The organism is Salinarimonas sp., assembly GCF_046292825.1.
GTDB lineage: Bacteria > Pseudomonadota > Alphaproteobacteria > Rhizobiales > Beijerinckiaceae > Salinarimonas.
Window position 1 is genome coordinate 1 of sequence record NZ_JBKBQG010000003.1, and the last position, 56,658, is coordinate 56,658.

Sequence of the window (56,658 nt, forward strand, 5' to 3'; positions counted from 1 at the left end):
ATCGCCTTTCATCTCACGGCTCATCCAACACGACCCGAAAGCCGCACCAGAAGAACCCGCAAGGACGAAAGGCCGCCCACGCTTCTCCTTCTTCCTTCTCGACAATGTCAAAGAGCGTGTCTCGCAAGAGCCTCGAAAAGCGTCGATCGCCTGGCGGTGAGCCAGTCGGCCTAGCGACGCGTTCCAGAGGAAGCGAAACCGCCGCGGCGCACCAGCGCCCGGCGTCGATGGCGCTCTTCTAACCGCGCTCCTCCCCCCTGTCAACGACTTTCGGACCGCCCCGACGATTTTTTCCGCGCCCCGACCCGCCTCGCACGCACCGCCGCCGGATGCCTCAATCCGGACACGAACGCCCCCTTGTAAGGGCGCCACGCCGCCCGAGCGATTTGCCTTTCCCGCCGCGGGGGGGCATGCTCGCAGGAGCGGCGCGCAGGGCGCGACGCGGCTTGCCTCCCCGGCCGAGGCCGCATACGCCGACAGCGAGCACGAACCGGAGCGATGAACGCAGGCTTTCCCCACCCTCGAGAGGGCGAACCCGTCGACGACGCGCAGGCGCTCGCGCGCGATGGCGCTGCGGCGCAAGCCGTGCCGCGCGCCGACGGCTCGCGCAGCCCGGGCCGTGCGACGCTCGGCGGCGGCGCGCGCGCCCGCGGCGTCTCGGCCTGCGGCCTCGAGCCGCCGCTCGACCCGTCGGGCAGCCTCGCGGCGCTCGCGCCCCGGCGCGTGAGCTGGCGCTGGCTCGTCGGCGGCGTGCTGACCGGCGTGACCGGCGCGGCGCTCATCGGAGCCGCGATCGTCGTCGCGGTCGAGGGCTCCACCGCCGTCGTCGCCCCGCCCGAGCGTCTCGCGGCGGGAGCCGTCGGACCCGAGATCGGGCCGCGCCGGGTGGTGTCGCGGGGCGATCGGCTGGTGCGCACCGCCTTCACCGTGACCGCGAGCCACACCTTCCGCGCCCCGATGGCCCATCGCGACGGCGAGCGCGAGATCGTGCGCATGCAGAGCTTCACGCGCCTCGCGACGGGCCTCTCCCTGACGACCGGCGTCCACGCGGTCGGCATCCCGGCCTTCAACCCCCTGCGCTATCTCGGCTCGGACTCGGACGAAGCGCTCGCGATCGCGGCCGCCGCCGCGACGCCGGACGCCGCGAGCGCCGACGTCACCTTCGTGCGGCGGGGGCTCGACGCGGTGGCGCTCGGGCGCTCCGCCCCGGCTTTGTCGGATGCCGACGCGCTCGCCCAGGTTCACGAAGAGCGACGCCTCCTCGCCGCCGCCGGCCGCCGGCCCGGCATTCCGCTCCCCGCCCAGGCGCTCCTGACGCGCACCGTCGGCCAGGCGCCGCCGGTCGGCGCGCTCTCCGCCTATGCCGCCGTGCGCGCCGACAGCTTCGATTCGATCGAGGTGCGGGTCATCCCCGAGAACGTCTCGACCCTCGCCAAGCGCGACCCGGCCGAGATCGAGGCATCCGGCGAGGAGGTCGCTCTCGCGCTCGGGCGCGAGCAGACGCTCGTCGAGCTCCTCGCCGCCGAAGGCGCGAGCGCGGCCGACATCGCCGGCGTCGTCGCCGCGCTCGGGGGCGAGGAGGGGGTCGCGAAGCTGCCGCCCGGCCAATCGCTGCGGCTCCTCACCGAGCCGCCGGCCCGGCCCGGCGATCCGCGCCGCATCCTGCGCGTGGTTCTCTACGGCGCGGACGGAATCGAGGCGATCGCCGCCGCCTCCGACCAGGGGGTCATCGTCGCCGTCGCTCCGCCGGAGGATCTCGGCCAGGACGGCGACGCCCGGATCGCGGCGGTCGAGCCCGAAGGGGAGGGCGGCGCGCGCCTCTACGAGAGCCTGTTCGAGACCGGGCTCAAGAACGGCCTCACGCGCGAGACGGTCGAGGATCTGGTGCGGGTCTTCGCCTACGACGTCGATTTCCAGCGCCGCGTCCAGCCCGGCGACGCGATGGACCTGTTCTACACCCATTACGACGACGGCGCGCCCAAGGAGGTGCTCTCGGCGGCGCTCACCGTCGGCGGCGAGACGCGGCGCGTCTACCGATTCGTCGACCCGAGCGACGGCAGCATCGACTTCTTCGACCCGGACGGGCGTTCGCTCAAGAAATTCCTCCTGCGCAAGCCGATCGCGGACGGGCGCATGACGTCGGGCTTCGGCATGCGCCGCCACCCGATCCTGCGCTATGCCCGCATGCATACCGGCGTCGACTGGTCGAACCGCATCGGCACGCCGATCTTCGCGGCCGGCAACGGCACCATCCTCAAGTCCTCGTGGGACGGCGGCTACGGCAATCGCATCGAGATCCAGCACGCCAACGGCTACGTCACCACCTATTCGCACCTCTCCCGCTTCGCGCCGGGCATCGAGCCGGGCGCGAAAGTCACGCAGGGGCAGGTGATCGGCTTCCTCGGCAATACCGGCCTCTCGACGGGTCCGCACCTGCATTACGAAGTGCTGGTCAACGGCCGTTTCGTCGATCCGTTGAAGATCCGCGTGCCGCGCTCGCGCGAGCTCGACGGCCGCGAGCTCGCCGAGTTCATGCGCCAACGCGAGCAGACCGACCAGCTGATGGATCGCGCCGGCGGTCCCGCCCGGCTCGCGCAGACCATCGCCGACTAGTCCCGCATGCTCGCAGCCCTCCTGATCGTCGTGCCGATCTTCGGCCTCGTCGGCGTGGGCTTCCTCGCGCGCCGGCTGCGGGTGCTCGACGACCGGGCCGGCAACGGGCTCTCGCGCTTCGTGTTCTCGATCGCGCTGCCGTGCCTGATCTTCCGGACGCTGGCGCGCGGGGACCTGCCGCTCGCCGAGCCGTGGGGCTATTGGGCGTCGTATTTCATCGCGCTCGCGATCGTGTGGACGGTCGCGAGCCTGGTCGCGCGCCACGCCTTCGGCACGGTCGGGATCGAGACCGTCGTCGCCGGCTTCTCGGCGGGGCAGGCGAACACGGTGCTGATCGGCGTGCCCCTGATCCTCCAGGCCTTCGGCGAGGCCGCGGCGGTGCCGATGTTCCTGCTCATCGCCATCCACCTGCCGATCACGATGAGCGCGGCGACGATCCTGGTGGAGGGCCGCAACGCGTCGGCGCTCTCCATCGCGCGCAAGCTCGCGACGCATCCGATCATCCTCGGCATCGCCGCCGGCGCCGCCGCGCGGCCCTTCGCGGGCGCGATCCCCGGGCCCGCCTGGCAGATGGTCGACATGCTCGCGGCCGCCGCCGCGCCGGGCGCGCTCGTCGCGATGGGCGTCTCGCTGCATCGCTACGGGCTCTCGGCGGGCGTGGCGCTGCCGGCGACGATCGCCGCGCTCAAGCTCCTCGCGCACCCGCTCCTGGTATTCCTCCTCGCGACCCTCGTCTTCCCCGTACCGCGCGAATGGGTGCCGGTCGCGGTCATGTTCGCCGCCTGCCCGTCGGGCATCAACGCCTACATCCTGGCGCAGAGCTACAAGACGGGCGTGGCGCTCGCCTCCTCGGCGGTGGCCCTGTCGACGGCGCTCGCGGTCGCGACGATGGCCATGTGGCTCTACGTGGTTTCCGGATAGAGGCGCGCGCGAAGGTCCGACGGCGTGATTCCCCGCGCGCGCAGATCGGCGAGGGGAGGCGCGCCGGCGCTCTTTGCGAGCTTCTCGCCCGCCTCGTCGCGCAGCAGCGCGTGGTGGTGGTAGAGGGGGCTCGGCAGGCCGAGCAGGCGCTGGAGGAGAACGTGGAGATCGGTCGCGGCCTCGAGATCGCGCCCGCGCACGACATGGGTCACGCCTTGGGCCGCGTCGTCGACGACGACGGAGAGGTGGTAGCTCGTCGGGATCTCCTTGCGCACGATCACCGCATCGCCCCAGCGGGCGGGATCGGTGGGCACGCGGGTCGTCGCCCCCGTCTCGTGAAAGCGCAGATAGGCATGAGGGCCCGGCGCTTCGGCGAGCGCGCGGGCCATGTCGAGACGCCAGGCGATCGGGCGGCCCTCGGCGAGGACCTCTGAGGAGGCGCGCGCGCGGCAGGTGCCGGGATAGAGCAACGCGCCGTCGGGATCGCGGGGATGGGGGACGCCCGTGCGGGCCTCGCGCTCGGCGATCGCCGCGGCGATCTCGGCGCGGGTGCAGGCGCAGGGATAGAGGAGCCCGCGCGCGCGCAGCCGCTCGGCCTCCGCCTCGTAGACGGCAAAGCGCTCGGATTGCCGCCAGACCTCCGCCTCGAAGGGAATGCCGAGCCAGGCGAGGTCGTCGCGGATCGCGGCCTCGTGCTCGGGGCGGCAGCGGGTCGTGTCGATGTCCTCGATGCGCAGGAGGAGCCGCCCGCCGAGCGCGCGCGCGAGCCGCTCGTTCTCGAGCGCGGAGAAGGCGTGGCCGAGATGCAGGCGGCCGTTCGGGCTCGGCGCGAAGCGGAAGACGGGGCGGGTCACGATGCGGGCGCGCTCCTCTCGGGTCGCGGGAGAGGCTAGCGGATTCGCGGGGCGGGGTGGAGGCCTGCCTTGACGCTGGTGGTCCAATGGACCATCTTTTACCGCGGGAGTGGCGGAGTCCGGATGTGCCGTTCACGACGAGCGAGGTCGAATTCGAGATCACGGAGGCAGATTCGGGAGCCGTCGTCATCGTCCGTATCTCGACGCCGATCGGATCGCTCGCTTGCATGGCCGAGTTGGTCGAGGAGGACCAGGGGAGGACCCTTCGTGTGATCGGCCTCCATGTGGACGACGAGACGCTCGGACCGAACGGGCTCGGGGTCGCCGGACTTCGCGTGATCGCGCGGGCGGTGATGGAAAGGATGGACTACGATGGGATCGTCGTTGAGGGAGCGACTCGAACGACTGGGGCCGGTCCAGGGCGTCGCCCTGGTCGAATCCGGTTCGCCCGCGACCATCGTCCTGCGCCGCGGCCGTCGTGACGTGCGGTCGGTCGCCGCGGCCGGCGCGCTCGCGCGGCGCGGCGTGCCGCTGACGAAGGCCAAGCGCGCGATCGAGAGCTTGGACGTGCAGGCGAGCGCCGTTCTGAGCGTGCCGCTGATCGAGAGCCTCCCCGCGCTCTGCGGCGAGCTCGAAGCCGCCGGGTTCGCCGCGACGCAGGTGCGGCCCGCGGATCCCGTCGACGTACGCGATCTGCGTGGCGCGCTCGGGCTGACCCGTGAGCAATTCGCGCTCCGCTACGGCCTCGACATCGACACGGTGCGCCATTGGGAGCGCGCCCGGGGCGGGCGGACCCCCGACCTCGCCGCGCTCCGGTTCCTGCAAGCCATCGCGCGCGACCCGGAAGGCATCGCGCGCCTGATGGAAGCCGATGCGCGGCCGGCCTCGGCCGCCTCGCTCGGCGCTTCCGATCGTCCCCACCCCAGCTCCGGCGGGTGACAGGTGCGGGCGATTCGGGCTAGCTCTCGGGCGGGGCGCCGCGGGCGCCGGGTCTCGGGAGGACGGCGATGGAGCCGGTCTGGTCGATCGGTCTGATGACCGGCACGGTGCTCGACGGCAATATCGACATCGCGGCGCTGCGGACGGACGGGGAGACCATCGCCGAGTTCGGTCCCTTCGCCCTCGCGCCCTACGAGGCGAGCGTGCGCGATGTCATCGCCGCGGCGGTCGAGGCGGCGCGCGCCTGGAATTTCGAGGGGCCCGATCCGGCGATCTTCGCGCAGGCGGAGACGGCGCTGAGCCGTGCGCAGGCGCAGGCGGTGGTCGATTTCCTCGCCCGTGAGCGGATCCCGGCGGCGCAGGTGCGCGTCGTCGGCTTCCACGGCCAGACCGTGCTCCACCGGGCGCCGCAGCCGGGCCGGCTCGGCGCCACGCGCCAGCTCGGGGACGGCGCGCTGATGGCGGCGATCACCGGCATCGACGTGGTGCACGATTTCCGCTCGAGCGACATGCGCCACGGCGGCCAGGGCGCGCCGCTCGCGCCGATCTACCACGCCGCGCTCCTCGATCGCATCGGCGCGGGGACGGAGACGGCGATCCTCAATCTGGGCGGCGTCGCCAACCTGACCTGGCGGGACGGATCGGGCGCGCTGCACGCCTTCGACACGGGGCCGGCCAACGCTCCGATCAACGATTTCGTGCGCGCGCATGGCGGCGGCCCGATGGATCGCGACGGCGTTCTCGCCGCGCGCGGGCGCGTCGACGAGGACCGGCTCGCGCGTCTCGTCGAGCACCCCTATCTCGCGGCGCCCTACCCGAAATCGCTCGATCGCTTCGCTTTTCCCGCCGCGATGGCGGACGGGCTGTCGCTCGAGGACGGGGCGGCGACGCTGACGGCGTTCACCGCCTGCGCCGTCTCGCACGCGCTCGACCGGCTGCCTACGCGGCCGCGGCGCCTCGTCGTCTGCGGCGGCGGGCGGCACAACCCGACGCTCCTGCGCTTCATCGCCGAGCGGGCGGGCGTCGCGGTCGAGGGGGCGGACGCGCTCGGCTTGCGCGGCGACGCGATCGAGGCGGAATGCTTCGCCTTCCTCGCCGTGCGCTCCCTGCGCGGGCTTCCGATCGGCTTCCCCGGAACGACCGGCGTGCCGGCGCCCACGACCGGCGGGGTGCTGCGCCCGGCGCCGGCGCGATCCTCTCCCTGACCGCCCGAGGCGCGGGCGTTCCCGCCGATCGTCGTTTCCTTCGCCGACCCGGCCGCGGCCTGTCGAGCGCGCGGCGGGCGGCGGCTCGCGCGGAGCGGATAGTCCTTGCGCGACACCGCTCGAAGCTCGGCCTTGACCGGGAAGGAGAGGAGCCGGCCGGGATCGCTCTCGCGGCGATGTCGAAAGGCGCGCGCCGTCGATCCGCCGAAGCTTTGCCGCACGTCTTCGCAGCCGTGACTTTGCTGCAACACGATTTGCCGCCGCATCTGCGTTGTCGCCTCGCAAACACCAGCCAACGAGGTGCCTTCGATGAAGAGAACCGCGCTCTCCACCGCCGCTCTGGTCGCGTTCTGCGGCGGCGCGCTCGCGGCCGACCTGCCCGCCCGGACCATCGCGCCCGAGCCCTTCGCGGCGCCGCTCCCGCCGGTCTTCACCTGGACCGGCTTCTATGCCGGCGTGAACGCGGGCGTCGGCTTCAACGTGCGCGGCGATCGGCAGCGGTCGTTCCAGACGCAGCCCTTCGGTCCCGGCGACGCGTTCCAGGGCACCGTCACCTACGGCGACAACATCGACGACGCGGCCTTCGTCGGCGGCGGGCAGATCGGCTACAATTATCAGTTCGGTCAGTGGGTGATCGGCGCCGAGGCGGACATCCAGGCGCTGCGCCTGCGCGAGCGCGACGGGCGCAACGCCACGCTCACCGGCGCCTTTCCGGGCGCGGGGGAGGGCACCTTCGAGCCGGCCTTCCGCGGCACGACCGGCATCGACTGGTTCGGCACCGTCCGCCTGCGCGGCGGCATCGCCTTCGACCGCTTCCTCGTCTACGCCACCGGCGGCGCCGCCTATGCGCGCGGTCCGGCGACCCGCACCGAGTTCCCCGGCGACAACGGCTTCTTCCGCGAGCGCAACATCGAATGGGGCTGGACCGTCGGCGCGGGCGTCGACTACGCCTTCACCGACAACCTGATCGTCGGTCTCGAAGGTCTCTACGTGAACATCGACCGCGGCACGCGCACGACGGGCTTCGCCGGGACCTACACTCCGCCCGGCGGCGCTCCCCAGCCGGTCGGCACCGTCGGCGATCGCAGCCGCAGCGACGATATCGAGTTCGGCCTCGTCCGTCTGCGGCTGAACTACAAGTTCTGATCGGCCGTCCACGAAAGCGACGGGGCCGGCGACCGCCGGGCCCCGTCGTTCGCGCGTGGGAACGCGACCGCACACGCGCGCATTCGCTCGGAGAAGACCTCCCGTCCCTCCGGCCGCAGAAGACAGGATGCTGACGACGTTCCTCGCCGCGAGCCGCGACCGCAAGCGGCTCCAGGAGATCCTGGCCGTGCTCGCGCGGATGGGGCTCGGGACGCTCGTGCAGCGGCTCGGGCTCGGTGCTCTCCCGCGCGGGCTCGGCGGTACTGCCGCGCCCGATCTGCCGATGCCCGAGCGCACGCGCCGCGCGCTCGAGAGCCTCGGCCCCGTCTTCGTGAAGCTCGGCCAGATCCTCTCGACCCGCGGCGACCTCCTGCCGCCGGACTGGACGAGCGCGCTCGAGCGCCTCCAGGCCGACGTGCCGCCGGTCTCCTGGGAGACGATCGGCCCGCGCATCGCCGAGGATCTCGGCGCCGATCCGATGGAGGTCTTCGCGCAATTCGACCGCACGCCGCTCGCGGCCGGCTCGATCGCGCAGGTCCACCGCGCCCGGCTGAAGGACGGCACGCTCGTCGTCGTCAAGGCGCTGCGGCCGGGCATCAAGCGGACGATCGACGCGGATCTGCGGCTCCTCGCCCATGCCGCCGCCGAGGTCGAGCGGCGCTCCCCCGAGATCGCGCGCTTTCGCCCCCGCGAGATCGTCCGCCATCTCGCCGGCGCCTTGCGCGAGGAACTCGACCTCGCGGTGGAGGGCCGCAATTGCGAGGCGCTCGCGGCCAATTTCGAGGGGGACGAGACCGTCGTCTTCCCCCAGGTCCATTGGGAGCTCTCGACCGAGCGGGTGCTCGTCCAGGGCTTCGTCGAGGGCATCCGCCCCGCCCGCGACGGGAGGATCGAGGCGGCGGGGCTCGACGGGCGCCTCATCGCGCGCCGCGGCGCCGACGCCTTCCTGCGCATGGTGCTCGTCGACGGGCTGTTCCATGCCGATCCCCACCCGGGCAATCTCCTGGCGATGGCGGGCAACCGCGTCGGCTTCATCGATCTCGGCTCGGTCGGGCGCGTCGGCGACAAGAGGCGCGGGCAGCTCCTGCGCTTCGTGCGGGCGGTCGTGCGCGGGGACGGGGCGGCGCTCTCTTCGGTGCTCGTGGACTGGTCGCTCGACGGCGATCTCGACCTCGGATCGCTCGATGCGGCGACCGATGCCTTCATCGCCCGCCACGGCTCCGGCAGCCTCGATCTCGCCCGCGCGGTCGGGGACCTGATGGCGATGGCGCGCGAGTGCCGGCTCACGCTTCCCTCCGATCTCGTCCTCCTGTTCAAGGCGCTCGCCACCGCCGACGGCGTGATGAAGCGGCTCGATCCGACCTTCGACGCGATCGACGTCGCCAAACCCCTCGTCCTCGAGGCGATGCGCGGGCGGATCGCGCCGCGCGCGCTGCGGCGACGGGCGGAGGGGATGGCGATCGAGCTCGGCGGCGTGCTGGAGGACGCGCCCTCTCTCGTCAAGCTCCTGCTCAACCGGCTGCGCCGGGGCCGGCTCTCCGTCGACATCCGGCTCTCGGGCACCGAGGACGCGACGAAACGCATCGAGCGGGCGGCCGCGCGGATCGCGATCGCCATCGTCATCGCCGCCTTCGCGCTCGGCATCTCGCCGACTCTGATGGAGAGCGGGCCGACGATCAGGGAGGTGCCGGCCGCCGCCCTCGCGGGCCTCGCGGTCGTGATCGTCGGCGTGCTCTGGCTTGCGGGCGATCGCTTCCTGCGCTGAGCCGGGCGAGGCGCGACCGAGACGCCGTCAGCGCTCGACCTGGTTCTCCTCTCCGAGCACGTCCTCGAAATAGAGCTGCTTGACGAGGACGAGCCCGGCCGCCGTCAGCGGCGCGGCGAGGATCAGGCCGGGGACGCCGAAGAGGACCGTCATCAGGACGCCCGTCGTGATCAGGACGGCGGGCGGAATGTGCACCGCCTTGTGCTGGATCATCGGCGTGAGCACGTAGCCCTCGAGGTTCTGCACGATCAGGTAGAACACGAGCACCGCGATGCCGGTCTGAACGCCCTCCGCGAAGCCGAGGAGCACGACGGGCACCCCGGCGACGAGCGGCCCGATCACGGGCACGAAGGTGAAGAGGCCCGTCAGCACGCCGAGCCCGAGCCAGAGGCGCACGCCGAGAAGCCACAGCCCGAAGGACATCACGACGCCGAGGATCAGCATCGAGGCCAATTGCCCGATCAGCCACCAGCGCAGGGCGAAGCCGAGCGTCGCGAGCACCTCCCGCGCCCGCGCGCGGCGATGGCGCGGCACGAACTTGACGAGCCCCTCGCGATAGAGATCGGGCGCGGCCGCGACGAAGATCCCGAGCGCGACGATCACGAAGAACGCCGTGACCGCCGCGGCGAGCGTCACCGAGACGGTGGCGACGTGGCCGGCCACGTCGCGCGCGAAACCGCCCACGGCATTGGCGTCGCCGTTCATGCCGTCGGCGATGAGCTCGTCGAGCCGCAGGCGATCGATGGCGAACCGCTCGAGGCGGGCGAGAACGCTCCCGAACTCGCGCCAGACGTCCCGGATCTGCTCGGCGATCGTCGGCAGGAGCCAGGCGCTCGCGCCGACGATGCCCGCGAGGAGGCCGAGCGCCACCACGACGAGCGACCAGCGGCGGGGAAGCCGGGTCCGCTCGGAGAGGAGCATCGCCAAGGCATCGAGCGCGATCGCGAAGAGGATCCCCGCGAAGACGACGAGCAGTACCTCGCCGACGAGCCACAGCACGAGACCGAGCCCGAGGACGAGGAGGAGGCGGGCCTCGGTGACGAACCGGATGGGGCGCGCGTCCCCCGCTTTCGGCGAACCGTCGTCCAAATCCGTCCCCTCCTCGCCCGGCACGCCCGCGAAACGCTCTCTTCAAGGGGGGCGCGAGGCCGAAGGTTCCGGAACGGGCTCGCGCGGGGCGTGGGGAGGGGGAGGGGAGGGCGAGGGGAGGGGACTTCCCTCCCCGTAGGGGAGGGTGGCCTCGGAGCCGAAGGCGAACGAGGTCGGGTGGGGCACGACGCATGACGTGATATCTCGACGCCACGGGCCCCACCCGGCCCCTGTCGCTGCGCTCCAGGGTCCACCCTCCCCTACGGGGAGGGATGCTCCCCTCAGTTGCGATCGTCGGGCAGAACCGGGAGCGGCTGGATCGGGATGCCGTCGTCGAGGAGCTCGGCGACCTCCTCGCCGGTCGCCTCGCCCATGATGAAGCGCTCGGGCGCCTCGCCGTCGTGGATGCGGCGCGCCTCCTCGGCGAAGGAGCGGCCGACGTCCTCGGCATTGGCGGAGACGAAGGCGCGCAGCTGGCGGATCGCCTCGCGCATCTGCTCGTCGGCCTGCGTCACGAGCGCGACGGGTGCGGCCGCGGCCGGGACGGGGAGGGCGGGCGCCGGAGCGGTCGCTTGGGCGGGCTCGGGCTCGCGGTCGCGGCGCGCGACCGAGGGGGCCATGATCTGCTTTGCCACCTTCGCCGTGCCGCAATAGGGACAGGTCACGAGGCCTCTCGCCGCCTGAGCGTCGAAATCCTCGCTCGATGAGAACCAGCTCTCGAAGGAATGCCCGACCGCGCAGGCGAGCGCATACCTGATCATGACGCGAGCCTATCCGGCACCTCTTACCCGTTTCCTCACATGGCGTCGCGTCGCGCGTCCGGCAAGCCGCCCGACTGGGCGAGCCGCACGGCACGCGTGTGGACGAGGCTCGGGATGCGCGAACGGGCGCGATCGACGGCGGAGAGATCGATCTGCGCCGTCACGAGCCCGGGCTCGGTGCCGCCCTCCGCCAGGACGACGCCCCAGGGATCGACGATGATCGAATGGCCGTAGGTCTCGCGGCCGTCCTCGTGGCGCCCGCCCTGGGCCGCGGAGAGGACGAAGCATCCCGTCTCGATCGCGCGCGCCCGCTGCAGCACCTGCCAATGCGCCTCGCCGGTCTGGCGCGTGAAGGCGGCCGGCGCGGCGAGGATCCGCGCGCCGGCTTCCGCATAGGCGCGGTAGAGATAGGGAAAGCGGATGTCGTAGCAGATCGAGAGGCCGATCGCCCCGATCGGCGTGTGCGCGAGCACCGCCTCGGCGCCCGCGACGAACGTCGCCGATTCGCGCCAGGTCTCGCCGTTCGGCAGGTCGACGTCGAACATGTGCAGCTTGTCGTAGGTCGCGCTGATCTCCCCGTCGGGCCCGACGAGCACGGCGCGGTTCGCCACCTTGTCGCCCTCGCGCACGGCGAGCGAGCCGATATGGACGATCGTCCCCGTCTCCCGCGCGGTCTCGCGCAAAGCCGCGATCGTCTCGTCGGCATCGAAGTCGCGGATCTTGTCGAACAGGGCGGCCTTGTCGCGCTCGAGGAGGGCCGTCATCTCCGGCGTCTGGACGTAGGCGGCGCCGAGCGCGGCCGCCTCGCGGACGCGCGCGACCGCCTCGTCGCGATTGGCGGCCGGGTCGCGTCCCGAGCGCATCTGCACGAGCGCGACGCGGATGCTCCCCTCGGCGTCGCGCGCGCTCACGACGCGCTCGCCTGCTCGATCAGCGGAATGAGGCCGCCGCGGCCGTCGAGCGCCGAGAGATCGTCGTAGCCGCCGACATGCGTCTGCCCCACGAAGATCTGCGGCACGGTCGTGCGGCCGCCGGCGCGCGCGATCATCTCGTCGCGCCGCGCGGGCTCGCGCTCGATGTCGATCACGTCGTAGGCGGCGCCGCGCGCGTCGAGCAGGCGGCGGGCGGCGATGCAATAGGGGCACCAGGATCGCAGATAGATCTCGACGGCGGCCATCGGACACCTTCTCTGAGGGCGGGCGATCGACAGGATATGGCGTCGCCGGCCCCAATGTCACGGGGGGCGCGCGCACCGGGTGATTTCGCCGGGGAAGTCGTGTAGAAGCGTGGCCCGAAACGAAGGGGGCCGCCATGGAATGGATCATCCTCGGCATCGTCGCGCTGGTCGCGATCTGGGGCATCGTGACCTACAACGGTCTCGTGGCGATGCGTCAGCGCACCGATCAGGCCTATGCCGATATCGACGTGCAGCTGCATCAGCGCCACGATCTCGTGCCCAATCTCGTCGAGACGGTGAAGGGCTATGCCGCCCACGAGCGCGAGACACTCGACGCCGTGATCTCGGCCCGCAACCAGGCGACGCAGGCGCGCGGGCCGGGCGAGGCGGCGGCGGCGGAGACCGTGCTGACAGGCGCGCTCGGACGCCTGTTCGCGCTCGCGGAAGCCTATCCGGACCTCAAGGCCAACCAGAACTTCCTCGGCCTGCAGCGCGAGCTCGCCAACGTCGAGGACAAGCTCGCCGCCGCGCGGCGCTTCTTCAACAACGCGGTGCAGGAATACAATTCCGCCATCGAGAGCTTTCCGGCGGTCCTGTTCGCGCGCTCGCTCGGCTTCTTCCGGCGCGAGTTCTTCGACATCGGCGACACCCGTCGCACGCAGATGTCGACGGCGCCGCAAGTGAAGTTCTGACCTTACGGAAATTGCGCTCGTTAGCAGAGCCGCTACCATAGGGTAATTCGAAAAGGGATTGACAACCCCTTTCGTGCGGATCAAAACTACGCATAGTTGATTAGTGAGCTACGGGTCCGCGCCTGAAGGGGCCTCGTCCCTGCAGGTTGCTGTCCCGAACAGGCAGAGCGTTATTCACCGACACATCCGCGTCGTCGACACGCGCAAGCAACTGCGCGCGAACGCCCGTTCGCCCGTGGGACGAGAGCGCAACGGCAGAAAAGCAATCAAAGATTACAGGGAGGATCCTATGCACTTCGTGGTTCTCGCTGCCGGCAATGGAAGCCGGCTCGGTCTGGGCATGCCGAAGGTCCTCGTGGAGCTCTCCGACGGCGTCTCGCTCATGAAGCGCCATCTCCGAGCGTTCCGCGCCGCCGCCGGCGATGCGCCCATCACCGTCGTCGCCGGCTTCCGAGCCGAGGCGGTAGCGGCGGCGGCAACCGGCTGCCATATCGTTCTCAACACCGATTTTCCGGCGACGAACACCGCGCGCAGCCTCGCGATCGCCCTCGCCGACATCGACGACGACGTGGTCATGATCAACGGCGACGTCTTCTGTCACGCGGACGCCGTGCGCCGCACCATGGAGGCCCCCGGCACCTCGATCGGCGTCCGCTACGGGCCCACGGGCGAGGAGGAGGTGAAGTTCGCGTCGCATGGGGGCCGGGTGACGGCCTTGTCCAAGAGCGTCCTCGCGGCGGAGGGCGAGGCCGTGGGGCTCAATCGACTCGGACGTGACGAGCTGACGATGCTCAAGGGCGCGCTCGAGCGTTGCAGGCCGACCGATTACTTCGAGCGTGCGATCGAGGCGATCTGCACGACCGTCATGGTGGGCGTCACCGACCTGACTCATTTCGACTGCGTCGAGATCGACTTCCCGGAGGACCTCGCCCGGGCGAATGCGATCATCGACGCGGTGCGCGCGAAAGCCGACGTCGCGCCTCTCGCTCGGGAGATGCAGTCATGAGCCCCCTCTCGCTGCTCTTCGTGGGTGCTCACCCGGACGACATAGAGATCGGTGCGGGCGACCTCGCCCGTGCCGCGTGCGCGGCCGAACTGGACGTTCACGTCGCGATCCTGACGCGCGAGCGCGACCCCTCTTCGGCGGCGCGCCGCTCGGCCGAGGCGAAGGCGGCGCTCCGGCACTTGGGGGTCGCTCCGGACCGCATTCTCGAGGCGCCCTTCCCAGACGGAGACCTCCGCGTCACCAGCAGCACGGTGTCCTATCTGCGCGGTGCCCTCACGGCGCTCGGCTGCGATCCGGACGTGGTCGTGACACACACCCGGAGCGACTCCCACCAAGACCATCGCGCGGCCTACGACCTCGTCCTCTCGACCTTCCGAGGCAAGACGATCTTGGGTATGCCGATCCGCTACTCGTTTCTTCCGTCGGACTTCCAGCCGAGGCTGATCCGGCCTGTGGAGTGCGAGGATGCGAAAGCGATTGCGATCGACCGGCATGCCTCGCAGATCGCATGCGGGCGAATCCGCCCGGACGAGGTATCGCGCTTCGACGAGGAGTTGGGCGAGCAGATCGCGCCGCACCTCTCCCGGCCCGTCGAGGCCTTCGACGTGACGATCCAGCTCGGGGCGCCGTCGCTGATCGCGACCCTCACCCGGCTGCGTGGGCTCCTCCAGCCGATCGGCGCACGCGCGTCGCACGGCATCGGCCTCGCTGCGCCGGCCGGGCCGGACGACCAGGTTCAGGTGCTCGCAGCAGGAGGAGCAGCACGATGAACGCGCACGAAAAGCCACTCACCGTGGTCTCCATCCACTCGGACATCGACCCCTCCGTCGCGCTGATCCGCGATGGACGGGTTTCGAGATTCGCCGAGGAGGAACGCTTCACGCGCATCAAGCACGCGCCGGGGCGCTTTCCGACGCGCGCGTTGCGCTGGGCGCTCGCGGATGCGGGCGTCGACCCGGACGAGGTCGACGTCGTCGCCGTGAACTGGGATCTCGACCGCTTCGGCTCGGGGGCCATCGAGGCGCATTACGCTGCGATGCGGAGCCGCTATCCCTTGGATGGAGGCACCCTCGCTTGGCAGCGACGCAATATCGCGCGCTACGATCGCGCGGCCTATGTCGACACGCTCGCCCGGCACTGGCGTCGAACCCTCGCCAAGCCGTTGAAGGCCCGGGTCGTCTCCATGGGCCATCACTATGCTCACGCATTCCATTCCTACGCGCTGTCTGGTTTCGAGGATGCGGTCGCGCTCACCATCGACGGATCGGGGGACGACGAATGCACGGTCGTCTGGGAATGCAGGGGCCGAGAGCTGCGTCCCATCCGTCGCATCCTCATGCCGCATTCGTTGGGCTGGTTCTACGCGGCGATCACGGAATATCTGGGCTTCGAAGCCTATGACGGCGAGTACAAGGTCATGGGGCTCGCGTCCTATGCGAAACCGGATGCCGAGCTGCGGGAGCGCCTCCTCAACGTCCTGACGCCGGGCTCGCCTGCCGATCCCGACTACGCAGTCGACGGACGATACATCCATTGGGGTGCGCACACCTGGTCGGATCGGTTCACCGATGCGCTCGTCGATCTTCTCGGGCGTCCCCCGCGACACGCCCACGAAGAGGTCGAGACCTGGCACGCGTCGCTCGCGGCTACGGCGCAGGCTCTGGTCGAGGATGCAGTGCTGACCCTGGTGGGATGGGCTCTGCAGGAGACCGGGCTCGATCGCGTCTGCATCGGAGGAGGCGTCGGCCTCAACATCAAGATGAACCGGCGCGTCTACGATGCTCCCGGCGTGCGGGATCTGTTCTGCAATCCGCTTTGCGGCGACGGCGGCGCACCGGTCGGCGCGGCCCTCGCCGCGTGCTTCGACCAGGGCGGAAGATGGCCAGAGCCGCTGCCGACGCTCGCGCTCGGCGTCGCGGTCGAGGCGCAGGAGATCGATACGCTCGTGCGCGAATGCGGCCTCCTCACCCATAGACCGAAGAACCTCGAGGACATCGTCGCGGGAATGCTCGCGCAAGGTGCGCTCGTCGGGTGGGTGCAGGGCCGGTTCGAAGCCGGCCCGCGGGCTCTCGGCCAGCGCAGCATCCTCGCGAGCCCCGTCGGCGTCGACGCGCGAGAGCGCGTGAACCGAGCCGTGAAGTATCGCGAGCCCTGGCGGCCGTTCTGCCCGTCCTTGCCGAGAGAGGCCGCGGATATGTATCTTGCGCGCTGGCGCGACTCGCCGTTCATGGTCATGGCATTCGACGCGACGGAGGCGATGCGCTCCGCAGCCCCTGCGGTCGTCCACGTGGACGGGACGGTGCGGGTGCAACTCGTCGATCGAGAGCACCTCCCGCGGTTCCACAAGCTCCTCGAGGCCTTCGGCGAGAGGACCGGAACGCCCGTGCTCCTCAACACCTCGTTCAACCTCTCCGGCGAACCGATCGTGGCCACGGCGCGCGACGCGGTGCGCACGTTCTTCTCGAGCGCGCTCGACATCCTCGTGTTGGGCGACACGATCGTCGTCAAGCGGCCCGAGCAGGCGGCGAGATTGGCAGCCCTCGACGGAGCCTCGACATGACGCTGCGCAACATCGTCCTGATTTCCGTCGATGCCATGGGCGCACGCCTCGTCGGCGCGCCGACGCCTCTGCACGCGAGCCCCACGCCGGTGATGGACCGGATGGCGGCCGCGGGCGTCACCTTCACGAGGGCTTTCGCGGTGGCCTACCCCACGCAATTCGCGATGCCGGGGCCGATCGGGATGCGGCTTCCCCTCGACGAGGGTGGCTACCATCTCGGCCTCGCGCGCTCGGACGGGGAGACCCTGGCCGAGCGCCTCAAGAGGCGGGGCTATCGAACCGCCGGCGTAACCACGGACTTCTACACGAGCCGCTGCTACGGCTATGCCCGCGGGTTCGACGATTACGTCGAGTTCCAGGACTTCGCGTGGCATGCGAACGGTGTCGCCCGCAACGACGTGGACCATCTCGCCGCACGCGTGCGGGCAGGCACCTACCCGGAGGACGTGGCGACGCGCGCGCTCGCGGAGAAGCTCGGCGCGTTCTACGAAGGTTGTGCCCACTACGCGCGCGACCGGTCGAACCGTCTCGCCGCAGGTGCTCGCCCGTGGCCGCAGATCGACAATTGGCGCTTCGACGAGATCGCCGCCTCGATGGAGGAGGCGCTCGGGCGCTGGCGGCAAGATCCCTGCGGTCATGCCCGGGCGATCCTGGCCGGCACGCCCTTCATCGGGAACGCCCTCGCCGGCCTGCGAATCGCTCCGCACTATCCCGACGCCGAGGCTCCGTTCGCCGACGCGCGCGAACTCGTCCGGACGATGTCCTGCTCCGACGAGCCGTTCTTTCTGTGGGTTCATCTCACCGACGTACACGGGAACATCACGCCCGATCTTGCCGGCATGAGGCCGACCAGCGACCTCGATCGCCGTTTCCGCGCGAATCTCGACGAGGTCACGCCGTTCGGGCGCCGCGATCAGGACTGGCCGGGGCAGGCGGAACGAGCCGACCCGCGGACACTGGCGCATACCGATCGCGCGATCGGCGATTTCCTGGCCTTTCTCGGCTCGGAAGGGCTCTGCGAGCGAACCGTCGTCGCGCTCACGGCCGACCATGGTACCCATGCCCCGGAGCGGTGGTTCTACGGAGCGCATCATGGGGTCAGCGACCATCTGAACTTCTGGGAGGAGCTCCTGCACGTTCCCCTCGTCGTGACTGGCCCCGGAATCGAGCCGGGGGCGGTCCACGAGCTGGTCTCGACGCTCGATGTCGGCTCCATCCTGGAGGCCGCGGCCGATCGCGATCGGCTCGGTCCCGAGGCCGCCTCGCAAGCTCTCGCGCGGCGTTTCGGGCGCGATCACGTGATCGCCGAGCATGCGCTGCCGGGGACCTGCCTGCCGCAGTTCAAGCCGATCAAGATCTGCGTGCGCGACGAACGCCGAAAGATCGTTTATCTCGACACGCCGGGCCGGGACTGGGGAGAGTCGCACGTGATCCATGCTTTCGATCTCGTCGCCGATCCGCACGAGACGCGAAATCTGCATGCGATCTGCGAGCGCGACCCGGGCTTTCGACGGCTGATCGACATCGCGCGCGACCGCGCCGCGCATCTCCGGGAGAACCGTCGATGAGCGACGACGGGACACGCAGGTCGGCGATCGCCGACGAGCCCTCCGCGGACGAGCTCGCACGCATAGACGAGCAGCACTTGATCCGCACCCGCCTCGAGCCGGCGGATCTGCTGCTCGTCTTCGGCACCCGAGAAGGCGTGCCCGAGTTCCTTGCGACGATCTCCATGCTCTGGTCGGCACACCTGTTCCGGTACGCCCTCGTGAGCGGCGGTCCCACATGGGGGATGAGCGAGACGGAGTGCACCGTGCTCAAGCGCGGCATGGTGGAGGCGGGCATTCCCAGCGCGCTCATCCTCGAGGAGCACCGGGCGACGAACACCGGCGAGAACGTCCTGTTCTCCTTGCCGATCATCGATCGCGTCCTGGGCCGCGCGAGCATTCGACGCGTCGCCTGCCTGGGCAAGATCTGCACCTCCCGCCGCTATCCGATGACGCTTCATCGGCATTGGCCCGAAGTCGAGAAGCTGCTCGTGCCGGTGAACTATTTCCCGACGCCGCGTGCCCGCTGGCGCGAGGACGACGCCTTTCGCCACCGCGTCGTGTCCGAATGGCGCAAGATCGAGCCTTACAAGGCACGCGGCTTCATCGTCGATTGGGAGCCCTCGTCCGCTTCTCTCGGTTGACGCGAGCCCGCGAACCATGTTTCTCGACCGGAGGGCGGCAGATCCGGCGGCCGCCCGGAGGCGACGTTCGATCGGCGATGCAGGTCTTCGGGCTCTACTCCCACATTCGCGCCAATCGCTGGCGATCGGGCCTCCTGATCGTCGGGCTGTTCCTGCTCGTCTTCGCCGTCGCCTACGCCATCGCGCTCGTGATCGCCGCGGCCGGGGAGCTCGAGGACGCGCCCTTCGACGTGATCGCGTGGGCGGCGCTCGACAGCCTCCTGTTCGTCGCGCCCGGCCTCGTGGTCGGCACCGCGACCTGGGTCGCGCTCTCGCTCGCGATCAACGCGCGGGTGGTCGATGCGGTGACCGGCGCGCGCGCGATCTCGCGCGAGGACGATCCGCGCCTCTACCGGATGCTCGAGAATCTCTGCATCTCCCGCGGCATGCCGACGCCGCGGCTGAAGATCGTGCAGAGCGACGCGCTCAACGCCTTTGCGAGCGGCATCACGCAGAAGCAATACGCCGTCACGCTCACGAGCGGGCTCGTCGCCGCCCTGGACGATGCCGAGATCGAAGCGGTCATGGCCCACGAGCTCACCCATATCCGCAACGAGGACGTCCGCCTGATGATGATCGCGGTCGTCGTCGTGGGCGTGATCAGCTTCGTCGGCGAGATCGTCTTCCGCTCGCTGCGCTTCGGCGCGATCCGCGGCGGGCGGATGGGGATGGGGGGCGGATTGGGGGGCGCCCGCGTCGGCGGTCGCGGCGGCGGCGGGCGCGGGGGCGGGGGCGGCGCGGCCGTGATCGCGATCCTCGTTGCGATCGCCATCGTGCTCGTCGCCTGGGCGCTCTCGATCGGCATCAAGCTCGCTCTGTCGCGCTCGCGCGAGTATCTCGCCGATGCGGGCGCGGTCGAGCTGACCAAGAACCCCGACGCGATGATCTCCGCCCTTCTCAAGATCCGCGGCCGCGCCGACATCGAGCGCGCGCCCGCGACCGTGATGGAGATGTGCGTCGAGAACCCGCGGGTGGGCTTCACGGCGCTTCTCTCCACCCATCCCACGATCGAATCGCGGGTCGAGGCGCTCGTGCGCAATGCCGGCGGGCGGATGCCCCCGCCCGAGGCGCTCGCCCCGCAGCCGCCACCCGCCGAACTCGGCGACGGCTCGGCACCCGGCGAGGACGCCTCTCCGCGCGGGCCCTGGGGGTAGCCGCTCGCGCACCGCCGCTGCTTGCCGTAGCGTCTGCGCAACAGCGCGCGGCGATCGGCGCGGGCGTCGCATCGGATGCTTTGACGGCTCGCGGATCGCTCTGCTAGAACACGGGGAGTTCGAAGCAAAATCCGTGCCGCGCAGCCATGCGCCGGAGCGGGCGGGGGGCCGCGCATGAGTCTGTCGCAACGCATGGAGCTGCGCCAGGGCCAGTCCCTGGTGATGACGCCGCAGCTCCTGCAGGCGATCAAGCTCCTGCAGCTCTCCCATCTCGATCTCGTCGCCTATGTCGATGCCGAACTCGAGCGCAATCCGCTGCTCGAGCGCGTCGAGGAGGCGGAGGGCGTGCGCGAGGCGCCGGCGCCCGAGCCGGAGGCGGCGCTCGCCGGCGATTGGGCGGGCGAGAGCCTCGCGCCCGAGCGCTCCGAGATCGAGGCGCGGCTCGACACCTCGCTCGAGAACGTGTTTTCCCCGGACGGCGCGGGCGTCGGTCCCGGCATCGAGGCGCAGGCCTTCGCGGAGGGCGACCGGCTCGCCCTCTCGCCGGTCTGGAGCGGGGCTGGGAGCGGCGGCTCCTTCGACGGCGAGGAGCCCGATTTCGCCGCGAGCCTCACCCGCGAGGCGAGCCTGCACGAGCACCTCGCCGCCCAGCTCGACCTCGCGATCGTCGATCCGCGGGCGCGGCTGATCGGCCGCTTCCTCATCGACGCGATCGACGAGGCGGGCTACCTCTCCGAGAGCCTCGCGGCGATCGCCGAGCGGCTCGACGCCGAGGAAGCGGAGGTCGAGCGGGTGCTGCGGGTGGTCCAGACCTTCGACCCGAGCGGCGTCGGCGCGCGCGATCTCGCCGAATGCCTTGCGATCCAGCTCGCCGAGCGCGACCGCCTCGACCCGGCGATGCGCGCGTTGCTCACCCGTCTCGACCTCCTCGCCAAGCGCGACCTCGCGGCGCTGCGCCGCCTCGCGGGCGTCGACGAGGAGGACCTCGCCGAGATGATCGCGGAGATCCGCGCGCTCGAGCCCAAACCCGGACGCGCCTTCGGCGGCGGGCCGGTCGAGGTGCTCGTGCCGGACGTCTTCGTGCGCCCCGCCGCCGACGGATCCTGGCACGTCGATCTCAACCCCGACACGCTGCCGCGCGTCCTGATGAACCAGACCTACTATTCCCGCGTCGCGCGCGCCGCGCGCACGGAAGAGGAGCGCGCCTTCGTCTCCGATTGCCTGCAGACGGCCAATTGGCTCACCCGCTCGCTCGATCAGCGCGCGAAGACGATCCTCAAGGTGGCGAGCGAGATCGTGCGCCTCCAGGACGGCTTCTTCGCGCACGGCGTCACCCATCTGCGGCCCCTGAACCTGAAGACGGTGGCGGACGCGATCGGGATGCACGAATCGACCGTCTCGCGCGTCACCGCGAACAAGTCGATCGGCACGAGCCGGGGCGTGTTCGAGATGAAGTACTTCTTCACGGCCGCGATCTCGGGGACGGGCGGCGACCAGCATTCCTCGGAAGCGGTGCGCCACCGCATCCGCCAGCTCGTCGATGCCGAATCTCCCAAATCCGTCCTGTCCGACGATCAGCTCGTGCGCATCCTGCGCGGCGAGGGGATCGACATCGCCCGGCGCACGGTGGCCAAGTACCGGGAATCGCTGCGCATTCCCTCCTCGATCGAGCGCCGCCGGGAGAAGGGCGGTTGAGGCGCGGGCGAGCTTTCGTTGACGAGGCGGGGGATCAGCCCTTACCTCTGTGGACGATAGACGCGGTCCGGCCACGAGCCGGCCCCAAGGGGGAAGGAATGACGCTTCGGATCTCCGGCAAGAACATGGACATCGGCGAGGCCCTGCGCAGCCAGGTGCAGGGGCGGGTCGACGCGGCTCTGTCCAAATATTTCGACGGCGCCGTCACGGGGCACGTCACGATCGAGCGCGAGGGCTCCGGCTACCGTGCCGATTGCGTCCTGCACCTCGCGACCGGCGTGACGCTCGAATCGACGGGCCTCGCGCACGACGCGCCCGCCGCCTTCGACCAGGCCGCCCACCGCATCGAGAAGCGCCTGCGTCGGCACAAGCGGCGTCTGCGCGATTACGGCGCCGAGGGCAACGGCCGCGCGGTCGAGGCCGCCTACGCGATCATCGAATCGCCGGCCGAGGAGCCGGAGGAGACGGAGGCGGCGGACGAGGCCTATCACCCCGTCGTCATCGCGGAGACCACCCGCAAGCTGCATCGCCGCTCCGTCTCGGAGGCGGTGCTCGAGCTCGATCTCTCGGGCTCGGCGGCGCTCGTCTTCCTGCACGCTGGCACCGGACGCGTGAACGTCGTATATCGCCGCCACGACGGCGCCATCGGCTGGATCGATCCGAGCCCCGAGGCGTCGTCCTGACGCGCCGCGAGGCGGGCCGCACGGCCGGTCCCGCGTCGCGGTCCGTTCATCAGCTGCGCGAGCACATGGTCCGATGCCCCTCGTCGAACTCCTCTCACCCGATGCCGTCGCGCCCTCCTTGAGGGTGCAGGGCAAGAAGCAGGCGCTCCAGGAGCTCGCCGGGCAGGCCGCGAAGCTGACCGGGCTCGACGCGCACGAGATCTTCGAGACGCTGCTCCAGCGCGAGCGTCTCGGCTCGACCGGCGTCGGCGAGGGCATCGCCATCCCGCACGGCAAGCTCGCCAAGCTCGATCGGCTGTTCGGCTTCGTGGCGCGGCTCGAGAAGCCGATCGATTTCGACGCGATCGACGGCATGCCCGTCGACGTTCTGTTCCTGCTGCTCGCCCCCGAGGGCGCCGGCGCGGACCACCTCAAGGCGCTCGCCCGGGTCGCCCGCGTCCTGCGCCAGCCCGGCATCCTCGACCGCGTCCGCGCCGCCCACGACGCCGACGCGATCTACGCGGTGCTCACCGAGAACTCGGCCCCCGCCGCGGCGTGAGGCGCCTCGCCTCTCACCGCACGAGCCGCACCGCGATCGCGCCTTCCTCCCGCAGGGGGCAGCTCATCACGAGGCGGATGTCGTCGTAATCCTGGTCCGTCCAATCTCCGATATGCGGCGGGCGGTCCTCCCAGCCGAGGTAGAGATACTGGCCCGCGACGCAGGCGCGGGCGTTGACGGCGGGGGTGCGGTGCTTCTCGTTGTTGTTCGGCAGGATCCCGCCCTGGGCGCGCGGACGGCAGGCCTCGCGGGTCTCGCACAGGATCGATTCGATCAGGTCCCGGTAGCGCGTGTTGTAGCGTTCGACGCCGTCGACGATCGTCGTGTCGGTGAAGTGCTCCCAGCGTGGATTCGTGAGGCGCGCCGCCTCGCTCCTGCGGGCGTCGCGGATGTTGACGAGCTGGAAGCTGACCGTCTCGTGCGAGAGGCATTCGATCACGAGCCGCTGCGGCGCCCGGGCGACGCCCTCGGGCGTGTTGTCGGAGATCTTCACGAAGTCCATCCGCTCGTCCTCGGCGGTGGCGAGGTGGTCGGGCACGAGCGGGCCGTTGCGCTCGTTGCGCCTCGGATCGAAGCAATAGGCGCGCAGCTCGTTGTAGTCGTCCGCCTCCGGATCGAGGTTGGCCGTCTCGATGAACGTGCGCACGCGCGGCTGGCGGGCGACGGCGACAGCGGTGACGCCGATCTCCATCGCCGGCACGAGGAGGGCGCCGATCGTGGTGGGGATCCGTCCCTCGACCTCGACGCGGTAACGCCCGACGCCCTCCGGCCGGCCGACCACGCGCAGACCCTCCAGCCCGGCGACGCCGTGCAGGTCCGCCACGAGAGCGACCGGGTCGGGGAGCGGCACGCCCAGCCGCGAATCGCGCGCGAGCCTCAGCGCCGTCGCGTCCGCCGCGCGCTGGATGGCGGTCTGGGCCCCCGTCGCGCGCGAATAGTCGACCGCCGCGCCGACGAGCGCCACGAGCGGGACGGCGGCGAGGCCGAAGATCACGGCCGTGACGCCGGAGCGGTCCGCCATGAGACGCCGAACGATCCGCATAGAGAGCCTCCACGATTCGAAGCGAATTCGACGCGCATTCGAGCGAACGGCATGCCAGGCGCCGTGTCCCGGAACGGGACACGGAACCGGCGACGCACGGTCGGTCTTTCTCCACGATCGGATGCGGGCCGCCTCCATTGCGCCCGCGCGCGCAACCCGCTAAGCGATCCCCCGAGCGCGCCGCCCGCGTGCGCAGCCAGGCCGGAGCGGGAGAGACCCGATGCGAGCGAGCCCCGAGATCACCCCCGCCCTCGTCGCGGAGCACGGGCTCGAGCCCGACGAGTACGAGCGTTTCGTCGCGCTCCTCGGCCGCACCCCGACGATCACCGAGCTCGGCATCGTCTCGGCCATGTGGAACGAGCACTGCTCGTACAAGTCCTCGCGCATCCACCTGCGCGGGCTGCCGACGAGCGCGCCCTGGGTGATCCAGGGGCCCGGCGAGAACGCGGGCGTGATCGACATCGGAGACGGGCAGGCGGTCGTCTTCAAGATGGAGAGCCACAACCATCCGAGCTTCATCGAGCCCTATCAGGGCGCGGCGACGGGGGTCGGCGGCATCCTGCGCGACGTCTTCACGATGGGCGCGCGGCCGATCGCGGCCTTGAACTTCCTGCGCTTCGGCTCGCCCGATCACGCGAAGACCCGCCATCTCCTCGCGGGCGTCGTCGCCGGGATCGGCGGCTACGGCAATTCCTTCGGCGTGCCGACGGTGGCGGGCTCGGTCGGCTTCCACACGGCCTATGACGGCAACATCCTCGTCAACGCCATGGCGGTCGGCCTCGCGCGCACGGACGCGATCTTCAAGGCGAAGGCGACGGGGGTGGGCAACCCGATCGTCTATCTCGGCTCGAAGACCGGGCGCGACGGCATCCACGGCGCCACCATGGCGTCCGCCGCCTTCGACGACGAGGCGGAGGAGAAGCGCCCCACCGTCCAGGTCGGCGACCCCTTCGCGGAAAAGCTCCTGCTCGAGGCCTGCCTCGAATTGATGGCGACGGGCGCCGTCATCGCGATCCAGGACATGGGCGCGGCCGGGCTGACCTCGTCGGCCGTCGAGATGGGCGCCAAGGGCGATCTCGGCATCGAGCTCGATCTCGACGCGGTGCCGACCCGCGAGGAGGGCATGAGCGCCTACGAGATGATGCTCTCCGAGAGCCAGGAGCGCATGCTGATGGTGCTGCGCCCCGGCAAGGAGGAGGAGGCGCAGGCGATCTTCCGCAAGTGGGGGCTCGACTTCGCGATCATCGGCAAGACGACCGACACGCTGCGCTTCGTGATCAAGCACCAGGGCGTCGTCGAGGCGGACCTTCCGATCAAGGAGCTCGGCGACGAGGCGCCCGTCTACGACCGCCCCTGGGAGGAGACCCCGGCGCGGCCCGTGCTCGCGCCCGAGAGCGTCGCCCCGCCGAGCGACGACGCCGACGCGCTCCTGCGCCTCGTCGGCTCGCCGGACCTATGCTCGAAGCGCTGGGTCTGGCAGCAATACGACCACCTGATCGGCTCGAACACGGTGCAGACGCCTGGCGGCGACGCGGCGATCGTGCGCGTCGAGGAGGGGCCGAAGGGCCTCGCGCTCACCACCGACGTGACGCCGCGTTATTGCGAGGCTGACCCGGTCGCGGGCGGTCGACAGGCGGTGGCGGAAGCCTATCGCAACATCTGCGCGGTCGGGGGCACGCCGCTCGCGATCACCGACAACCTGAATTTCGGCAATCCCCGGCGCCCGCGCTACATGGGCCAGCTCGTCGGCTGCATCCGCGGCATCGGCGAGGCCTGCCGCGCGCTCGACTTCCCCGTCGTCTCGGGCAACGTCTCGCTCTACAACGAGACGAACGGGCGCGGCATCCTGCCGACCCCGACGATCGGCGGCGTGGGTCTCCTCGCCGATTGCACGCGCCACGCGACGATCGCCTTCCGGCGCGCGGGCGACGCGGTGCTGCTTCTGGGGCAGACGACGGGCTGGCTCGGCGCCTCGACCTACCTGGCCGAGATCTGCGGCCGCGAGGAGGGCGCCCCGCCGCCCGTCGACCTCGAAGCGGAGCGGGCGGCCGGCACGCTCGTGCGCGAGCTGATCGCCGAGGGCGTGCTCGACACCGTCCACGACCTCTCCGACGGCGGTCTCGCCGTGGCGCTCGCCGAATGCGCGATGGCGGGAGGCGTCGGCGCGCGCATCGACACGCTGCCGGAAGGCCTGCCGCGCCACGCCGCGCTCTTCGGCGAGGACCAGGCGCGCTACGTGCTCGCGGTGCCGCAGGATCGCGTGGAGGTCGTGCGTGCGCGGGCCGATGCGGCGGGCGTGCCCCTCCTCGCGCTGGGCGAGACCGGCGGGGACGGCTTGAGTCTTCCAGGCCTTCGGGCCATATCTATCGAGGCGTTGAAAGACGCCCACGAATCCTGGCTGCCCGCCTACATGGCGGCCGAGCCCGCTTGAGGAGAGCCGTCGATGCCGATGGATGCGCGCGACATCGAGCGCATGATCAAGGAAGCGATCCCGGACGCGCAGGTCGAGATCCGCAATCTCGCCGGCGACGGGGACCATTACGCGGCGACCGTGACCTCGGCCTCGTTCAAGGGCAAGAGCCGCGTGCAGCAGCATCAGATGGTCTACGCGGCGCTCCAGGGCCGCATGGGCGGCGTTCTGCACGCGCTCGCGCTCACCACCATTCCCGCGGACGGCTGACCCGATCCCCTCAACCCGTGCCGGCGCCTTGACCGTCGGCGACAGGAGAAATCCCATGGCCAATGCTCACGAGACCATCGATGCCGAGGTGAAGGGCAACGACGTCGTGCTCTTCATGAAGGGCACGCCTCAATTCCCGATGTGCGGCTTCTCGGGCCAGGTCGTCCAGATCCTCGGCTATCTCGGCGTGCCCTACAAGGGCGTCAACGTGCTCGAGGACGAGGGCGTCCGCCAGGGCATCAAGGACTATTCGAACTGGCCGACGATCCCGCAGCTCTACGTGAAGGGCGAATTCGTCGGCGGCTGCGACATCACCCGCGAGATGTTCCAGTCCGGCGAGCTCCAGCAGATGCTCGCCGAGAAGGGCATCCCGGTGAAGCAGGGCGCCTGACGCGCGCCTGCCCGCACAAGCTTCGGCTTCCACGAGCCCGCTCGGCCCTGCCGGGCGGGCTCGTTCGCATTCGCCTCGGGCCGATCGCCGCCCCCTTCCGCGTCGGAAACCGACGCGCCGGCCTACCTGTGGATGGGTTTGTGCAGCGCAACTAAACAAATATTGCAAAAAACACAACTATTGACATTTACAGGACTCGTAGAGAAACTGCGCTCATGACCGCGCAGACCCTCTCCTCACCGCTCGCTCCAGACGCGGCCTCGCTGTGGCCGGCCTTCGGGCTCGGCCTCGCGGTTGCGGTGGGAAACGGGCTCGCCCGGTTCGCCTATGCGCTGATCCTGCCCGCGATGCAGGAGGATCTCGCCTGGACCTACACGCAAGCCGGGTGGCTCAACACCGCGAACGCGCTCGGCTACGTGCTCGGTGCGGTGACCGGTTACCTGCTCCTGCGCCGTTTCCGCCCCGCCCAGCTCTTCGCGGGCGGCCTGTGGCTCACCTTCGGCAGCCTCCTCGCGACCGGGTTCTCGGAGAGCCAGACCTGGCTCACAGCCCTGCGCCTCGCCGCCGGCATCGGCGCCGCCTGGGCCTTCTCCTGCGGCGGCGCGCTGATCGCGGCGCGCTATGCGCGCACGCCGCACCTGATGGGCACCGCGACGGGCCTGTTCTTCGCCGGCGCCGGCATCGGCATCGCCATCGCGGGGCTGCTCGTCAATCCGCTCCTGGCGACGACGGGAGCGGCGGGCTGGCCGTCGGCCTGGCTGGCGCTCGGGGTCGCGGCGGCGGCGCTGTCGGTCTGGCCGCTCCTCGAGGCGCGGCGCGGGCGCGGCGGCGCGACGGATGCCGCATCCGCCGAGCGGCTCGTGTTGAGGGGGCTCCTCTTGCCGCTCGCGAGCTACACGCTCTTCGCGGCAGGCTACATCGTCTACATGACCTTCATCCTGGCGTGGCTGCGGGTCGCCGGCTTCTCCTGGGGCGCGGCGACGGCGGTGTGGCTCGTCCTCGCGGTCGCGGTCGGCGTGTCGCCCTTCGTCTGGCGGCGCGCGCTCGAAGCGTGGCCGCCGCGGGCGACGCTCGCCGCCGCCTGCGCCGCCTGCCTCGTCGGCACCGCGATCCCGCTCGTCGATGCGGGCATCGCGGCGCTCGTCGCGTCCGCGCTCGTGTTCGGGCTCGGCGTCTTCATCGCGCCCTCGTCGATCGCGCTGATCGTGCGCCGGGCGATGCCGCCTGCGCAGATCGCCAAGGGCATGACCTTCTTCACGGTTCTGTTCGCGATCGGCCAGGCGATTGGCCCCGTCGCCGCGGGCTATCTCGGCGATCGCGGCGACCTCGACCACGCGCTCGCCTTCGGCGCCGCGCTGCTCGCGATCGCGGCGGCGCTGCCCCTGCTCGGCGCGAAGAAAGCGGCGTGAGACCGCCTCATCCACCAGGGAGGACCAGAATGAGCGATCCCATCGAACGCCTGAGGACCTTCATCGCAGACAACCAGGACGAGAAGCGGGACTTCTCGAACGACGACGACCTGATCGAGACGGGCCTGATCGATTCGCTGCGCTTCGTCGATTTCGTGCTGCTCGTCGCCGAGCTCTGCGGCCGCGACATCCGCCTCGACGCGATCGACATCGAGGAATTCCGCACGCTCGAGACGATCCGGCGGGTCTGGTTCACGCCCTCGGAGGCGACGCCGTGACCGCGACGAGCCCCACTCATGCGGAGGATTACCACGAGGGCGCGATCTACGATCTCGGCACCCATGCGGTGAGCGCCGAGGAGATCGTCGCCTTCGCGACGCGTTACGATCCGCAGCCCTACCACCTCTCGCACGAGGCGGGCGCCGCCTCCTTCTTCGGGGGGCTCGTGGCGAGCGGCTTCCACACCGCCGCGATCTGGATGGGGCTCTATGTCCGCGCGCTCCTCCAGGGCGCGAGCGTCGAGGGCTCGCCGGGGCTCGAGGGCGTACGCTGGCTCGCGCCCGTGCGCCCCGGCGACGTGCTGGTCGGCCGCTGCGAGATCGGCGAGATCGTCGCGAACCCGCTGCGCAAGGACATCGTCACCATCAAGAAGAAGGGCAGCCTCGTGCGGGCGGGCGAGACGAAGCCCGTCACGACGCTCGTCCTCCTGAGCCGGTTCCGCCGCCGCGACGCCGTCGCGGGCTGACGAGCCGGCCGCCGACCATCGGCCGAACCGACGCGGCCCGCCGCGCCGGAGGGCCTTCTGCGCCTTGAAATACAATCTTGAATCGTTCAACGGCAAAACAGGAGGTTTGGCATGGAGCCGGTTTCCTCGACTGCTCAATGGACCGCCGCGATCCGCGCCCTCGAGAGCGAGCGCGAGACGGGCGCACTCTTCGCCGATCCGCTCGCGCGCCGCCTCGCCGAGCCCGACGGCTTCGCGCTGATCGAGCGCTATCGCGGCGGCGGCGTGCGGGACTTCGTCACCATCCGCACGCGCTACGTCGACGATGCCTGCGCGGCGATCCTCGCCGGGCGCCCCGATCTGCGCCAGGTCGCGATCGTCGCCGCCGGCATGGACACCCGCGCCTTCCGCCTGCCATGGGCGGAGGGGACGCGCGTGTTCGAGATCGACCACGCCGCGCTCCTCGACGAGAAGGAGCGGCGACTCTCGGAAGCCGGCGCGGCGGCGCGGGTGCGGCGCGTGCCCGTCCCCGCCGATCTCGCCCGCGGCTGGGCGTCGGCGCTCGTCTCGGCCGGGCTCGATCCGAGCGCGCCGACGCTCTTCATCGTGGAGGGGCTCCTCTTCTTCCTGACCGACGAGCAGGCGCGCGGCGTGCTCGCGACCTGCCGATCGCTGAGCGCGCCGACGAGCCGGCTCGTCGTCGACATGGCGAGCGCGGCGCTGCTGCGCAGCCCCTTCAGCCGCGCCTTCCTCGCCCAGCTCGAGGCGGACGGCACGCCCTGGCGCTTCGGCACCGACGAGCCGGAGCGGTTCCTGCGCGAGACCGGCTGGGAGGTGGAGGACATCAAGGAGCCCGGCGCGCCGGGAGCGGGGGAGGGGCGATGGCCCTATCCCGTGCGGCCCCGCGACGTTCCGGGCGTCGCCCGCTCCTTCCTCGTCACGGCCGCCCCCGGCGCGTTCGCTTGCGGCGCCGCGAGCGGGGAGGGCGCGCCATGAGGATCGCCGGCGCCTGGACCCATGTCCGCCGCGAGCTCGAGGCCGCGATCGACCGCCTCTTCGAGGTCGCCCCGCAGGACAGCGTCGAGTTCGACAGCCTCCTGCAGCCCGACGAGATCGACCGCCTCGGCTATCTGCGCAACTTTCCCCACCTGACCTGCCTCCTCTGCGCGATCGACGAGGCCGATCGGCCCGCCTTCGCCGCGGGCCGGGGGCTGGCGGCGGGCTATGCGCCGGGGGGCACGCGGCTCGCCCTCCTTCCGGCGACCTGCTACAAGGTCTACCTCGAGCACGAGGGCCGCACGCTCGCGCGGCCGGTCTGCGTCGCCTGCATCGCGCGCTGCTTCCGGCACGAGGACAAGCCGCTCGACCGCTATCGCGGCTTCAACTTCACCATGAAGGAGATCGTCTGCCTCGGCACGGCGGAGGATGCTCGCGCGCATGTCGAGGCGGGCGCCGCGCGCATCGAGCGGCTGATGAGCGCGCTCGGCGTCCCCTTCGCCTTCGAGACCGCGAGCGACCCGTTCTTCGACGCGTCGAGCTCGGTCGCGGTTCTGGCGAAGGCCGCGCCGACGAAGCGGGAGGTCGTCGTCGCCGGGCGCGCGATCGCCTCGCTCAACCTGCACCGCAGCTATTTCGGCGCGCGCTTCGGCATCCGGCTCGACGACGCGCCGGTCCACACCGCCTGCGTCGCCTTCGGCATCGAGCGCTGGATCGCGATGCTGCAGGAGCGCTTCGAGGACCCCGACCACGCCCGCGCCCGGCTCGCCGCCTTCGCGGCGCCCCCGCCGCGCGCGCCCGAGCCGATGCTTTCGAGCGCAGGAGGTGACCCATGACCCCGGAGACGACGACGATGGAGGCTCGCGCGCAGACCGCCCCGGACGGCCGGCTGATCGAACGGCTGACGAGCCTGTCGCGCAAGCACCGCTACGACGCCTATACGCGCTTCGACTGGCCGGCCCCGGACGCGATCGCGCGCGACGTCCTGTGGTGCGACGAGGATCTTCTCACCACGCACGGCACCGAGCTGCACGAGACGCTGCCCCGCGAGGCGCTGATCGCGCTCAGCCGGTTCGAGTGCGTCAACTTCTTCAGCCTCAACGTCCACGGCATCAAGGACGCGCTCGCCTTCGTGATGGGGGCGATCTACGAGGAGCGCTATGCGCAATGGTCCGAATACCTGCATTTCTTCATCGCGGAGGAGAACGCCCATATGTGGTTCTTCGCGAAGTTCTGCCTCGATTACGAGGGCAAGATCTACCCGACGCCGGCGATCCCCGCCGGCCGGGTCGAGGATCCGCTCGAGCGTGACCTGTACATGTTCGCCTCGACGCTGATCTTCGAGGAATTCGTCGACTTCTACAATCACAAGGTAAGCCGCAACCGGGCCGTGCCCGCCATCCTGCGGGAGATCAACCATCAGCACCATGTCGACGAGAGCCGGCACATCTCGTTCGGGCGCGACGTCGTCTCGATGCTGCACGCGCAGATCCTCGCCGCAGACGGGGACGGCGCGGCGCGGGAGCGGGTCCGCCGTACCGTCGAGCGGATCTTCCTCCACTTCATCGGCCAGATGTACAACCCGCGCGCCTACGAGGATGCCGGCCTTGTCGCGGCGACGGGCTTGGCGAGCGCCGCCGCGATCCGCAACCGCCTCCGCAACGACCCCGCGCGGCGCGGCCATCATCACCAATGGTTCAAGCGCACCGCCGACTTCTTCGTCCGCCAGGGCATCCTGACGGACACCGCGTTCCTCGACCGCTGAGCGTCTGTGGATCTTTCGGTGGTTGTCATCCCGGGCCGCGAAGCGGACCCGGGACCCATATCCTCGACGACAAGTCCGAGCGCGCATGCCGCGCTCGTTCCGCCACCTTTGGGCAGCCTTCGTCGGAGAAGCGCAGCCTACAGGCTGCGACTGAGACGTCGTGGATATGGGTCCCGGATCGCCTTCGGCGTCCGGGATGACACCGCAACGAGAGATTCACAAACTCCGAGGACCCGAGCCGCCCTCACGCCGCGCTCGCCTGGGCGGGCAGGGCCTTCTCGAGGACGCGCTCGATCCCGGCGCGGGAGGCGAGGAGGGCGAGGGTCTCGCGGCGGGCGAGGCTCTCGATCGCCTCGTCGAGCGTGTCGGCCGCGTCGAGCCGCGCGAGGCCCACGACGAGATCGGCGTCGATGGCGGCGGGCTTGAAGCGGGCCGGTACCGGCGCGGCGCAGGCATGGCGGAAGGCGGCGAGGGGGGCGACGTCGGCGAGACGGCGCAGGGCCGGCCGCGGCGCGCCGAGCGCGTCGGCCAGGATCGTGCGCATCGCGGCGGCGCGGGTCGCCATCGGATGCGGCCGGGTTTCCTCGGGCGTCGCGAGAATGCCCAGACGCGCCAGCCGCGGCATCGCCCGCGCCGTCGCCGCCGAGAGCGGGATGGCGAGGAGGAGGCCGATGACGGCGGGGCTCATCCAGGCGAGCACCTCCGGCGAGACCGCGAAGGCGCCCGCGCCGAGCGCGAGGCCGAGCGCCGTGTGCCAGCGATGCCGACGCGCGATCTCGGCGAGCGGCACCGAGCCGTCGTCGCGCCGCTGCGGATTCCAGCCCGCGTCGCGACCCATCGCGATCTGCGCCACCGCCGCCGACTGGATCGCCATCATCACCGGAGCGAGGAGGGCGGCGACGAGGCTCTCGAAGAGAACGCCGAGCGTCAGGCGCACGCCGCCTCCGCTGCCGCGGCGCACGGCCGGCGTCACGAGGGCGAGGACGAGGCCGTAGACCTTCGGCGCGAACAGGATCGCCATCGTCGCCGCGAACAGCCACATCGCGCGGGTGTCGTCGAAGACCGGCCAGCGCGGGAACAAGGTGAAGGTCCCGGTGAAATATTCCGGCCGCACGAATTGCGCCTGCAGGGCGAGCAGGAGCCCGGCGACGAGGAAGGCGAGCCAGAACGGGGCCGCGAGATAGGCCATGATGCCCATCCCGAAATGCAGCCGGCTCACCCAGTCGAGGCCGCGCGCGCCGACGAGCCGGGCATGCTGGAGATTACCCTGGCACCAGCGCCGGTCGCGCTGGGCGAGGTCGATCAGCGAGGGCGGGCTCTCCTCGAAGGAGCCGCCGAGCCGCGGGTCGATCACCACCGCCCAGCCGGCGCGGCGCATCAGGGCCGCCTCGACGAAGTCGTGGCTGAGGACGTGCCCGCCGAAGGGCGGCGGGCCCTTCAGATGCGGCAGCCCGGCGCTCTGCGCGAAGGCGCGGGTGCGCAGGATCGCGTTGTGGCCCCAGTAATTGCCGCTGTCGCGGGCGAAGGTCGCGAGCCCTGCGGCGAGCACCGGCCCGTAGATCCGCGAGGCGAATTGCTGCAGGCGCGCGAACAGGCTCGTGCGGCCCGTGAGCACGGGAACCGTCTGCAGGAGGCCGAGATCGGGCCGGCGCTCCATGGCGATCGCCATGCGCACCAGCGTGCGCGGCGTCATCAGGCTGTCGGCGTCGAACACGACGAAATGCGGGTAGGCCCCGCCGAAGCGGCGCACCCAATCGGCGATGTTGCCGGCCTTGCGCTCGATATTGGCGGGCCGCCTCCGGTAATAGATCGCGGCGCGCGGCGCGCGCTCGCGGCGGGTGGCGAGGAACGCCTCCTCCTCCGCCATCCAGATGTCCGGGTCGGTCGTGTCGGAGAGGACGAAGAGGTCGAAGCAGTCGGCGACGCCCGCATCGGCCAGCGCCTCGGCCGTCGCCGCCGCGGTCGCGAAGACGCGAGCGGGGTCCTCGTTGTAGGTCGGCAGGAGGATCGCCGTGCGGCTCTCGGGTTTTGCGCGCGGCGCGGGCTCGCGGCCGCCGAAGACCCGCGCGCCGAGGAGCGCGAGGAGGCCGAGCGTCGCGAGCGCGAAGGCGAAGGCGATCCACGTGATGTTCACCGCGAACAGGCCGAGCATCGCGATCTGGACGCCGGTGATCGTCGAGACGGTGAGGACCGCGTGCATCTCGTAGACGAGGAAGCCCGCGACGAGGGCCGCGACGAGAAGCGTCGCGGCGCGGATCGCCGTCCCCGCGAGATCGCGGCGCGGGCCGAGCGCGCGCGGGGGCGCGCGATCGAGCGCCTGCACCGGCATCGCCAGCGGCGTCTCCGGCGGCAGGGGCGGCGCCGGGGGAGGGGATGCGTGGATCGTCATGCCAACCACCTGTAGATCCAGCTTTCGGAGACGCGCGCGTCCCCGCGATAGAGGGCGCAGCGCAGCTCGACGACGCGCTCGCCCTGCGGGTCGAGCTCGAGCGCGACGCGCACGCCGCCGATCTCCGGCTCGCGCTTGACGACCGGCGGCGCCAGCACGCCTGCCGAGGCGCTCGCCAGCGCGACGAGGCCGTCGCCGTCGTCGTCGAGCCCTGCGCCCTCGAAATCGATCACGAAGACGCGCTTGTCGCGCTCGTTCTGCGGACGGCCGACCTCGGCGAGGCCGACCATGGTGCGCGCGACGAGCGCGACGCCGTCGCCCTCCGGCACGCCGTCGCGCCAATGCAGCTTGTAGGCGAGATCGAGCGGCGCGCCCGCCGGCACCGGCTCGCGCGGGCGCCAGAAGGCGACGATGTTGTCGTGCACTTCCGAGGGCGTCGGGATCTCCACGAGGACGACGGCGCCTGCGCCCCAATCCCCCACGGGCTCGACCCACAGGCAGGGGCGGCGGTGGTAATCGGCCTCGAGATCCTGGTATACGGCGAAGTCGCGGTTGCGCTGCATCAGCCCGAAACCCTGCGGCCGCTCGTCGAGGAACATCGACACCTGCAGCGTGCGCGGGTTGAGGAGCGGCCGCCAGAGCCGCTCGCCGGCGCCGTTCCAGATCGCGAGCCCCTCCGAATCGTGCACCGCGCCGCGGAAATCGTCGATGCCCGGGCGATCGTGGCGCGCGAAGTAGAACATCGAGGTGAGCGGCGCGAGGCCGATATTGGCGATCTCGACGCGGGGGAACAAGGTCGCCTCGACATCCATCATGGTCGCCTCGCCGGGCGCGATCACGAAGCGATAGGCGCCGGTCGCGCTCGGGCTGTCGAGGAGGGCGTGGACGACGATTCGCTCGTCGCCCGCCCCCGGCTCCTCGATCCAGAACTCGCGGAAGGTCGGGAATTCCTCGCCGGAGGGATCGGCGGTCGCGATCGCGAGCCCGCGCGCCGAGAGCCCGTAGACCTGGCCCTTCGCGACGCCGCGGAAATAGCTCGCGCCCTGGAAGACCGTGAACTCGTCGGCGTGATCGGGATTGTTGATGTGCCCGTGGATGCGAAAGCCCGAGAAGCCCAGATCGGCGGGCTCCGTCGGCGGATCGGGCACGAGCGGCCCGTAGGAGAACATCGCCGGGTCGAAGATCAGGTGCCGCGCCGTGCCCTGCGAGACGAGGTTGATCGACACCGGCATGCGGTAGCCGAAGCCGAGATGGAAGAGCTGCAGCGTGAAGGGGCTCTCGCCTCCCGAGAGCAGCGCCGCGTCAGGCCGGAAGCGGATGTCGCGGTACTGGTCGTAATCGAGCGCGGAGAGGCTTTCGGGCAGCGTCTCGGGCACGGGGGCGTAGGGCGCCTGCGCGAGCGCCTCGGCGCGGGCGCGCACGAGGGCCGAATCGAAGGGCTCGGGCGGGCCGAGATGGCGCGCGCCCTCCTCCTCGGCGAAGGCGGAACCGACGAGAGGCAGGCGGGACGCGAGCGCGAGCACGGCGCCGAGCGCCATGGCGGAGCGACGGGTGACGATCACGAGGTGATCTCCGGAAGGGAAGGCGTGGCCGCCGACCGGGCCGTTCGCCGCGGGCGCGCGCAGGTACGCGCGTGCCGATGCTCGCTCTCGGTCTTAGCCATCTCCATGATACCGTATCTGTTGCGATGCACAATGGCCGTTTCGACAGGCGCGTGCGAGAATCGTCCGCGCCGAGGCGCGCGACTCATCCGCGCAATCTGGCCGGTATCAAGGCCGTTCCGGGAAGACTCGCGCAGCGCGCCTCACGGTGCGCCGCAGCACAGACGCGGAAGGCACCGCGAAGGTTCCCGCGATCGTGGTTGCTCAATCTTTAAGCAGCTGCGGCTGCGAGCTTCGCCTTGTGGAAGCGCGGGCGCGGCGCGAGGATGGCCGCCCGTTCCGCGATCGCGTTCCCGTCCGCCATGCTCATGACCCATCCCCGCAAAGAACCGATCCTGCCGCGCTGGATCCGCGCCCGCGCGGGCGTTCGGCTGCGGATCGGCCCCGGGCCCCGCGGCGGCGCGCCGCTCGAGATCGCCGAGCGCGGCGGCTACCGGGTGCGCTTCGCGCGCGGCGCGACCTGCGAGGGGATCTACGTCAACACGGGCGGCGGCATGGCCGGCGGGGACGCGATCGATCTCGCCGCGAGCCTCGACGCGCGGGCGCAGGCGACGCTGACGACGCAGGCCGCCGAGAAGGTCTACCGCGCCGACGACGCGCCGACGCAGGTCGGCGTCGCGATCGATCTCGGCGCGGATGCGCGGCTCGATTGGCTGCCGCAGGAGCAGATCCTCTACGACGGCGCGCGCCTGTCGCGGCGCATCGACGTCGCGATGGCGGGCACGGCGCGGCTCCTGATGGTCGAGAGCGTCGTGTTCGGACGCCTCGCGATGGGCGAGACGGCGACGAGCGGCGCCTTGCGCGACCGCTGGCGCATCCGCCGCGACGGGCGGCTCGTCTTCGCGGACGAGGTGCGGCTCGACGGCGCGATCGCCGACATCCTCGACCGCCCGGCCTGCGGCGGCGGCGCCCGTGCGCTCGCGACCGTGCTGCTCGTGGCGCCCGACGCCGAGGCGCGTCTGGACGAGGCGCGCGCGCTGCTCGGCGGGGCGGCCTGCGAATGCGGCGCGGGCGGGCTCGACGGCATGCTGATCGCCCGCTTCGTCGGGCGCGATCCGCAGAGCCTGCGCGCGGATCTGGCGCGTTTCTTGGAAGGCCTGCGCGGGCACGCTCTGCCGCGCAGCTGGCAGACCTGAGGGAGCCGACGACATGAAACTGTCCCCCCGCGAGAAGGACAAGCTCCTCGTCGCCATGGCGGCGATGGTCGCGCGCCGCCGCCTCGAGCGGGGCGTCAAGCTCAACTATCCGGAGGCGATCGCGCTGATCACCGATTTCGTGGTCGAGGGCGCCCGCGACGGCCGCACCGTCGCCGAGCTGATGGAGGCGGGCGCGCACGTGATCACGGCCGACCAGGTGATGGAGGGCGTCGCCGAGATGATCCACGACGTCCAGGTCGAGGCGACCTTCCCCGACGGCACGAAGCTCGTCACCGTCCACGAGCCGATCCGCGGCTCCGCCTCGACGCTCGTGCCCGGCGCCGTCACCCCGATGGAGGGCGAGCTCGTGCTCAACGAGGGGCGCGAGACGGTCGAGCTCGAGGTCGCCAATACGGGCGACCGGCCGATCCAGGTCGGCTCGCACTACCATTTCGCCGAGACGAACGGCGCGCTCGCCTTCGACCGCGAGGCCGCCCGCGGCATGCGCCTCGACATCCCCGCCGGCACCGCCGTGCGCTTCGAGCCCGGCCAGACCCGCAAGGTGACGCTCGTCCCGCTCGCGGGCGAGCGGAAGGTTTTCGGGTTCCAGGGGAAGGTGATGGGGGCGTTGTGAGCGTGGTATGATCGCGCGCGGGACGGCGACAGGAGAGGCGAAGATGGGATCGCACGCGACCATGAGGGAGGACGGTCTCGTCGTCGTGCCTGAGGACGTTCGGCAGGCGCTCGGGCTGAAGCCGGGCGACGTCGTCGAATTCACCGTTCAGGCGGACGGGAGGGTGGTGCTCGGGTCCGTCTCGGAGCCGCCGGCCGTGGTCGAGCCGACGACGAAGCGCGGGATCGGTCTTCTCGGGCTCGCCGGAGCCTTCAAGGACCTCGGGCCTCTCCCGCGGCGTGACGAGATCCACCGGATGATCGGCGAAGAGATCTTGAAGAAGGGCCGCTCATGACAAGGCTGGCCGGTATCGACACGAATGTCCTCGTGCGCTTCATGGTCGAGGACGAGCCCGATCAGGCGGGTCGAGCACGCAATCTGCTCTCGGACCTGACCCGCGTCGGGCCAGTCGTGGTGAACGGAATCGTTCTCGTCGAGCTGTTCTGGATTCTCCGATCGACTCTGAAGCTTGCGCGCGCCGAGATCGTCGACAAGCTACGGGTCCTTTTGGAGAGCGACGATGTCGCCGTCGTGGAAGCGCAAGCCGCCCGCGCCGCACTCCAAGACTACGAAGCCGGCCTCGGCGACTTTTCCGACCGCCTCATCGCCCGCATCAACGAAGCTCACGGCGCCTCGACGACCTACACCTTCGACCAGAGAGCCGCCCGCCATCCGCCGCTCGCGCTGGTGCCGTAACCGGATCGCCCCCGCCCGCCTCCTCCCCGCCAGAAAGGCCCCTCCCATGCCCTACCGCATCACCCGCGCTGCCTATGCCGACATGTTCGGGCCGACCGTCGGCGATCTCGTGCGGCTCGCGGACACGGATCTCGTCATCCGCGTGGAGCGCGATTTCACCACCTACGGCGAGGAGGTGAAGTTCGGCGGCGGGAAGGTGATCCGCGACGGGATGGGGCAGAGCCAGGTCACCAATGCGCAGGGCGCGGTCGACACGGTGATCACCAACGTCGTCATCGTCGATCATTGGGGGATCGTGAAGGCGGATGTGGGCTTGAAGAACGGCCGCATCGCCTCGATCGGCAAGGCGGGCAACCCGGACATCCAGCCGGGCGTCGACATCGTGATCGGGCCGGGCACCGAGGCGATCGCGGGGGAGGGGCGGATCCTCACGGCGGGCGGCTTCGACAGCCACATCCACTTCATCTGCCCCCAGCAGGTGGACGACGCGCTGATGTCGGGCGTCACCACCATGCTCGGAGGCGGCACCGGCCCCGCCGACGGCACCAACGCCACCACCTGCACGCCCGGCCCCTTCCACATGGCGCGCATGCTGGAAGCCGCCGACGGCCTGCCGATGAACCTCGCCTTCTCCGGCAAGGGCAACGCGGCGCTGCCGCACGCCCTCGTCGAGATGATCGAGGCCGGCGCCTGCGCGATGAAGCTCCACGAGGATTGGGGGACGACGCCGCAGGCGATCGACACCTGCCTCTCGGTGGCGGACGAGCACGACATCCAGGTGATGATCCACACCGACACGTTGAACGAATCGGGCTTCGTCGAGAACACGATCGCCGCCTTCAAGGGCCGCACCATCCACGCCTTCCACACGGAGGGCGCCGGCGGCGGGCACGCGCCCGACATCATCAAGGTGGCGGGGCTTTCGAACGTGCTCCCGTCCTCCACCAACCCGACGCGGCCCTTCACGGTGAACACGATCGACGAGCATCTCGACATGCTCATGGTCTGCCACCACCTCGACCCCTCGATCCCCGAGGACCTCGCCTTCGCCGAGAGCCGCATCCGCAAGGAGACGATCGCGGCCGAGGACATCCTCCACGACATCGGCGCGCTCTCGATGATGGCCTCCGACAGCCAGGCCATGGGCCGCGTCGGCGAGGTGATCACCCGCACCTGGCAGACCGCGCACAAGATGAAGACCCAACGCGGCGCGCTGCCGGAGGACAAGGGCTCGGGCGCCGACAATTTCCGCATCAAGCGCTACGTCGCCAAATACACGATCAACCCCGCCATCGCCCACGGCCTCTCGCGCCATATCGGCTCGGTGGAAGTCGGCAAGATGGCCGATCTCGTCTTGTGGGATCCCGCCTTCTTCGGCGTGAAGCCGCACCTCGTCATCAAGGGCGGCGCCATCGTCGCGGCCGCGATGGGCGACCCGAACGCGTCGATCCCGACGCCCCAGCCCGTCCATTACCGCCCGATGTTCGCCGCGTTCGGGCGCGCGCTGGCTGCGACCTCCGTCACCTTCGTCTCGAAGGCCGCCATGGCGCGCGACGTGCGCGGCCGCCTCGGCCTCGCCAAGGAGTGCCTGGCCGTCGAGAACGTGCGCTCGGGCATCTCCAAGGCCGACATGATCCACAATTCCGCCTGCCCGAAGATCGAGGTCGACCCGGAGACCTACGCCGTCACCGCCGACGGCGAGCTCCTGGTCTGCGAGCCCGCGACGAGCCTGCCGCTGGCGCAGCGGTATTTTCTGTTTTGAGGCCTTGCGCGTCGCGACTTGCGAATCGATTTCAGATAAGCTGAACGCGAAATCGATCGGGAGGAGTCCGCGATGTCCGGAGCCGTCGTCCGCATTCTCGAGCACCTGCGCACGGACGGAGGGTTGCAGGGGCGCGACATCGCCAATATCGCCGCGGTCTCCCCGGCAACGGTCTCGCGCTGGTCGAGCGGCAAGGCTACGCCCGATATCGAGGCGCAGAAGACGATCGCGGAGCTGCGCTACGTCGTCGATCGGCTCGCCGAGTTCTACAGCCCGGACGAGACCCGGCTCTGGCTGCATGCGGCGCACCCGATGCTGAAGGGCGAGCGCGCGATCGATCTGATCCGGTCAGGTCGCACGTCGGAGGTTCTTGCCGTGATCGACGCTCTCGACGAGGGCACCTTCACGTGATCGCAGGCAAGGCGCCGGCCCGCGACCTCGGGCTGCTCGATGCGCTCGATGCGCGTGCGCGCAAGCCTTTCGAAGGGAGCGTTTGGCGTGTCTGCAGAACCGGCCGCGACCCGATCACCGGCTTCGCTTCGCTGACCCGCTGGTGCGACGGCACGTTCGACGTGTTGTACACGGCCTGCGAAAAGGATGGAGCGATTGCGGAGATTTACTTTCACCTGTCGCGTCAACCGGTCTTCCCATCGCGCGTCTCCTATGGTGCGCACCGGCTGACGGTCAGGACGGAGACGACTCTCGATCTGTCGCAGCTCGACGAACTCGCCGAACTCGGCGTCGACGTTCCTCGCTATCGTGAGCTCGATTACGACAAGACGCGAGCGATTGCAGAGGCCGCCCACTTCCTTGGCTTCGACTCGCTCCTCGTGCCGAGTGCGCGATTCGCTTGCAGCAATCTCGTTCTGTTTACCGACCGCTTGACCCCGGAGGCCGTCGACATCGCGGAATCCGATGCAGGTCCGATCGACTTTGCGGCATGGCGCCGTGAGCGACGCGGCTGACCCCCTTGCCACTCGACCCCCACCCCGGCCATCCTCCCCGCCACTGACACCGGAGCACACCCCCTCATGAGCGGCACATTCGGCGAGCGGGCGATGGCGATGCTGGCGGGGCTCGCGGCGCATACGGACGAGCCGGGGCGGCTCACGCGGCTGTTTCTGTCGCCGGCCCATGCGCGCGCGGCGCAGGCGGTCGCGGGACTGATGCGGGAGGCTGGGCTCGCGGCGCATGTCGACGCGATCGGCACCGTGGTCGGGCGGCGCGAGGGACCTTTGGGCGCGCGCACGCTCCTCGTCGGCTCGCATGTCGACAGCGTCGTCGATGCGGGGTGGTACGACGGGCCACTCGGCATCGTCTGCGGCATCCTCGCGGCGGACGCTCTGCGCGACGAGCCGCTGCCCTTTGCGCTCGAGGTGCTCGCCTTCGGCGACGAGGAGAACGTGCGCTTTCCGACCTCGCTCGCCTCCGCCGCGGCGCTCGCGGGGCGTTTTCGCCCGGAATGGCTGGAAGGGCGTGACGCCGAGGGCGTGCGCCTCGCCGACGCGCTGACCGCCTTCGGCGGCGACCCCGCGGGCATCGCCGGGCTCGCGCGCGATCCCGGAAGCCTCCTCGGCTATCTCGAGGTGCATATCGAGCAGGGGCCCGTGCTCGAGGCCAGAGGCCTTCCGCTCGGCATCGTCACCGCCATCAACGGCCAGACGCGCGCGCGGGTGAGCTTGCGCGGGGAGGCGGGGCATGCCGGCACGGTGCCGATGGACCTGCGGCGCGATGCGCTCGCGGGCGCGGCGGAGGCGGTCCTCCTCGTCGAGCGGGCGGGAGCGGCGGCGCGCGACGCCGTCGCGACGGTCGGGCGGATCGAGGCGCGGCCGGGGGCCGTCAACGTGATCCCCGGCGAGGCCGCCTTCACCCTCGACATCCGCGCGCCGGACGATCGCGTGCGCGAGGCGCTCGTCGCGGAGATCCGCGCGGGCATCGCCGCGATCGCCGCGCGGCGGGGCCTCGCGCACGCGATCGAGACGACCTCCGAACAGGCGGCCACCGCGATGGACGGCGCGCTCGCCGAGGCGCTCGAGGCGGGCGCCGCCGCGAACGGCGTCGAGACGATGCGGCTGCCCTCGGGCGCCGGACACGACGCGATGATGATGGCCAAGCTCTGCCCCGCCGCCATGCTGTTCGTGCGCTGCGCGGGCGGGATCAGCCACAATCCGGCGGAATCGATCACGGAAGCGGATGCCGACGCCGCCGTGCGCGCGCTCGTCGCGGCCATCCGGCACCTCGCCGCGCGGGCGGGCTGACGCATCCTCCAAGCGCGGCGGGAACCACCCCGGGCGCGCATCCGTTGAGCCGAAGCGTCGGCGCGGCCCGCCCGCGCCCCTCTCCACCGGACCGTCGCGGGAGATGCCGGCCTCATGCCCCTGTCCGATCACGCGCGTGCCGTCCCGCTCGCCCTCGCCCTCGCTTTCTGCATCGGCGCAGTCCAGCCGGCTCGATCGCAGGCCGAGCCGCCGCCCGTCGGCGAGACGCCGATCGCCCGCGAGGACGCCGCCGAGGCCGTGCCGAGCCCCGTGCTCGATTGGCAGACGCTCACGGAGATCGACGCGCAGACCTATCTCGGGCGCCTCGCCCAGCTCTCGGCCTATGCCACGCAGGCCTCCGAGCTCGCTTTGGCGCGCGCGCCGCGCGAGCGCATGCTCGCCGTCGTCGAAATCATCCGCGATACGCAGGAGGTGGCGCTCGCGATCGCCGCTCGGGCGCTCCCGGAGGATCCCCGCCTGACGGGCGAGATCCACCCGGCCGAGGCGGCCGAGCTCGAGCGGCTCGCCGCGATCGACGAGGGCCCCGCCTTCGAGGAGGCCACCATCACCGCCATGATCGAGGCCCATCGCGAGGCGGTCGGGCTGACGAGCCTCTATCGCCGCTTCGGCGGGGACCAGCCGGTGCGCGAGTTCGCGCGCCAGGTGCATCCCATCCTGGAGAGCGCCCTCTACCGCGCCGTCGCGCTGCGCCAGGAGCTCGTGGTCGAGCGCGTCACCCACGAGCGCGACGCGGCGCGCGCGGCGGCGCAATAGGAGGGCAACCGCACCTTTCTACGTGGGTTCAAAAATCCTCGGAGGTGTCATCCCGGACGCCGAAGGCGATCCGGGACCCAGACGCTCCACGCGTCAGTCGCAGCCTGTAGGCTGCGTTTCTCCGACGAAAGACGCTCCACGGGTGCGGAACGAGCGCGGCATGCGCGCTCGAAGGATCGTGGAGCGTATGGGTCCCGGGTCCGCTTCGCGGCCCGGGATGACAACCCTCGAAAGAGCCGCGAGCTTCGAGGGTTGAAGGCCGTGTGCCGTTCCGTACGGTGATGTCTGCGCCGAATGCCCTGAGGTTCGCTCACACGCTCTCCGACAGAGCCCCCAGGATCGCATCCTCGCGATAGGGTTTGGCGACGAAACGGGCTTTGCGCAGGCTCTCGGGCACGTCGCCGGGGATCGAGCCCGAGACGAAGGCGAAGGGAACGCCGCGCGCGGCGAGATCGCTGGCGACCTCGAAGCTCTTGCCGTCGAGGAGATCGACGTCGAGAAGCGCGAAATCGAGGCCCGCGAAATCGCGCTCGGCGCGCAGCCGCGCCCGCGCCGCGGCCACCGACGGGCAGACGTCGACCACCTCGTGACCTTCGCCCTCCACGATGGATTGCAGGTCCAGCGCGATCAGGGGGTCGTCTTCCAGGATCAGGACACGTACGCTCACGGCACTACTCGCTGGTTCTGCGCCGCCACTTTCGAGGCGGAGCGCGGGTTTCGGGGTCGCTCGATCGTCGTATCCGTCCAACCGAGGGCAGCGATCCGTGTTCCGGATCGCTCGAATTTTCATCGAAACGTCGGCAACGTGGTCAACGAAGCGTAAACGTCCGGTCGCTCAAGCCGCGCGGACGGACCCGGCGCCGAGCGATCCGGGCGCGCGCGGCAGGACGAGACGCGCCACGAGACCGCCTTGCGCGGGCGCCTCGAGTTCGAGCCGGCCGCCGTGGAGTTCCGCGATCCGACGCGCGGTCGGGATGCCGAGGCCGAGCCCGACGGAGCGGCGCACGAGCGGCGTCTCGCCCTGCCAGAACGGCTCGGTGCAGCGGGCGAGCGCCTGCGCGTCGAGGCCCGGTCCGGTATCCGCGACCTCGATCGCGAGCGCCTCGGCGCCGGTCCCGGCGACCGCGCGAAGCGTCACCCGCCCGCCGACGCGCGTATGGGCGAGCGCGTTTGCGACGAGCTCGTCGAGGGCTCGGGCGACGAGCACGAGATCGACCTCGACCTCGGTCGATCCCCGAGGCGCGGGCTGCGCCGAGAGAGCGACGCCCGCCTCGCGCGCCGCCTGGGCGCGTCGGCGCACCGCGTCCTCGACGAGGCTCTCGGCGGTCGTCGGCTCGGGGGAGAGAGGGTCCGTGCCGGCGGAGAGGCGCGCGAAGGCGAAGACGCGCTTGAGCGTGCCGTCGAGCCCCCGCGCGGCCTCGATCAGCGTCTGCGCATAGGCGCGTGTCTCGGCCCCGCCAGTGACGTCGAGGGTCGCCGCGATGAGCTCGGCATAGCCGACGATGGCGTTGAGCGGCGTGCGCGTCTCGTGCTGGAGGAGCGCGAGCAGGCTCTCCTTGAGCCGGTCGGCGCGCTCGGACGCCTCCCGCGCCTCGTGGACCTGCGCCTCGGAGCGGGCCGCGCGGAGCACGTAGCGCAGCTGGTAGCCGAGAAGCCGCCAATTGACGGGCTTGGCGACGAAGGAGGTGGCGCCGACCTCGTAGGCGCGGTCGATCGCGAACATGTCGTCGCGGCTCGTCACCACCACGATCGGCAGGCGCGCGAAACGCGGATCGGCCCGCATCGCCTCGATCAGCGAGTAGCCCGTCATCCGCGGCATTTCGAGGTCGCTGAGCACGAGGTCGAACGGCGCCTCGCGCCGCAGGATCGCGAGCGCCTCCTCGCCGTCGCCGGCCGTGACGATCTCGCCGCCGGGATGGGCGAGCTGGCCCGCGGCGAGCTCGCGCATCAGCGGATCGTCGTCGACGACGAGCAGGCGCGTCGGCTGCTCTAACACGTAGACGAGACCATCCTGGTTCCGACCGATCAGCACTACGCTCTCCAATTGTAGGATGCGACTTTAGGGGAAAATCCTGAAATGTGCCTTAAGCCAGCTGGTTAAGCAGATGATTACCGTGCGGTGAGAGCCTGTCGGAGACGTGCGGATCGCATCCCGGCCGGGTGCCGCACGCGCACAGGAGCGGGGCGACTTGCAACCGAAGGCTTCGATCTCCGCCAAGCTGGGGCGGCTCGTGCTCGTCTGCGTGGGCGTCGCGCTCGCGATCGGCTCGACGGCGAGCCTGGTCCTCGAGGCCGAGCGCTACGGCAACGAGAAGCGCGACCGCCTGGTCGCGGTCGCGGAGGCCTTCGCCGCGGCGAGCGCGAAGGGCGTGGCGGCGCGCGACGGCGCGGCGATCTTCGAGGCGACCCGCGCCATCCGTGCGATGGGAGAGGTCACCTCGATCGTGGTCCAGGACGCCGCCGGCGCGGTGCTCGAGGAGACGGGCGACGGCATTCGCCTCGACAACGTCCTCGAATTGCGCCCCGACCACCCGGTCGCCGTGCGCGACATCGTGCGTGCGCGGATGGTCGAGGTGATCGTTCCGGTGGTCGAGAGCGGGGCGATCGTCGGGCGGCTCACCCTCGTCGCGCATACGGGCGATCTCCTGCCGCGCCTCCTCCAGATCCTCGCGACGGGCCTCTTGCTCGCTGCCGCCGTCGCCGCGCTCGGCCTCGCGGTGGCGCACTATCTGCAGCGCGCGATCACGCGCCCGCTCCTGTCGCTCGCCGCCACGATGGACCGGGTGCGCGCGGCCCACGATTACAGCGAGGCCTGCGCGGTCGAGAGCGACGACGAGGTCGGGCGCCTCGCCACCGGATTCAACGCCATGATGAGCGAGATCCGCCGCCGCGACGCGCGTCTCGCCGAGCACCGCGAGCGCCTCGAGAGCGAGGTCGAGGACCGCACGCGCGATCTCGCCGCGGCCAAGCGCGCCGCCGAGGCGGCGAACGCGGCGAAATCCGACTTCCTCGCCACGATGAGCCACGAGATCCGCACGCCGATGAACGGCATGATGGTGATGGCCGAGCTCCTCGCCGCGGGCGACCTGCCCGAGCGCCAGCGCCGCTACGCCGAGGTGATCGCACGCTCGGGCCAATCCCTTATCGCCATCATCGACGACATCCTCGATCTCGCCAAGGTCGAGGCCGGCAAGCTCGAGCTCGAGCGCATCCGCGTCGACGCGGCCGAGATCGTCGAGACGGTGGTGACTTTGTTCGGGGAGCGGGCCCGCGCCAAGGGGCTCGATCTCGCCGCGATCGTCGAGGGGACGCCGCCCGCCTTCCTCGGCGATCCGGTGCGCCTGACGCAGGTCGTCTCGAACCTCGTCAACAACGCCTTGAAGTTCACCGAGCGCGGCCACGTCCTCGTGCGCGTCGCGATGCAGGGCGACCGGCTGCGCATCGCGGTCGTCGACACGGGCATCGGCATCTCGCCCGAGAAGCAGGCTGCGATCTTCTCCGCCTTCTCCCAGGAAGACGCCGCGACGACGCGCCGCTTCGGCGGCACCGGCCTCGGGCTCTCGATCGCCAAGCGCCTCGTCGAGGCGATGGAGGGCACGATCGGGCTCGCGAGCGTGCCGGGGGAGGGGACGACCTTCACCGTCGAGGTGCCGCTGCCGCTGCTCGAGCGCCGGCCCGCTTCCCCGCTTCTGCCCCCGGAGCGCGCGGGCGAGCGGGTCCATCTCGCGATCGCGGGGGCGGCGACCCGTGCCGCGCTGGAGAGCGGCCTGCGAGAGGCCGGCTTCGCGCCGGTGGCGCTTTCCCCCGAGGCGCTCGCGCACGCGCGGCTCGACGGGCATCTCGTCGTCGAGGCCGAGGCGCTCGGCACGACGCGACCGCCGGGCGCGCGCCGCGTCCTCGCGATCGCGCCGATCGGCGACGCGGCGGGCGAGCGGGCGCTCGCGCAGGGGCTCGCGGACGCGCTCCTGCGCCGGCCGTTGCCGCCGAGCGAATGGCGCGAGGCGCTCGCGCGGCTCGTCGACGGCGCGCCCTTCGCCCGCGCGAGCGCTGGCGGCGAGGAGACGGGGCTCGCATCCTATGCGGGCGCGCGCGTCCTCGTCGCCGACGACAGCGCCGTCAACCGCGAGGTCGCCTGCGCGGCGCTCGCGCGCTTCGGCATCCTGGCGCAGACGGTCGAGACCGGGCGCGCGGCGCTCGAGGCGGTGCTGGCCGAGCGCTTCGACCTCGTCCTCATGGACGGCTCGATGCCCGACATGGACGGTTACGAGGCCACCCGCGCCATCCGCGACCACGAGGCGCGCCGCGGCGGCCCGCGCACGACGATCGTCGCTCTCACGGCCCACGTCGTCGGCCCCGCCGCCGAGGCATGGCGCGCGTGCGGCATGGACGGGAGTCTGACCAAGCCCTTCACGCTGCCGAAGCTCGGCGAGGTGCTCGCGCGTGTCCTCGGGGGGCGCGGCATCGACGCGCCCGCGCCCGCGCCCGGTCTCGCAGGCGAGGCCGACGCGATCCCGCTCCTCGACGAGGACACGCTCGCGCAGATCGCCGACATGGCCGCGCTCTCCGGCTCCGGCCTCCTCGCCCGCATCGTCGGCCTCTTCCTGCGCCACGCCCCCGATTCGCTCGCGCGGATCGAGGCCGCGATCGGCGAGGCCGAGCCGGAGGCCATCGCCTCCGCCGCCCACGCGCTCAAATCCATGAGCCTCAACATCGGCGCCGCCCGCCTCGCGGCGAGCCTCGCCAGGATCGAGGCGGCGGCGCGCGAAGGGGGAACCGTGCCGGACGACACGATTCTGCGCGCCCTCGACGCCTGCCTCGCAGACACGCTGACCGCTCTGCGCGCGCGGTTTCCGGACGGGGAGGAGGCGGTGGCGGAGGCGAAGGCGGGGTGAGGGGTGGAACCCCCCGAAATAAACCCCACCCGCCCCCTTCCCCCCGCCCCCGCGTCCCATTACATTCCACTCGCGGGGCTGTGGGGTGCGTCAGGAGGACTTTTCCCCGGGGCCTTATCGATCTCGCAGGGAGCTGTCCCTGACCCGGTCCGTGGACCGGGACATACGGCGCCCACCTACGTTGTAGGTATCCCGGGATCGACTCTCCAACGGCTTTCGCGGCTCCGCACTCCGACCCTCGTCCATGGACCGATCCCCTCTCGACAAAGCCGCCACGACCGACAAGGCGCTCCTGCGACGCGAAGGCATCGCAAGGCGCGAGGCGCTCGCGGCGGATGCGCGCGCGGCGGCGTCCGCCAGGATCGTCGAGCGGCTCCTCGCGATGCCGGAGGTGGCTGCGGCGCGGGTCGTGGCGGGCTATTGGCCGATGCGCGCCGAGGTCGATCCGCGTGCCGCCTTCGCGCCGCTCGTCGCGCGCGGGATCGCGCTCGCGCTGCCCTTCGTCGCCGACCCCACCCTCGTCTTCCGCGCCTATGCTCCCGGCGACGCGCTCGTGCGCGGGCCGTTCGGCGTCGAGGCGCCGGGGGAGGGCGCGCCGGCCGTGCGGCCCGATCTCCTTCTCGTCCCCCTCGCCCGCTTCGACCGTGCCTGCCACCGGATCGGGTATGGCAAGGGCCATTACGACCGGGCGCTGGCGGCCTTGTCCGAGAAGGGCCCCGTCGTCGCGATCGGGCTCGCTTTCGCCGTTCAGGAAGCGCAAACTGTTCCCGCGGAGGATCACGATCGCGCGCTCGACGCCGTGATTACGGAAGACGAGGTCCTGCGCGCATCCGGATCGGGGGGCCGGACGCGATGAGGTTGTTGTTTCTCGGCGACGTCGTCGGAAAGCCCGGGCGCGCGGCCATCGCCGAGCGCCTGCCGGGCCTGCGCGCGCGCTGGCGGCTCGATTGCGTGGTCGTCAACGGCGAGAACGCGGCGGGCGGCTTCGGCATCACGGAGGCGATCTGCGACGAGCTCCTCGGCGCGGGCGCGGACGCGATCACGCTCGGCAACCATTCCTTCGACCAGCGCGAGGCGCTCGTCTTCATCGAGCGGCAGCACCGCCTGGTGCGCCCGATGAACTATCCCCCCGGCACGCCCGGCCGCGGCACCGCGCTCGTCGAGACGGAAAGCGGCGCGCGCGTGCTCGTCGTCTCGGTGATGGGGCGGCTGTTCATGGACCCGCTCGACGATCCCTTCGCCGCCGTCGAGCGCGCGCTCGGAGATTGCCCCCTCGGCGCCGCGGCGGACGCGATCATGGTCGACGTCCACGCCGAGGCGACGAGCGAGAAGCAGGCGATGGGCGTGTTCTGCGACGGGCGCGCGAGCCTCGTCGTCGGCACCCACACCCATGTCCCCACCGCCGATGCGCGCATCATGCCCGGCGGCACCGCCTACATGTCGGATGCCGGCATGTGCGGCGATTACGACGGCGTGCTCGGCATGGCCAAGGAGGAGCCGCTGCGGCGCTTCCTCCAGAAGACGCCCGGCACGCGGCTCGAGGTCGCGACCGGCCCGGGCACGATCTGCGGCGTCGCGGTCGAGACCGATCCGAAGACCGGGCTCGCCCGGCGGGTGGCACCCGTCCGGCTCGGCCCCCATCTGTCCGAGACATGGCCCGCTTTTTGGGAATGAGCAACGTGGACATCGAGGCCAAGCCCCCGCGCGAGGAGCCCGTCACGGCGGTCGATCCGACCGAGCCGACGATGTCCGACGCCGCGAGCGCCGAGGACGGACGATCGGCTGACCTCGACGCGAGCGAGGGCGCGGAGGCCGAGAAGAAGGCCGCGCGGACGGCCCGCCTGCGCGCGGCGCTCGAGCGCCTCGCCGAGCGACGCGCCATCCGCAAGGCCGCCCGCGCCGCCGCCGCCGCGGCAGCCGCCGAGAGCCCGGCCGCGCGGCGCGCGCGCGCGATCCACGAGGCGATGGCGCACAAGCGCATCACGATGGTGCTGCGCGCCGTCGTCGAAACCGCCGCCAGCGACCGGATCACGATCCGCGAGATCGTCGAGGCCTTCGGCGAGCGCGCCTTCGGCTTCGTCATCATCCTGTTCTCGCTGCCGAACTGCATCCCGGCCCCGCCCGGCATGAATTCCGTGTTCGGCCTGCCGGTGCTGCTCTTCGCGGTGCAGATGGCGCTCGGCTTCAAGAAGCCGTGGCTGCCGCGCTTCCTGATGGACCGCAGCTTCAAGGTCGAGACCTTCCGCAAGATCATCGACGTCGCCGAGCCCAAGCTCAAGCGCGTCGAGAATCTCTGCCGACCGCGCTATCCGGGGCTGTTCAACAAGCGCGGCGAGCGGCTCATCGGCATCTTCGCGATCCTGCTCGCCTTCAGCGTCGTGCTGCCGCTGCCGGGGACGAATTTCGTGCCCTCGATCGCCCTCGTCGTGATCGCCATCGCGATCATGCAGGAGGACGGCCTCGTGCTCGGGCTCGGCGGCCTGATCGGGCTCGCGGGCCTCGCCTACACCACGACGCTCGGCTGGGCGATCGTGAGCTTCCTCCTCTATGCGCTGCAGCGGGCGGTCGGCTACTGACGGGCGCCGCCGGTTAACGGCAATTAATCATTGCCGAATGCGCCAAAAAGCCGCAGACTGCCACGATCGAAGATCGCACGGCGGAGCCGGCGGAGCGGGGGCGCACTCATGACGAAGACGAGATCGGGCGCCCGCGTGCGGGTCGCCATGCGCGGCGTGGCCGGCACGCTCGCGGCGGGGCTCCTCCTCGCGGCGGGCGCGGCGCAGGCGCTGACCTGCGCGGCCGAGCGCCCCTTCCCGATGGTGCCCTCCGATCCCGCCGCCTGCGCCGAACTGGCCGAGGCCGTGCGCGCGCCCTCCGCGCTCCCGCTCGACGCCTACCAGGAGAAGCTCTCCGCCTTCCTCTCGAACTGGTGCCATCGCGATGCGCAGGCGGGCTGGCGGCGCGACAAGTCGGTGCGCGACACCGGCCCCTTCACCGCCCGCCTCGTCTCCGGCGCCTGGGAGGGCCAGGGCTTCGGCACGCATGCGCCGGTGGTGATCTGGTACTCGCCCGAGATGGCGGACTGGCTCGTCGCCCACCGCTCGGACGGGGACGGCGCCGACGCGCCGCCCGTGCCGGACGGGGCGATCATGATCAAGGAGATGTTCCCCTATCCCGGCACCGCCTGCGCCGATGTCGAGCCCGAGCGCCTCTTCCCGACGAGCGGGGCGGCTCTGATGGTGCGCGATGCGGGCGCCTCGCACGACGGCTGGTACTGGGGCTGGTACGGCTTCGGATCGTCGAGCGGCTGGGCGCCGGATTACCCGCCGGGGCCGAACAACGCCTATCCGAACCAGGGTTTCGGCCAATATTGCCTGAATTGCCACGCCTCCGCGGCGAACAATTCCACATTCTCCGCGCCGAAGAACATCGCGGGTGAGCCCGGCACGCCGCTCGTCTTCCTGTCGCAGGATTTCTTCGAGACGCCCCCCGCGCCACCGCACCACGCGCTCGTGTCGCTGCCCGCCGACGGCGTGCGCCGGCTCGGCCAGCCGCACGTCGTCGCCGACGACGCGGTGATCGCCGCCCTGCGGGCCCATGTCGCGACGCTGCCCACCTGGGAGAGCGTGCCGCGCATGCCCTCGCAGACCTACGACAACACGTGGGTTTCCGCCGGCGGACCCAAAGCCGCGGACACCTTTCTCACCTCGAGCCAGTGCATCGGCTGCCACGATGCCGGCTCGACGGGCCTGCAATTCGACATGACGAAGCCGAACCCGCACGGGGACGGCCGCCTCAACCTGTCGCCCTACGCCACCTGGTCGTCCTCGCCGATGGGGCTCGCCGGGCGCGATCCGTTCTTCTTCGCGCAGCTCGCGAGCGAGACGCAGACCTTCCACCCCGATTCCGTCGCCCTCGTCGAGGACACGTGTCTCGGCTGCCACGGCATCCAGGGCCAGCGGCAATACCACGTGGACATGTTCGCCGAGACCGGGCAATGCGCGCCCTTCACCCGCGACATGGTCGACGCCGTGCCCTTCCCCGCCGACAATCCGCACGTCGCGCTCGCCGATTACGGGGCGCTCGCGCGCGACGGCATCTCCTGCACGAGCTGCCACCGGATGGTGCTCGGGCCCGACGCCGCCGCCTTCGCCGAGGCGCCGCAGAACGCCTGCATCGCCGAGCGCCAGACGCTCCTCAACCCGGAGAACACGGGCTTCGCGCGCACCTTCACCGGCTCCTTCCTCGTCGGCGCGCCCGACACGATCTACGGCCCGTTCGAGGGCCCGCTCGAGAAGCCGATGCGCAACGCGCTCGGCAACGTTCCGACCTATCATGCGGCGATCGCGAGCCCGGAAGTCTGCGGCACCTGCCACACGGTGCACCTGCCGATCCTCCAGAACGGCACCATCGTCGGCCATACCTACGAGCAGACGACCTATCCCGAATGGGCCTTCAGCGCCTTCCGCACCGGCGACACCCCGGACGGGCCGCTGCCCTACGGCGCGGGCGCGCAGGCCCAGACCTGCCAGGATTGCCACATGCCCTCGAAGGACGCGGACGGGCGGCCCTTCCGCAGCCGCATCGCCTCGATCCAGGAATTTACCCGCTTCCCCCAGGCCGAGAACACGCTCGCGCCCGAGGAGATCGACGTGCCCGTGCGCGACGGCTTCTCCGAGCACACCTTGGTCGGCCTCAACGTCTTCCTCGTCGCGATGGCGCAGCAATTCCCCGACGTGCTCGGCATCCGCACGCAGGACCCGATGCTCGTCTCGCGCGGCGTCGATCCGCTGATCCGCACCGAGCAGGCGATGCTCGACCTCGCGACGCAGGCGACGGTGTCGGTGGGCGTGCCGACGCTCTCCATGGACGAGACCCATATCCGCGCCGAGGTCGCGATCGAGAGCAAGGTCGGCCACAAATTCCCCTCCGGCGTCGGCTTCCGTCGCGCCTTCGTCGATTTCCGCGTGCTCGATCAGAACGGCGAGACCCTGTGGGCGTCCGGCCGCACCAATGCGGCGGGCGCGATCGTCGACGCGGACGGCGAGCCGGTCGCCGGCGAATATTGGTGGGCGGACGATTGCTCGGCGCGGCTCGACCCGGACGCGCGCGCCCACCAGCCGCATTTCCAGGAGATCACGGCGCAGGATCAGGTCCAGATCTACCAGGAGCTCGTCTCGACGCCGCCCGCCGGCGAGAGCGCGCCGCAATGCGGCCACGGCGTCGCGCCGGCCGGCATGCTGACGACGAGCTTCCTGTCGATCTGCACGCCGGTGAAGGACAACCGCATCCTGCCCGCCGGCACGCTGCCGCTCGACGAGCGCATCGCGATCGCCGCCGCGCTCGGCGCTGGCCCCGAGCTCGCCGTCGAGGCCGGCGCCTACGCGGTCGACGGCGATCCCGATTACGAGACGGGCGGCGGCGACACCCTGCGCTACACGATCCCGCTCGCCGACCTGCCGGCGGGCGCGCGCCCGGCTGCGGTCGCGGCGACGCTCTACTACCAGGCGCAGCCGCCCTTCTACCTCCAGGACCGCCTGTGCACCGCCCGCGGCCCCGACGCCGACCGCCTCGCCTTCCTCGTCGGCCACCTCGACCTCGCCGGCACCCGCGCCGAGGGCTGGAAGCTCGAGCTCGTGTCGAGCGGGGCGGTGGCGATCGATTGAGAGGCGGCCCCTCAGATCGAATCGTCATGTGAATCGTGGTGTTCAGCTTGGTCAAAGTGCGCCCACGGTGGCGCGCTTGTAGGCGTTCACGAACGAAAAAACTGATGACAAAACGCGTGCAAGTTGTGCTCGCAGCGAGCAATTTCCGTTGTTCTAGTTGCTATTCAGCGCCGCAAACAATGCGCAAAAATCGTTGTTGGTGCACGCAGGAAGCCATTGCACTGCCTGCATAAAACTTAGGCTTGCAGAAGCGCAGAGGTCCTGCAATTCTCTCCAGGAGTTGCGGTTCGAGGGTCGTCACAATGGGTATTCTCGATGCCTGTCAGAGTCGATCAGCCGTCCTCGCACGTTCGACAAGCGGGCGGACTGTCGGGGACTTCGTGTTCCGGAATTCGGCGCGGCTCACGCCCTCTCCGAGCTTTTCCGGACGCCTGACGGCGGCTCTCGTCTCATTGGAGACGTTGGGTCCAGAGGGTACGAGTAGCCACCTTGCGGCAGCGGAGCTTCTCGCGGTCGCCCGGATGCAAATCGAGATCGTTCTGCACGAGCGCTTTGAGAGCATCATCGAGAGCGCCGCGGTCCGCGAACGACGGCTCGGCGCCAGCATAGCCATCGTGCCGAGCGCCTTCGAAGGAGCGAATGGTTTCTTCATGAGCGCCAGAATGAAGCTGTTGGGCTGCTTCTGTCACGATACTCCACCTTACCACGTCGCTTGGGACCCTGCTCGTCCGGACCCGCTGAGGAACGCTTCGCCGATCCGGGTTGCGACCCATCCCGCACCGATCGGTCTGCTGCCCCGAATATTGGGTAACGATACGAAATACGAAGTCGAGACGTTCAACTCGACCGTTGCAGCCGCCAACGCGGCCCTCCAGGGTGAAGTCGATGCGGCATTGTGCAACCTCGAAACCATTCGCGCGCGGAGGATGGCATATCACCCGGTCGGGATCGCCATCGCGATGAGTTGGAATCTGTTTCTCTTCGGAGAGGAGTCGGAGCGGTGAGCATCTTCTTTCCAGAATCTACGAGGATACACCTGTTCGACGGTATCGAGGCGGATCGCTTCGAGCTCGATGACGAAGCTGCGACCGTGGTCATGATCACGACCATGCAGCCTGGTGCCGTCGCGCCGCTCCACAAACACAACGAAGTACAGATCGGAATGTGCCTGTCTGGAAGCATGCGGATGCAAATTGGCGCAGAGGAACGGCGGCTGAGTGCGTTTTCTGGCGCTTATTGGGCACGTAGTGAGGAGCTTCATGGGGCGGTCAACGACGGATCAGAACCCGCGATCACTGTCGACATCAAGCAATTGCCAAGTGCCATGCAGGATCGATCGGTGACGCCCTGCGCAGCCTCCGAGCGGTTCCTCGGTCTCACTCCTCCCAGATCTGTGAAGGGAGGGCTCGAGCTTCGCTTTTTCGTAGGTCCATGGTTCGAGATCATGCTCTCCGTGCTGCAGCCTGGCGCGCTCATGCCGCGACACTCGCATCGTGGTGCGCAGATCGGAATCGGCATCGACGGCGAATATGCGATGGAGGTCGCAGACGAAGTGCGGCGATTTACGCGACACCGCGTATATTTCGCGCCCGACCACACGCCGCACATGGGCTTGAACGACACGCAAAGCGATGCGACATCGCTCAACGTCTTCATTCCGCCCCGTTGGAATCTGCTTCCCAAGCGCCTGCGTGAGGTGGGAGGCTCCCCCGAATGAACCTCGGAGAAAGGCCTGTCGTGATCGTTACGGGTGCCGCGTCCGGCATTGGTGCCGAGACGGCGACACAATTCGCGATGCGTGGTGCCTCGGTCGTGCTCGCGGATGTAGAAGAGGAGGGGGCTGCTGCGGTCGCCCTCGGACTACAGGACGGGGGCGCACGTGCGCTCGCCGTGAGAGCCGACGTCTCGGACGAAGCGGACGTACGGGTCTTGTTCACTCGTGCCGAGCACGAGCTCGGGCCAGTTACCCACCTCGTCAACAATGCCGGCATAGAGATTGACGGCAGCCTCGATGAATTCTCGACTGAAAACTACGAAAGATTGTTCGCCGTCAATACACGAAGCGTGTTCCTCTGCAGTCGAGAAGCGGCAGCGCGTATGATTCCGCGCCGACGTGGGGCCATCGTCAACTTGGCTTCGGTCGCATCGTTCAAGAGTTGGCCCGGCAGCGGCGTCTACAGCGCGAGCAAGGCCGCCGTGCTCGCGCTCACCCGCGCCTTCGCATCGGAACTCGCTTCTCATCAAATACGCGTGAATGCGGTCGCACCTGCGATTGTCGACACTCCGATGACTGACCGCTCCCTCGCCAAAGAGGATGATCGTGCCGCCGGACGCTCGCGTCGCGAACTCCTGCACCCAATCAGGCGCCTGGCACGCCCGCGAGAAATCGCCGAGGCGATTGTCTTTCTCGCGAGTGACGAGAGTGCATTCACGACCGGATCCTGTCTGGTGATCGACGGCGGCCTTCTCGCCTAAGATCGCACAAATACTCGCACGAAACGCACTTCGCGAAGGGGAAACATAATGGAACAAGCCATCGCCAGGCGCGGGACCGTCGGCGGCATCTACATCCGCTTGGTGCTGGTGCAGCTGTTCTGGGCCGGAACCTTCGTCGCAAGCGAGGTCGCCCTGCACGATCAGCCACCAGCCGTGACGGCGTTGGTCAGGTTCTTTCTGACGACTGCGATATACGGGGCGATGTGCATCGTGGTGCGGG

The 56,658-nt window shown here is 70.5% G+C and carries 53 protein-coding genes and 1 other RNA gene (1 of these 54 only partly in view); 44 read left to right on the forward strand and 10 right to left on the reverse strand.

The genetic code is table 11. From position 1 onward, the window contains the following. The first annotated feature begins 498 nt into the window (after positions 1-498). A complete protein-coding gene (locus ACK4UM_RS02545; RefSeq protein WP_409795172.1) occupies positions 499-2,613 on the forward strand; it encodes a M23 family metallopeptidase in 2,115 nt (704 codons plus the stop codon). Positions 2,614-2,619: 6 nt separating this feature from the next. Then, on the forward strand, positions 2,620-3,534 hold the full coding sequence (locus ACK4UM_RS02550) for an AEC family transporter (protein ID WP_409795175.1): 915 nt from the start codon (positions 2,620-2,622) through the stop codon (positions 3,532-3,534). Here the strand turns inward: ACK4UM_RS02550 and gluQRS are convergent. Continuing rightward, a complete protein-coding gene (gluQRS, locus tag ACK4UM_RS02555) occupies positions 3,516-4,388 on the reverse strand; it encodes a tRNA glutamyl-Q(34) synthetase GluQRS (protein ID WP_409795178.1) in 873 nt (290 codons plus the stop codon). The genes ACK4UM_RS02550 and gluQRS overlap by 19 nt on opposite strands. 384 nt (positions 4,389-4,772) lie before the next feature. On the opposite strand from gluQRS, the gene ACK4UM_RS02560 reads away from it, so the two are divergent. From ACK4UM_RS02560 to ACK4UM_RS02575, 4 genes are all read left to right on the forward strand, one after another. Beyond that, positions 4,773-5,327: a helix-turn-helix domain-containing protein gene (locus tag ACK4UM_RS02560; protein WP_409795181.1), complete on the forward strand. Its 555-nt coding sequence runs from the start codon at positions 4,773-4,775 to the stop codon at positions 5,325-5,327. 68 nt (positions 5,328-5,395) lie between these two features. Further along, the gene (locus ACK4UM_RS02565) at positions 5,396-6,532 is read left to right on the forward strand and encodes an anhydro-N-acetylmuramic acid kinase (protein ID WP_409795184.1); all 1,137 of its coding nucleotides are present in this window, start codon (positions 5,396-5,398) and stop codon (positions 6,530-6,532) included. A 309-nt stretch (positions 6,533-6,841) separates the two neighbouring features. Further along, positions 6,842-7,678 (forward strand): outer membrane protein, encoded by an 837-nt coding sequence (locus tag ACK4UM_RS02570; RefSeq protein ID WP_409795186.1) that lies wholly within the window; start codon positions 6,842-6,844, stop codon positions 7,676-7,678. Between the two features lie 127 nt (positions 7,679-7,805). After that, positions 7,806-9,443, forward strand: a complete 1,638-nt coding sequence (locus ACK4UM_RS02575; RefSeq protein WP_409795189.1) for an ABC1 kinase family protein — start codon at positions 7,806-7,808, stop codon at positions 9,441-9,443. Positions 9,444-9,470: 27 nt separating this feature from the next. On the opposite strand, the gene ACK4UM_RS02580 is transcribed toward ACK4UM_RS02575, so the two are convergent. The 4 genes from ACK4UM_RS02580 to grxC all read right to left on the reverse strand — a co-directional run bounded on the left by ACK4UM_RS02580 (position 9,471) and on the right by grxC (position 12,470). Further along, positions 9,471-10,532 (reverse strand): AI-2E family transporter, encoded by a 1,062-nt coding sequence (locus ACK4UM_RS02580; RefSeq protein WP_409795191.1) that lies wholly within the window; start codon positions 10,530-10,532, stop codon positions 9,471-9,473. Positions 10,533-10,813: 281 nt separating this feature from the next. Beyond that, complete coding sequence (locus ACK4UM_RS02585) at positions 10,814-11,293, reverse strand: DUF1178 family protein (protein WP_409795194.1); 480 nt, start codon at positions 11,291-11,293, stop codon at positions 10,814-10,816. A gap of 35 nt (positions 11,294-11,328) precedes the next feature. Further along, positions 11,329-12,204: a carbon-nitrogen hydrolase family protein gene (locus tag ACK4UM_RS02590; protein ID WP_409795197.1), complete on the reverse strand. Its 876-nt coding sequence runs from the start codon at positions 12,202-12,204 to the stop codon at positions 11,329-11,331. Continuing rightward, positions 12,201-12,470: a glutaredoxin 3 gene (grxC, locus tag ACK4UM_RS02595; RefSeq protein ID WP_409795200.1), complete on the reverse strand. Its 270-nt coding sequence runs from the start codon at positions 12,468-12,470 to the stop codon at positions 12,201-12,203. The genes ACK4UM_RS02590 and grxC overlap by 4 nt, the downstream gene beginning before the upstream one ends. A 134-nt stretch (positions 12,471-12,604) precedes the next feature. On the opposite strand from grxC, the gene ACK4UM_RS02600 reads away from it, so the two are divergent. From ACK4UM_RS02600 to ptsN, 10 genes are all read left to right on the forward strand, one after another. Continuing rightward, the gene (locus tag ACK4UM_RS02600; protein ID WP_409795203.1) at positions 12,605-13,162 is read left to right on the forward strand and encodes a LemA family protein; all 558 of its coding nucleotides are present in this window, start codon (positions 12,605-12,607) and stop codon (positions 13,160-13,162) included. A 103-nt stretch (positions 13,163-13,265) separates the two neighbouring features. Beyond that, entirely contained in the window at positions 13,266-14,168 is a 903-nt protein-coding gene (locus ACK4UM_RS02605) for an NTP transferase domain-containing protein (RefSeq protein WP_409795205.1), read from the forward strand. Then, positions 14,165-14,938, forward strand: coding sequence for a PIG-L deacetylase family protein (locus ACK4UM_RS02610; protein WP_409795208.1), 774 nt, complete (start codon positions 14,165-14,167; stop codon positions 14,936-14,938). Before ACK4UM_RS02605 ends, ACK4UM_RS02610 begins: the two co-directional genes overlap by 4 nt. Continuing rightward, on the forward strand, positions 14,935-16,728 hold the full coding sequence (locus ACK4UM_RS02615; protein ID WP_409795211.1) for a carbamoyltransferase: 1,794 nt from the start codon (positions 14,935-14,937) through the stop codon (positions 16,726-16,728). Before ACK4UM_RS02610 ends, ACK4UM_RS02615 begins: the two co-directional genes overlap by 4 nt. Then, on the forward strand, positions 16,725-18,296 hold the full coding sequence (locus ACK4UM_RS02620) for a sulfatase-like hydrolase/transferase (RefSeq protein ID WP_409795214.1): 1,572 nt from the start codon (positions 16,725-16,727) through the stop codon (positions 18,294-18,296). The genes ACK4UM_RS02615 and ACK4UM_RS02620 overlap by 4 nt, the downstream gene beginning before the upstream one ends. Beyond that, positions 18,293-18,919: a YdcF family protein gene (locus tag ACK4UM_RS02625; protein WP_409795216.1), complete on the forward strand. Its 627-nt coding sequence runs from the start codon at positions 18,293-18,295 to the stop codon at positions 18,917-18,919. Before ACK4UM_RS02620 ends, ACK4UM_RS02625 begins: the two co-directional genes overlap by 4 nt. Before the next feature lie 77 nt (positions 18,920-18,996). Continuing rightward, positions 18,997-20,112, forward strand: coding sequence for a M48 family metallopeptidase (locus ACK4UM_RS02630; RefSeq protein ID WP_409795219.1), 1,116 nt, complete (start codon positions 18,997-18,999; stop codon positions 20,110-20,112). Positions 20,113-20,286: 174 nt separating this feature from the next. Beyond that, a complete protein-coding gene (rpoN, locus tag ACK4UM_RS02635) occupies positions 20,287-21,807 on the forward strand; it encodes an RNA polymerase factor sigma-54 (protein ID WP_409795222.1) in 1,521 nt (506 codons plus the stop codon). Between the two features lie 98 nt (positions 21,808-21,905). Continuing rightward, positions 21,906-22,490, forward strand: a complete 585-nt coding sequence (gene hpf / locus ACK4UM_RS02640; protein ID WP_409795225.1) for a ribosome hibernation-promoting factor, HPF/YfiA family — start codon at positions 21,906-21,908, stop codon at positions 22,488-22,490. 73 nt (positions 22,491-22,563) lie between these two features. Beyond that, a complete protein-coding gene (gene ptsN, locus ACK4UM_RS02645) occupies positions 22,564-23,028 on the forward strand; it encodes a PTS IIA-like nitrogen regulatory protein PtsN (protein ID WP_409795228.1) in 465 nt (154 codons plus the stop codon). 13 nt (positions 23,029-23,041) lie between these two features. On the opposite strand, the gene ACK4UM_RS02650 is transcribed toward ptsN, so the two are convergent. Then, positions 23,042-24,070, reverse strand: a complete 1,029-nt coding sequence (locus ACK4UM_RS02650) for a TadE/TadG family type IV pilus assembly protein (RefSeq protein ID WP_409795231.1) — start codon at positions 24,068-24,070, stop codon at positions 23,042-23,044. A gap of 220 nt (positions 24,071-24,290) precedes the next feature. Here ACK4UM_RS02650 and purL point away from each other — a divergent pair, with 220 nt between their 5' ends. The 9 genes from purL to ACK4UM_RS02695 all read left to right on the forward strand — a co-directional run bounded on the left by purL (position 24,291) and on the right by ACK4UM_RS02695 (position 32,035). After that, positions 24,291-26,501, forward strand: coding sequence for a phosphoribosylformylglycinamidine synthase subunit PurL (gene purL, locus ACK4UM_RS02655; RefSeq protein ID WP_409795234.1), 2,211 nt, complete (start codon positions 24,291-24,293; stop codon positions 26,499-26,501). Positions 26,502-26,513: 12 nt separating this feature from the next. Further along, a complete protein-coding gene (locus tag ACK4UM_RS02660; protein WP_409795237.1) occupies positions 26,514-26,750 on the forward strand; it encodes a BolA family protein in 237 nt (78 codons plus the stop codon). A gap of 55 nt (positions 26,751-26,805) precedes the next feature. After that, positions 26,806-27,141: a Grx4 family monothiol glutaredoxin gene (gene grxD / locus ACK4UM_RS02665; protein ID WP_409795240.1), complete on the forward strand. Its 336-nt coding sequence runs from the start codon at positions 26,806-26,808 to the stop codon at positions 27,139-27,141. A gap of 215 nt (positions 27,142-27,356) precedes the next feature. Beyond that, a complete protein-coding gene (locus ACK4UM_RS02670; protein ID WP_409795243.1) occupies positions 27,357-28,550 on the forward strand; it encodes a YbfB/YjiJ family MFS transporter in 1,194 nt (397 codons plus the stop codon). A gap of 29 nt (positions 28,551-28,579) precedes the next feature. Beyond that, entirely contained in the window at positions 28,580-28,828 is a 249-nt protein-coding gene (locus ACK4UM_RS02675) for a hypothetical protein (protein ID WP_409795246.1), read from the forward strand. After that, positions 28,825-29,295: a MaoC/PaaZ C-terminal domain-containing protein gene (locus tag ACK4UM_RS02680; RefSeq protein WP_409795249.1), complete on the forward strand. Its 471-nt coding sequence runs from the start codon at positions 28,825-28,827 to the stop codon at positions 29,293-29,295. The genes ACK4UM_RS02675 and ACK4UM_RS02680 overlap by 4 nt, the downstream gene beginning before the upstream one ends. 111 nt (positions 29,296-29,406) lie before the next feature. Next, positions 29,407-30,270, forward strand: a complete 864-nt coding sequence (locus tag ACK4UM_RS02685; RefSeq protein WP_409795251.1) for a class I SAM-dependent methyltransferase — start codon at positions 29,407-29,409, stop codon at positions 30,268-30,270. Continuing rightward, positions 30,267-31,106 carry an aminoacyl--tRNA ligase-related protein gene (locus ACK4UM_RS02690; protein ID WP_409795254.1) on the forward strand — a complete coding sequence of 280 codons (840 nt, stop codon included), beginning with the start codon at positions 30,267-30,269 and terminating at the stop codon, positions 31,104-31,106. Before ACK4UM_RS02685 ends, ACK4UM_RS02690 begins: the two co-directional genes overlap by 4 nt. Continuing rightward, the gene (locus ACK4UM_RS02695) at positions 31,103-32,035 is read left to right on the forward strand and encodes a diiron oxygenase (protein WP_409795256.1); all 933 of its coding nucleotides are present in this window, start codon (positions 31,103-31,105) and stop codon (positions 32,033-32,035) included. Before ACK4UM_RS02690 ends, ACK4UM_RS02695 begins: the two co-directional genes overlap by 4 nt. Before the next feature lie 244 nt (positions 32,036-32,279). On the opposite strand, the gene mdoH is transcribed toward ACK4UM_RS02695, so the two are convergent. Beyond that, entirely contained in the window at positions 32,280-34,424 is a 2,145-nt protein-coding gene (gene mdoH / locus ACK4UM_RS02700; protein ID WP_409795259.1) for a glucans biosynthesis glucosyltransferase MdoH, read from the reverse strand. Next, positions 34,421-35,986 carry a glucan biosynthesis protein gene (locus ACK4UM_RS02705; protein ID WP_409795262.1) on the reverse strand — a complete coding sequence of 522 codons (1,566 nt, stop codon included), beginning with the start codon at positions 35,984-35,986 and terminating at the stop codon, positions 34,421-34,423. The genes mdoH and ACK4UM_RS02705 overlap by 4 nt, the downstream gene beginning before the upstream one ends. Positions 35,987-36,351: 365 nt before the next feature. Here ACK4UM_RS02705 and ACK4UM_RS02710 point away from each other — a divergent pair, with 365 nt between their 5' ends. From ACK4UM_RS02710 to ACK4UM_RS02750, 9 genes are all read left to right on the forward strand, one after another. After that, positions 36,352-37,221: an urease accessory protein UreD gene (locus ACK4UM_RS02710; protein WP_409795265.1), complete on the forward strand. Its 870-nt coding sequence runs from the start codon at positions 36,352-36,354 to the stop codon at positions 37,219-37,221. A gap of 13 nt (positions 37,222-37,234) precedes the next feature. Continuing rightward, complete coding sequence (locus ACK4UM_RS02715) at positions 37,235-37,855, forward strand: urease subunit gamma (RefSeq protein WP_409795268.1); 621 nt, start codon at positions 37,235-37,237, stop codon at positions 37,853-37,855. A 43-nt stretch (positions 37,856-37,898) separates the two neighbouring features. After that, positions 37,899-38,189, forward strand: coding sequence for an AbrB/MazE/SpoVT family DNA-binding domain-containing protein (locus tag ACK4UM_RS02720; RefSeq protein WP_409795271.1), 291 nt, complete (start codon positions 37,899-37,901; stop codon positions 38,187-38,189). Beyond that, a complete protein-coding gene (locus tag ACK4UM_RS02725) occupies positions 38,186-38,590 on the forward strand; it encodes a PIN domain-containing protein (protein ID WP_409795274.1) in 405 nt (134 codons plus the stop codon). Before ACK4UM_RS02720 ends, ACK4UM_RS02725 begins: the two co-directional genes overlap by 4 nt. 46 nt (positions 38,591-38,636) lie before the next feature. After that, positions 38,637-40,352 carry an urease subunit alpha gene (gene ureC / locus ACK4UM_RS02730; RefSeq protein ID WP_409795277.1) on the forward strand — a complete coding sequence of 572 codons (1,716 nt, stop codon included), beginning with the start codon at positions 38,637-38,639 and terminating at the stop codon, positions 40,350-40,352. A 72-nt stretch (positions 40,353-40,424) separates the two neighbouring features. Beyond that, positions 40,425-40,763 (forward strand): antitoxin Xre/MbcA/ParS toxin-binding domain-containing protein, encoded by a 339-nt coding sequence (locus ACK4UM_RS02735; protein ID WP_409795280.1) that lies wholly within the window; start codon positions 40,425-40,427, stop codon positions 40,761-40,763. Further along, positions 40,760-41,317 carry an RES family NAD+ phosphorylase gene (locus ACK4UM_RS02740; RefSeq protein ID WP_409795282.1) on the forward strand — a complete coding sequence of 186 codons (558 nt, stop codon included), beginning with the start codon at positions 40,760-40,762 and terminating at the stop codon, positions 41,315-41,317. Before ACK4UM_RS02735 ends, ACK4UM_RS02740 begins: the two co-directional genes overlap by 4 nt. Positions 41,318-41,383: 66 nt before the next feature. Beyond that, on the forward strand, positions 41,384-42,610 hold the full coding sequence (locus tag ACK4UM_RS02745) for an allantoate amidohydrolase (RefSeq protein WP_409795284.1): 1,227 nt from the start codon (positions 41,384-41,386) through the stop codon (positions 42,608-42,610). A 114-nt stretch (positions 42,611-42,724) separates the two neighbouring features. Further along, complete coding sequence (locus ACK4UM_RS02750) at positions 42,725-43,384, forward strand: DUF4142 domain-containing protein (RefSeq protein WP_409795287.1); 660 nt, start codon at positions 42,725-42,727, stop codon at positions 43,382-43,384. A 310-nt stretch (positions 43,385-43,694) separates the two neighbouring features. On the opposite strand, the gene ACK4UM_RS02755 is transcribed toward ACK4UM_RS02750, so the two are convergent. Both ACK4UM_RS02755 and ACK4UM_RS02760 read right to left on the reverse strand, forming a co-directional pair. Next, positions 43,695-44,051, reverse strand: coding sequence for a response regulator (locus ACK4UM_RS02755; RefSeq protein WP_409795290.1), 357 nt, complete (start codon positions 44,049-44,051; stop codon positions 43,695-43,697). Between the two features lie 168 nt (positions 44,052-44,219). Continuing rightward, the gene (locus ACK4UM_RS02760; protein WP_409795293.1) at positions 44,220-45,416 is read right to left on the reverse strand and encodes a response regulator; all 1,197 of its coding nucleotides are present in this window, start codon (positions 45,414-45,416) and stop codon (positions 44,220-44,222) included. Between the two features lie 157 nt (positions 45,417-45,573). Between ACK4UM_RS02760 and ACK4UM_RS02765 the strand changes: the two genes are divergently transcribed. The 10 genes from ACK4UM_RS02765 to ACK4UM_RS02810 all read left to right on the forward strand — a co-directional run. After that, on the forward strand, positions 45,574-48,276 hold the full coding sequence (locus ACK4UM_RS02765) for an ATP-binding protein (protein ID WP_409795296.1): 2,703 nt from the start codon (positions 45,574-45,576) through the stop codon (positions 48,274-48,276). A gap of 72 nt (positions 48,277-48,348) precedes the next feature. Then, a non-coding RNA gene (ssrS, locus tag ACK4UM_RS02770) (6S RNA) lies at positions 48,349-48,505 on the forward strand. 15 nt (positions 48,506-48,520) lie between these two features. Next, entirely contained in the window at positions 48,521-49,132 is a 612-nt protein-coding gene (locus ACK4UM_RS02775) for a 5-formyltetrahydrofolate cyclo-ligase (protein WP_409795299.1), read from the forward strand. Continuing rightward, positions 49,129-49,950, forward strand: a complete 822-nt coding sequence (locus ACK4UM_RS02780) for a TIGR00282 family metallophosphoesterase (RefSeq protein ID WP_409795302.1) — start codon at positions 49,129-49,131, stop codon at positions 49,948-49,950. Before ACK4UM_RS02775 ends, ACK4UM_RS02780 begins: the two co-directional genes overlap by 4 nt. Continuing rightward, entirely contained in the window at positions 49,947-50,852 is a 906-nt protein-coding gene (locus tag ACK4UM_RS02785; RefSeq protein ID WP_409795305.1) for an exopolysaccharide biosynthesis protein, read from the forward strand. Before ACK4UM_RS02780 ends, ACK4UM_RS02785 begins: the two co-directional genes overlap by 4 nt. Positions 50,853-50,960: 108 nt before the next feature. Next, positions 50,961-53,942, forward strand: coding sequence for a hypothetical protein (locus ACK4UM_RS02790; RefSeq protein ID WP_409795308.1), 2,982 nt, complete (start codon positions 50,961-50,963; stop codon positions 53,940-53,942). 521 nt (positions 53,943-54,463) lie between these two features. After that, on the forward strand, positions 54,464-54,946 hold the full coding sequence (locus ACK4UM_RS02795; protein WP_409795311.1) for a hypothetical protein: 483 nt from the start codon (positions 54,464-54,466) through the stop codon (positions 54,944-54,946). Next, positions 54,943-55,659 (forward strand): cupin domain-containing protein, encoded by a 717-nt coding sequence (locus ACK4UM_RS02800; RefSeq protein WP_409795314.1) that lies wholly within the window; start codon positions 54,943-54,945, stop codon positions 55,657-55,659. Before ACK4UM_RS02795 ends, ACK4UM_RS02800 begins: the two co-directional genes overlap by 4 nt. Beyond that, positions 55,656-56,417, forward strand: coding sequence for an SDR family NAD(P)-dependent oxidoreductase (locus ACK4UM_RS02805; RefSeq protein WP_409795317.1), 762 nt, complete (start codon positions 55,656-55,658; stop codon positions 56,415-56,417). The genes ACK4UM_RS02800 and ACK4UM_RS02805 overlap by 4 nt, the downstream gene beginning before the upstream one ends. A gap of 48 nt (positions 56,418-56,465) precedes the next feature. After that, positions 56,466-56,658 carry the 5' portion of a DMT family transporter gene (locus ACK4UM_RS02810; RefSeq protein WP_409795319.1) on the forward strand. Its footprint extends 752 nt past the window's final position, so the window shows 193 of its 945 coding nt (coding positions 1-193); the start codon lies at positions 56,466-56,468; the stop codon falls past the right edge of the window.

Excerpts from the sequence above, each read along its gene's own strand:
- ACK4UM_RS02585 (WP_409795194.1), bottom strand. The coding sequence starts at position 11,293 with ATGATCAGGTATGCGCTCGCCTGCGCGGTCGGGCATTCCTTCGAGAGC.
- ACK4UM_RS02725 (WP_409795274.1), top strand. The coding sequence starts at position 38,186 with ATGACAAGGCTGGCCGGTATCGACACGAATGTCCTCGTGCGCTTCATG.
- ptsN (WP_409795228.1), top strand. The coding sequence starts at position 22,564 with ATGCCCCTCGTCGAACTCCTCTCACCCGATGCCGTCGCGCCCTCCTTG.
- ACK4UM_RS02660 (WP_409795237.1), top strand. The coding sequence starts at position 26,514 with ATGCCGATGGATGCGCGCGACATCGAGCGCATGATCAAGGAAGCGATC.
- ACK4UM_RS02570 (WP_409795186.1), top strand. The coding sequence starts at position 6,842 with ATGAAGAGAACCGCGCTCTCCACCGCCGCTCTGGTCGCGTTCTGCGGC.
- ACK4UM_RS02785 (WP_409795305.1), top strand. The coding sequence starts at position 49,947 with ATGAGCAACGTGGACATCGAGGCCAAGCCCCCGCGCGAGGAGCCCGTC.
- ACK4UM_RS02565 (WP_409795184.1), top strand. The coding sequence starts at position 5,396 with ATGGAGCCGGTCTGGTCGATCGGTCTGATGACCGGCACGGTGCTCGAC.
- grxC (WP_409795200.1), bottom strand. The coding sequence starts at position 12,470 with ATGGCCGCCGTCGAGATCTATCTGCGATCCTGGTGCCCCTATTGCATC.
- hpf (WP_409795225.1), top strand. The coding sequence starts at position 21,906 with ATGACGCTTCGGATCTCCGGCAAGAACATGGACATCGGCGAGGCCCTG.
- ACK4UM_RS02805 (WP_409795317.1), top strand. The coding sequence starts at position 55,656 with ATGAACCTCGGAGAAAGGCCTGTCGTGATCGTTACGGGTGCCGCGTCC.
- ACK4UM_RS02550 (WP_409795175.1), top strand. The coding sequence starts at position 2,620 with ATGCTCGCAGCCCTCCTGATCGTCGTGCCGATCTTCGGCCTCGTCGGC.
- ACK4UM_RS02710 (WP_409795265.1), top strand. The coding sequence starts at position 36,352 with ATGGCCGCCCGTTCCGCGATCGCGTTCCCGTCCGCCATGCTCATGACC.
- ACK4UM_RS02610 (WP_409795208.1), top strand. The coding sequence starts at position 14,165 with ATGAGCCCCCTCTCGCTGCTCTTCGTGGGTGCTCACCCGGACGACATA.
- ACK4UM_RS02625 (WP_409795216.1), top strand. The coding sequence starts at position 18,293 with ATGAGCGACGACGGGACACGCAGGTCGGCGATCGCCGACGAGCCCTCC.
- ACK4UM_RS02630 (WP_409795219.1), top strand. The coding sequence starts at position 18,997 with ATGCAGGTCTTCGGGCTCTACTCCCACATTCGCGCCAATCGCTGGCGA.
- ACK4UM_RS02615 (WP_409795211.1), top strand. The coding sequence starts at position 14,935 with ATGAACGCGCACGAAAAGCCACTCACCGTGGTCTCCATCCACTCGGAC.
- ACK4UM_RS02735 (WP_409795280.1), top strand. The coding sequence starts at position 40,425 with ATGTCCGGAGCCGTCGTCCGCATTCTCGAGCACCTGCGCACGGACGGA.
- ACK4UM_RS02575 (WP_409795189.1), top strand. The coding sequence starts at position 7,806 with ATGCTGACGACGTTCCTCGCCGCGAGCCGCGACCGCAAGCGGCTCCAG.
- ACK4UM_RS02620 (WP_409795214.1), top strand. The coding sequence starts at position 16,725 with ATGACGCTGCGCAACATCGTCCTGATTTCCGTCGATGCCATGGGCGCA.
- ACK4UM_RS02545 (WP_409795172.1), top strand. The coding sequence starts at position 499 with ATGAACGCAGGCTTTCCCCACCCTCGAGAGGGCGAACCCGTCGACGAC.
- ACK4UM_RS02745 (WP_409795284.1), top strand. The coding sequence starts at position 41,384 with ATGAGCGGCACATTCGGCGAGCGGGCGATGGCGATGCTGGCGGGGCTC.
- purL (WP_409795234.1), top strand. The coding sequence starts at position 24,291 with ATGCGAGCGAGCCCCGAGATCACCCCCGCCCTCGTCGCGGAGCACGGG.
- ureC (WP_409795277.1), top strand. The coding sequence starts at position 38,637 with ATGCCCTACCGCATCACCCGCGCTGCCTATGCCGACATGTTCGGGCCG.
- ACK4UM_RS02650 (WP_409795231.1), bottom strand. The coding sequence starts at position 24,070 with ATGCGGATCGTTCGGCGTCTCATGGCGGACCGCTCCGGCGTCACGGCC.
- ACK4UM_RS02795 (WP_409795311.1), top strand. The coding sequence starts at position 54,464 with ATGCAAATCGAGATCGTTCTGCACGAGCGCTTTGAGAGCATCATCGAG.
- ACK4UM_RS02690 (WP_409795254.1), top strand. The coding sequence starts at position 30,267 with ATGAGGATCGCCGGCGCCTGGACCCATGTCCGCCGCGAGCTCGAGGCC.
- ACK4UM_RS02750 (WP_409795287.1), top strand. The coding sequence starts at position 42,725 with ATGCCCCTGTCCGATCACGCGCGTGCCGTCCCGCTCGCCCTCGCCCTC.
- ACK4UM_RS02715 (WP_409795268.1), top strand. The coding sequence starts at position 37,235 with ATGAAACTGTCCCCCCGCGAGAAGGACAAGCTCCTCGTCGCCATGGCG.
- grxD (WP_409795240.1), top strand. The coding sequence starts at position 26,806 with ATGGCCAATGCTCACGAGACCATCGATGCCGAGGTGAAGGGCAACGAC.
- rpoN (WP_409795222.1), top strand. The coding sequence starts at position 20,287 with ATGAGTCTGTCGCAACGCATGGAGCTGCGCCAGGGCCAGTCCCTGGTG.
- ACK4UM_RS02695 (WP_409795256.1), top strand. The coding sequence starts at position 31,103 with ATGACCCCGGAGACGACGACGATGGAGGCTCGCGCGCAGACCGCCCCG.
- ACK4UM_RS02775 (WP_409795299.1), top strand. The coding sequence starts at position 48,521 with ATGGACCGATCCCCTCTCGACAAAGCCGCCACGACCGACAAGGCGCTC.
- ACK4UM_RS02720 (WP_409795271.1), top strand. The coding sequence starts at position 37,899 with ATGGGATCGCACGCGACCATGAGGGAGGACGGTCTCGTCGTCGTGCCT.
- ACK4UM_RS02675 (WP_409795246.1), top strand. The coding sequence starts at position 28,580 with ATGAGCGATCCCATCGAACGCCTGAGGACCTTCATCGCAGACAACCAG.
- ACK4UM_RS02685 (WP_409795251.1), top strand. The coding sequence starts at position 29,407 with ATGGAGCCGGTTTCCTCGACTGCTCAATGGACCGCCGCGATCCGCGCC.
- ACK4UM_RS02600 (WP_409795203.1), top strand. The coding sequence starts at position 12,605 with ATGGAATGGATCATCCTCGGCATCGTCGCGCTGGTCGCGATCTGGGGC.
- mdoH (WP_409795259.1), bottom strand. The coding sequence starts at position 34,424 with ATGACGATCCACGCATCCCCTCCCCCGGCGCCGCCCCTGCCGCCGGAG.
- ACK4UM_RS02780 (WP_409795302.1), top strand. The coding sequence starts at position 49,129 with ATGAGGTTGTTGTTTCTCGGCGACGTCGTCGGAAAGCCCGGGCGCGCG.
- ACK4UM_RS02670 (WP_409795243.1), top strand. The coding sequence starts at position 27,357 with ATGACCGCGCAGACCCTCTCCTCACCGCTCGCTCCAGACGCGGCCTCG.
- ACK4UM_RS02790 (WP_409795308.1), top strand. The coding sequence starts at position 50,961 with ATGACGAAGACGAGATCGGGCGCCCGCGTGCGGGTCGCCATGCGCGGC.